Annotated in this window: 49 protein-coding genes and 1 tRNA gene (2 of these 50 running past the window's edge); 8 read left to right on the top strand and 42 right to left on the bottom strand. The window is 40.0% G+C overall.

Going from position 1 to position 57,671, the window contains the following annotated elements; translation table 11 throughout:
- Positions 1–2,363: the 3' portion of a [protein-PII] uridylyltransferase gene (gene glnD, locus AAEU30_RS06510; protein ID WP_421959814.1), read on the top strand. Its footprint begins 253 nt before the window's first position; only the last 2,363 of its 2,616 coding nucleotides appear in the window; its start codon lies beyond the left edge, outside the window; it ends in the stop codon at positions 2,361–2,363.
- A 9-nt stretch (positions 2,364–2,372) separates the two neighbouring features.
- Complete coding sequence (gene dapD, locus AAEU30_RS06505; protein ID WP_290209574.1) at positions 2,373–3,200, top strand: 2,3,4,5-tetrahydropyridine-2,6-dicarboxylate N-succinyltransferase; 828 nt, start codon at positions 2,373–2,375, stop codon at positions 3,198–3,200.
- Positions 3,201–3,381: 181 nt separating this feature from the next.
- Here the strand turns inward: dapD and AAEU30_RS06500 are convergent, their stop codons facing one another.
- Positions 3,382–4,398 (bottom strand): DUF2804 domain-containing protein, encoded by a 1,017-nt coding sequence (locus AAEU30_RS06500; protein ID WP_421959813.1) that lies wholly within the window; start codon positions 4,396–4,398, stop codon positions 3,382–3,384.
- Between the two features lie 205 nt (positions 4,399–4,603).
- Between AAEU30_RS06500 and AAEU30_RS06495 the strand changes: the two genes are divergently transcribed.
- Positions 4,604–6,634 (top strand): BCCT family transporter, encoded by a 2,031-nt coding sequence (locus AAEU30_RS06495; protein ID WP_421959812.1) that lies wholly within the window; start codon positions 4,604–4,606, stop codon positions 6,632–6,634.
- A gap of 115 nt (positions 6,635–6,749) precedes the next feature.
- Here the strand turns inward: AAEU30_RS06495 and AAEU30_RS06490 are convergent, their stop codons facing one another.
- From AAEU30_RS06490 to AAEU30_RS06405, 18 genes are all read right to left on the bottom strand, one after another.
- Positions 6,750–7,355 carry a hypothetical protein gene (locus tag AAEU30_RS06490; protein ID WP_421959811.1) on the bottom strand — a complete coding sequence of 202 codons (606 nt, stop codon included), beginning with the start codon at positions 7,353–7,355 and terminating at the stop codon, positions 6,750–6,752.
- Between the two features lie 173 nt (positions 7,356–7,528).
- Positions 7,529–7,861: a Na+/H+ antiporter subunit G gene (locus tag AAEU30_RS06485; protein ID WP_087530709.1), complete on the bottom strand. Its 333-nt coding sequence runs from the start codon at positions 7,859–7,861 to the stop codon at positions 7,529–7,531.
- 9 nt (positions 7,862–7,870) lie between these two features.
- Positions 7,871–8,140 carry a K+/H+ antiporter subunit F gene (locus AAEU30_RS06480; protein ID WP_087530710.1) on the bottom strand — a complete coding sequence of 90 codons (270 nt, stop codon included), beginning with the start codon at positions 8,138–8,140 and terminating at the stop codon, positions 7,871–7,873.
- The gene (locus AAEU30_RS06475; RefSeq protein WP_421959810.1) at positions 8,134–8,670 is read right to left on the bottom strand and encodes a Na+/H+ antiporter subunit E; all 537 of its coding nucleotides are present in this window, start codon (positions 8,668–8,670) and stop codon (positions 8,134–8,136) included. Before AAEU30_RS06475 ends, AAEU30_RS06480 begins: the two co-directional genes overlap by 7 nt.
- The gene (locus AAEU30_RS06470; protein ID WP_421959809.1) at positions 8,670–10,187 is read right to left on the bottom strand and encodes a monovalent cation/H+ antiporter subunit D; all 1,518 of its coding nucleotides are present in this window, start codon (positions 10,185–10,187) and stop codon (positions 8,670–8,672) included. The genes AAEU30_RS06475 and AAEU30_RS06470 overlap by 1 nt, the downstream gene beginning before the upstream one ends.
- Positions 10,184–10,531, bottom strand: coding sequence for a Na+/H+ antiporter subunit C (locus AAEU30_RS06465; protein ID WP_064667620.1), 348 nt, complete (start codon positions 10,529–10,531; stop codon positions 10,184–10,186). Before AAEU30_RS06465 ends, AAEU30_RS06470 begins: the two co-directional genes overlap by 4 nt.
- Positions 10,531–13,323, bottom strand: a complete 2,793-nt coding sequence (locus AAEU30_RS06460; protein WP_421959808.1) for a monovalent cation/H+ antiporter subunit A — start codon at positions 13,321–13,323, stop codon at positions 10,531–10,533. The genes AAEU30_RS06465 and AAEU30_RS06460 overlap by 1 nt, the downstream gene beginning before the upstream one ends.
- A 212-nt stretch (positions 13,324–13,535) precedes the next feature.
- Complete coding sequence (locus tag AAEU30_RS06455; protein WP_421959807.1) at positions 13,536–14,678, bottom strand: tetratricopeptide repeat protein; 1,143 nt, start codon at positions 14,676–14,678, stop codon at positions 13,536–13,538.
- A 52-nt stretch (positions 14,679–14,730) separates the two neighbouring features.
- Positions 14,731–15,609, bottom strand: a complete 879-nt coding sequence (gene nlpI / locus AAEU30_RS06450; protein WP_421959806.1) for a lipoprotein NlpI — start codon at positions 15,607–15,609, stop codon at positions 14,731–14,733.
- A gap of 134 nt (positions 15,610–15,743) precedes the next feature.
- Positions 15,744–17,870, bottom strand: coding sequence for a polyribonucleotide nucleotidyltransferase (pnp, locus tag AAEU30_RS06445; RefSeq protein ID WP_421959805.1), 2,127 nt, complete (start codon positions 17,868–17,870; stop codon positions 15,744–15,746).
- A 341-nt stretch (positions 17,871–18,211) separates the two neighbouring features.
- On the bottom strand, positions 18,212–18,481 hold the full coding sequence (gene rpsO / locus AAEU30_RS06440; protein ID WP_421959804.1) for a 30S ribosomal protein S15: 270 nt from the start codon (positions 18,479–18,481) through the stop codon (positions 18,212–18,214).
- Between the two features lie 108 nt (positions 18,482–18,589).
- Complete coding sequence (truB, locus tag AAEU30_RS06435) at positions 18,590–19,540, bottom strand: tRNA pseudouridine(55) synthase TruB (RefSeq protein ID WP_421959803.1); 951 nt, start codon at positions 19,538–19,540, stop codon at positions 18,590–18,592.
- A complete protein-coding gene (gene rbfA, locus AAEU30_RS06430) occupies positions 19,540–19,947 on the bottom strand; it encodes a 30S ribosome-binding factor RbfA (RefSeq protein WP_087530718.1) in 408 nt (135 codons plus the stop codon). Before rbfA ends, truB begins: the two co-directional genes overlap by 1 nt.
- Before the next feature lie 110 nt (positions 19,948–20,057).
- Positions 20,058–22,715, bottom strand: coding sequence for a translation initiation factor IF-2 (infB, locus tag AAEU30_RS06425; RefSeq protein ID WP_421959802.1), 2,658 nt, complete (start codon positions 22,713–22,715; stop codon positions 20,058–20,060).
- Positions 22,716–22,740: 25 nt separating this feature from the next.
- Positions 22,741–24,240: a transcription termination factor NusA gene (gene nusA / locus AAEU30_RS06420; protein WP_087530720.1), complete on the bottom strand. Its 1,500-nt coding sequence runs from the start codon at positions 24,238–24,240 to the stop codon at positions 22,741–22,743.
- 38 nt (positions 24,241–24,278) lie between these two features.
- Entirely contained in the window at positions 24,279–24,734 is a 456-nt protein-coding gene (gene rimP / locus AAEU30_RS06415; protein WP_058561276.1) for a ribosome maturation factor RimP, read from the bottom strand.
- Between the two features lie 30 nt (positions 24,735–24,764).
- Positions 24,765–24,911 carry a hypothetical protein gene (locus AAEU30_RS06410; protein ID WP_176372475.1) on the bottom strand — a complete coding sequence of 49 codons (147 nt, stop codon included), beginning with the start codon at positions 24,909–24,911 and terminating at the stop codon, positions 24,765–24,767.
- Positions 24,912–25,078: 167 nt separating this feature from the next.
- Positions 25,079–25,155: transfer RNA gene (locus tag AAEU30_RS06405), tRNA-Met, on the bottom strand.
- Positions 25,156–25,555: 400 nt separating this feature from the next.
- Between AAEU30_RS06405 and AAEU30_RS06400 the strand changes: the two genes are divergently transcribed.
- Positions 25,556–26,020, top strand: coding sequence for a globin family protein (locus AAEU30_RS06400; protein ID WP_421959801.1), 465 nt, complete (start codon positions 25,556–25,558; stop codon positions 26,018–26,020).
- A 3-nt stretch (positions 26,021–26,023) separates the two neighbouring features.
- On the opposite strand, the gene AAEU30_RS06395 is transcribed toward AAEU30_RS06400, so the two are convergent.
- A complete protein-coding gene (locus tag AAEU30_RS06395; protein WP_421959800.1) occupies positions 26,024–26,839 on the bottom strand; it encodes a hypothetical protein in 816 nt (271 codons plus the stop codon).
- Positions 26,840–26,951: 112 nt separating this feature from the next.
- On the opposite strand from AAEU30_RS06395, the gene AAEU30_RS06390 reads away from it, so the two are divergent.
- Entirely contained in the window at positions 26,952–28,505 is a 1,554-nt protein-coding gene (locus AAEU30_RS06390; protein ID WP_421959799.1) for a cryptochrome/photolyase family protein, read from the top strand.
- A gap of 99 nt (positions 28,506–28,604) precedes the next feature.
- On the opposite strand, the gene AAEU30_RS06385 is transcribed toward AAEU30_RS06390, so the two are convergent.
- Positions 28,605–29,051 (bottom strand): Hsp20 family protein, encoded by a 447-nt coding sequence (locus AAEU30_RS06385; protein WP_087530724.1) that lies wholly within the window; start codon positions 29,049–29,051, stop codon positions 28,605–28,607.
- Positions 29,052–29,279: 228 nt separating this feature from the next.
- Positions 29,280–29,813, bottom strand: a complete 534-nt coding sequence (locus AAEU30_RS06380; protein ID WP_421959798.1) for a redoxin domain-containing protein — start codon at positions 29,811–29,813, stop codon at positions 29,280–29,282.
- 111 nt (positions 29,814–29,924) lie between these two features.
- Here AAEU30_RS06380 and AAEU30_RS06375 point away from each other — a divergent pair, with 111 nt between their 5' ends.
- Positions 29,925–30,419, top strand: coding sequence for a TlpA family protein disulfide reductase (locus tag AAEU30_RS06375; protein WP_421959797.1), 495 nt, complete (start codon positions 29,925–29,927; stop codon positions 30,417–30,419).
- Between the two features lie 82 nt (positions 30,420–30,501).
- Here the strand turns inward: AAEU30_RS06375 and AAEU30_RS06370 are convergent, their stop codons facing one another.
- The 15 genes from AAEU30_RS06370 to AAEU30_RS06300 all read right to left on the bottom strand — a co-directional run bounded on the left by AAEU30_RS06370 (position 30,502) and on the right by AAEU30_RS06300 (position 47,542).
- A complete protein-coding gene (locus AAEU30_RS06370) occupies positions 30,502–31,902 on the bottom strand; it encodes a sigma-54-dependent transcriptional regulator (protein ID WP_421959796.1) in 1,401 nt (466 codons plus the stop codon).
- A gap of 10 nt (positions 31,903–31,912) precedes the next feature.
- Positions 31,913–32,287 carry an Hpt domain-containing protein gene (locus AAEU30_RS06365; RefSeq protein WP_421959795.1) on the bottom strand — a complete coding sequence of 125 codons (375 nt, stop codon included), beginning with the start codon at positions 32,285–32,287 and terminating at the stop codon, positions 31,913–31,915.
- A gap of 130 nt (positions 32,288–32,417) precedes the next feature.
- Positions 32,418–33,230 carry a putative bifunctional diguanylate cyclase/phosphodiesterase gene (locus tag AAEU30_RS06360; protein WP_421959794.1) on the bottom strand — a complete coding sequence of 271 codons (813 nt, stop codon included), beginning with the start codon at positions 33,228–33,230 and terminating at the stop codon, positions 32,418–32,420.
- A 496-nt stretch (positions 33,231–33,726) separates the two neighbouring features.
- Positions 33,727–34,944 (bottom strand): hypothetical protein, encoded by a 1,218-nt coding sequence (locus AAEU30_RS06355; RefSeq protein ID WP_421959793.1) that lies wholly within the window; start codon positions 34,942–34,944, stop codon positions 33,727–33,729.
- The gene (locus tag AAEU30_RS06350; RefSeq protein ID WP_421959792.1) at positions 34,941–35,774 is read right to left on the bottom strand and encodes a type II secretion system F family protein; all 834 of its coding nucleotides are present in this window, start codon (positions 35,772–35,774) and stop codon (positions 34,941–34,943) included. The genes AAEU30_RS06355 and AAEU30_RS06350 overlap by 4 nt, the downstream gene beginning before the upstream one ends.
- Positions 35,771–36,661 carry a type II secretion system F family protein gene (locus AAEU30_RS06345; RefSeq protein WP_421959791.1) on the bottom strand — a complete coding sequence of 297 codons (891 nt, stop codon included), beginning with the start codon at positions 36,659–36,661 and terminating at the stop codon, positions 35,771–35,773. The genes AAEU30_RS06350 and AAEU30_RS06345 overlap by 4 nt, the downstream gene beginning before the upstream one ends.
- A gap of 2 nt (positions 36,662–36,663) precedes the next feature.
- Positions 36,664–37,989: a TadA family conjugal transfer-associated ATPase gene (locus tag AAEU30_RS06340; RefSeq protein WP_421959790.1), complete on the bottom strand. Its 1,326-nt coding sequence runs from the start codon at positions 37,987–37,989 to the stop codon at positions 36,664–36,666.
- A gap of 10 nt (positions 37,990–37,999) precedes the next feature.
- Entirely contained in the window at positions 38,000–38,776 is a 777-nt protein-coding gene (locus AAEU30_RS06335; RefSeq protein ID WP_421959789.1) for a CpaB family protein, read from the bottom strand.
- A gap of 76 nt (positions 38,777–38,852) precedes the next feature.
- Positions 38,853–39,239 (bottom strand): hypothetical protein, encoded by a 387-nt coding sequence (locus AAEU30_RS06330; protein ID WP_421959788.1) that lies wholly within the window; start codon positions 39,237–39,239, stop codon positions 38,853–38,855.
- Between the two features lie 96 nt (positions 39,240–39,335).
- Complete coding sequence (locus AAEU30_RS06325) at positions 39,336–39,722, bottom strand: hypothetical protein (protein ID WP_421959787.1); 387 nt, start codon at positions 39,720–39,722, stop codon at positions 39,336–39,338.
- A 503-nt stretch (positions 39,723–40,225) separates the two neighbouring features.
- Positions 40,226–40,939 carry a hypothetical protein gene (locus AAEU30_RS06320; protein WP_421959786.1) on the bottom strand — a complete coding sequence of 238 codons (714 nt, stop codon included), beginning with the start codon at positions 40,937–40,939 and terminating at the stop codon, positions 40,226–40,228.
- Positions 40,940–40,949: 10 nt separating this feature from the next.
- Positions 40,950–42,878, bottom strand: a complete 1,929-nt coding sequence (locus tag AAEU30_RS06315) for a pilus assembly protein N-terminal domain-containing protein (RefSeq protein WP_421959785.1) — start codon at positions 42,876–42,878, stop codon at positions 40,950–40,952.
- Between the two features lie 177 nt (positions 42,879–43,055).
- A complete protein-coding gene (locus AAEU30_RS06310; RefSeq protein ID WP_421959784.1) occupies positions 43,056–45,875 on the bottom strand; it encodes a PAS domain S-box protein in 2,820 nt (939 codons plus the stop codon).
- 7 nt (positions 45,876–45,882) lie between these two features.
- Positions 45,883–46,479, bottom strand: a complete 597-nt coding sequence (locus AAEU30_RS06305; protein ID WP_421959783.1) for a cysteine hydrolase family protein — start codon at positions 46,477–46,479, stop codon at positions 45,883–45,885.
- Between the two features lie 28 nt (positions 46,480–46,507).
- A complete protein-coding gene (locus AAEU30_RS06300) occupies positions 46,508–47,542 on the bottom strand; it encodes a response regulator (protein WP_421959782.1) in 1,035 nt (344 codons plus the stop codon).
- 288 nt (positions 47,543–47,830) lie between these two features.
- On the opposite strand from AAEU30_RS06300, the gene AAEU30_RS06295 reads away from it, so the two are divergent.
- On the top strand, positions 47,831–48,094 hold the full coding sequence (locus AAEU30_RS06295) for a GrxA family glutaredoxin (RefSeq protein WP_421959781.1): 264 nt from the start codon (positions 47,831–47,833) through the stop codon (positions 48,092–48,094).
- A gap of 161 nt (positions 48,095–48,255) precedes the next feature.
- Complete coding sequence (locus AAEU30_RS06290) at positions 48,256–50,076, top strand: DEAD/DEAH box helicase (protein WP_421959780.1); 1,821 nt, start codon at positions 48,256–48,258, stop codon at positions 50,074–50,076.
- 262 nt (positions 50,077–50,338) lie between these two features.
- On the opposite strand, the gene AAEU30_RS06285 is transcribed toward AAEU30_RS06290, so the two are convergent.
- From AAEU30_RS06285 to AAEU30_RS06265, 5 genes are all read right to left on the bottom strand, one after another.
- Positions 50,339–53,590 (bottom strand): S41 family peptidase, encoded by a 3,252-nt coding sequence (locus AAEU30_RS06285; RefSeq protein WP_421959779.1) that lies wholly within the window; start codon positions 53,588–53,590, stop codon positions 50,339–50,341.
- A 118-nt stretch (positions 53,591–53,708) separates the two neighbouring features.
- A complete protein-coding gene (locus tag AAEU30_RS06280; protein WP_421959778.1) occupies positions 53,709–54,221 on the bottom strand; it encodes a hypothetical protein in 513 nt (170 codons plus the stop codon).
- Between the two features lie 347 nt (positions 54,222–54,568).
- On the bottom strand, positions 54,569–54,970 hold the full coding sequence (locus tag AAEU30_RS06275; protein ID WP_421959777.1) for a hypothetical protein: 402 nt from the start codon (positions 54,968–54,970) through the stop codon (positions 54,569–54,571).
- Positions 54,971–55,002: 32 nt separating this feature from the next.
- On the bottom strand, positions 55,003–55,479 hold the full coding sequence (gene bamJ, locus AAEU30_RS06270) for a BamJ family beta-barrel-assembly machinery protein (RefSeq protein WP_421959776.1): 477 nt from the start codon (positions 55,477–55,479) through the stop codon (positions 55,003–55,005).
- Positions 55,476–57,671, bottom strand: partial view of a Lon protease family protein gene (locus tag AAEU30_RS06265; protein WP_421959775.1) — the 3' portion only. Its footprint extends 225 nt past the window's final position; only the last 2,196 of its 2,421 coding nucleotides appear in the window; the start codon falls outside the window, past its right edge; it ends in the stop codon at positions 55,476–55,478. Before AAEU30_RS06265 ends, bamJ begins: the two co-directional genes overlap by 4 nt.

Raw genomic sequence — 57,671 nt, 5'->3', positions numbered from 1 at the left:
CTTACTCAGACATTGACTTTTTGTTACTGGTTACTGAGCAACCTAGTGACGCTATTTGTGAAAAAATAGGCCAGTTTGTCACTATGCTATGGGACCTGAGTTTAGAAATAGGTCACAGTGTTCGTACCATAGAACAAGCGATTGAGCAAAAACGTGAAGACGTGACGTTTGCCACCAGCTTACTCGAAAGCCGTTTATTATTTGGCAATCACATCGAATATGAAAAACTGAAAAATCATATTCTCGACACCCCTATTTGGCGCTCAGATGACTTCTTTTTGGCAAAAGTACAAGAACAAAATTTACGCCATAAAAAATGTCACGGTACTGCCTACAACTTAGAACCAAACATTAAAGAAAACCCTGGTGGGCTTCGTGACTTACAAACCATTATATGGGTTGCTAAAAAGCACTTTAGAGCAGAAACCCTACAAGAACTAATTAGTCATGGCTATTTAACCCATGAAGAATACCAAGAGCTTTCAGAGTGTTTAGAAAACTTATGGAATATTCGCTTTGCCCTGCACCTAGCGGCAGGACGCTCAGAAAACCGCTTACTGTTTGATCATCAACCTCTGGCGGCAGAAATTCTCGGTTTTGGTAGTGACGGTAAGGCCTCTGTTGAGCGAATGATGAAACGCTTGTTCAGAATAATGAGCCGAGTTCGTGAACTTAACCAAATGTTGTTATCTTATTTCGAGCAAAGTATTTTGCCTGAAACGAGTGAGCAACCCGTTATTGAGTTAGATCGAAGCTTTGAACGCGTTGGCCATCAAATTAGGGTTAAGAATCCTTCGGTGTTTTTCCGTCGTGACCAACTCTTTGTGTTGTTTGAGCATATTGCTGATAACCCAGCGATAACACATATTTACCCAAGTACGATTCGTACCATTCGCCAAGTTCGTAGACGCTTGTTAGGTGACTTACAAGATTACGCAGCGTGTCGCGAAGCGTTTTTACGAATAATAAAGCATCCCAACGGCATGGGGCGCGCTTTTACTCTAATGCACAAACACGGCATGCTCGCTGCTTATTTGCCACAGTGGCGTAATATTTTCGGTCAAATGCAATTTGACTTGTTTCATGCGTATACGGTTGATGAACATACCCATAAACTAATTAATAATATTTATCAGTACTTTGATAAATCTAACGCTTCTGAGTTTCGATTATGCTGTGAAATAGTCACTCGCATGGACAAGCCTGAGTTACTCTACTTAGCGGGTATATTTCATGATATTGCTAAGGGTCGTGGTGGCGATCACTCCGAGCTTGGCTCCGTTGATGCAATTGCATTTGCTAAATTACACCGCTTTACAAATTCAGATGGCAAGTTAATCTCTTGGTTAGTGGCGAATCACCTACTTATGTCGGTAACAGCACAACGTAAAGATATTAATGACCCTGATGTGATCAAAGAGTTTGCTTCAAGGGTTAAAACTGAACGCCAATTAGATTACCTTTATTGCTTAACTGTTGCGGATATACGAGCAACCAATGACAATTTATGGAATGATTGGAAAAACACCCTACTTCGTGAATTGTATTTGCATACCCAGCGCGCACTGCGTTTAGGGCTTGAGAATCCGATGGATCAACGCGATCAAATTCGTGATAAGAAGCGCCAAGCAAAACAGCGATTACTAAATCACGGGTTCACTGAAGATAAAATCGATTTAATATGGAGCCGTTTTAAAGCCAATTATTTTACCGCCTTTAGTGAGCAACAAATATCATGGCACAGCGAACATTTAATTAAGTCAGATCTTACTCAACCTAGCGTTATTGTCTCTAATAAAGCCATGCATGGTGGTACGCAAGTATTTGTTTATAGCCCATATTCCGGTGCTATCTTTGCGCGTTTAGTAAATGTAATAGGTTCAAAAAAAGCACAAGTTCAGCATGCTCAAGTACTCACAACCCGTGACGGTTATGTGCTGTTCAGCTTTGTTGTGTTAGAAGTTAATGGCGATCCAATTGCCAGTGGACGAGCACAATCGATTAAACGCGGACTTGACCAAGCATTAGCAGATCCACGTAAAAAAATACGCTTTAAAAAGAATCGCTCACAACGTTTTAAAGACTTTAATATTAAACCTAAAATCATTTTACGTCCTCACCCACGTAAAGACCGCAGTTTAATAGAAATTCAAGCGGTAGATATTCCTGGCTTATTGACCAAAATAGCCGAGGTTTTTCAAGCGCATTTATTACATATACATGCAGCACGTATCACCACCGTTGGCGAGCGTGCAGAAGATTTCTTCGTGGTATCAAATAACGAGTACCAAGCACTTACTGACGAAGAACAAGCAAAAATTCATCAAGCATTGCGTAAAAAACTCAACGCAGAAACAGAATAAGAGGACCTTATGTCAGATTTAAAAACCATGATTGAAAACGCCTGGGATAACCGCGATAGTATTAGCCCAAGCACAGTATCAAGCGACGTAAAGCAAGCGATTATTGACGCGCTCGAATTACTAGATAGCGGTGCTGCACGAGTTGCTGAGAAAATCAGTGGTGAGTGGGTCGTTCATCAATGGTTGAAAAAAGCGGTATTACTTTCGTTTCGTATCCGTGATAACGAACCGATGAATGATGGTGTTAATCAATTCTACGATAAAGTACCGCTTAAATTCAGTGATTACACGCCTGAACAATTTCAGCAAGGTGGTATGCGCGTAGTACCAAACGCTGTCGCTCGTAAAGGCAGCTTTGTCGGTAAAAACGTGGTACTAATGCCATCATACGTAAACATTGGTGCTTATGTTGATGACGGTACCATGGTTGATACATGGGCCACTGTAGGCTCATGTGCACAAATAGGTAAGAACGTTCACCTATCGGGTGGCGTGGGCATAGGTGGCGTTTTAGAGCCATTACAAGCTAATCCAACTATTATCGAAGATAACTGTTTTATCGGCGCTCGCTCTGAAATTGTAGAAGGCGTGGTTGTTGAAGAAGGTGCCGTAATCTCTATGGGCGTTTACATCAGCCAAAGCACGCGTATATACGACCGTGAAACCGGCGAAATTCACTACGGCCGAGTGCCAGCAGGCGCAGTAGTAGTACCTGGTGCATTACCATCTAAAGATGGCACTCACAGCCTATACGCTGCAATCATCGTGAAAAAAGTCGACCAACAAACCCGCGAAAAAGTGGGTATTAACGCACTACTTCGTTCGATAGACGAATAAGAGCTGTAAGCTTTCAGTCGTCAGCGTTCAGCTGATTTGAGTTAATAGCTGGGTTTGAGGATATTACTCCCAGCTATTTTATTTTCACTCAATACAAATTAATGAATTAAAACCACGTGCTACTTTTCCTAGTCATGTCAAAAATGACCAAACAAACGGCTGTCGGCTAAAAATACTCTCCTTACCATTTCGCATAATGATCTTCGGTTAAGCCCCACTCGCCATTGAGTGTAATCACTTCATTTTCGAGGGTGATTTGACCATAAAAACGGCCAAAGTGTTGCGTGAAATTGCTGGCGATGATGAGTAAATTAGTTTTATCTTGGCGTTTACCTACAGGCTCAAAGGTGAGGTTTATAATGCCGTCATTTGAGCGCAACTGCCATTGTCTGTAATCACTTTTATCGCTATAACGTTTAAATTTAAAATCAACCATATCGATTTTTATTAAACTGCCATCAAGCCACAACGCGTTTTCAGTAAAACCTGTTTCTACAACTCCAGCAGCAAGGTTTAAACCTAAACGGCGGCCATCGGCTAAAGTACAAGCTAAACTGCCCCAATTCCAGAATGTTTCACGGCGCATAAAACCTGCACTCCAATCCACACTTGCTAACGCGTTTACCTGTTCAAGATTAATACGGGTATCTTGCCATTGAACAACGCCTTTACAAGGCAATGCTGTCGCTTTTTGGGTAAAGTGAAAGCCTGTAAAGCCAGCCCTTACACAAACTGCCAGCGGATTGTATTGTAATGACTCATCAATAACAGCTTCAATTTTTAGACCTGCTTTCAAACAGACGGTGACTTTTCGTAAACCTGATTCATTAATAATCGTGACACTATTCGCGCCTTTATGAAAATACGCTTTCCCTGAATTTGGCTTAGTGTCAATGTAGGTACTTGTAGCGAATAAATTGGTAAAGCTAAACTCCTCAAATTCATCGCGGCTTGGATGATACAAATAGACAAAGCAATTACTGGCAATTTTTAAGTCAACAATAGCCAAACCAATAATAAGTGTTTCACAAGTAAAGCTTATAAATTGAAACTGGTTAAACTTTAGTTTTTTCGTAAGCAGACCTGTGCGCTTACCCATACTGCTGCGCAAATCAAAATCCATATAATTAATTTGCTCAATCCCTTGTTCAAACAGCCCAAATTGGGCTTCACCATAGTGATCGATTAATTTTTTCATTGCTATTCAATCCAGTTAATTTGAGTGTTTAGGCATCAATACTTGCATAGAGTACTGTTATTTAAGGGTTGTTATAATACTCAGCCTTATCGACTTATCTATTTTGGGTAAAGAAAACAAGCTACAAAATTAGCCAGTACTTAGTAGATGTAATAAGGTAAATAGGCATGCTTTAAAGTTAGCTCTCAATATTAAGGATTAATATATGACGAAAAAGACCTTACGCTCAACTATTTTGCTGCCTGTATTTTTACCTGCAGTGTTAATCATTTTGTGCTTAGTACTGGGTACTATTAGTAACCCTGAACTGGCTGGAGAAGCATTCAGCGTCACTTTATCTTGGATAACTGAAACCTTTGGTTGGTTTTATATGTTATCTGTCGCTATATTTTTAGTGTTTATTGTCTCTGTTGCCGCATCAAGTTGGGGCAATATAAAGCTCGGACCTGATCATGCTCAGCCCCAGTACAGTTTTGCTGAGTGGTTTGCGATGCTGTTCTCTGCGGGCTATGGTGTTGCATTACTTTATTTTGGTGTTGCTGAACCTGTTTTACACTATGCATCCCCGCCAAGTGGCGCAGCAGAAACTGTGGATGCGGCTAAACAAGCAATGCAAATTGCCTTTTTTCATTGGGGTTTTCATATCTGGGCTATATACGGCATTGTCGGTTTAGTGCTTGCTTACTTTGCTTTTCGTCACGGCCTACCACTTTCTATTCGTTCCGCTTTATACCCTCTGATTGGCGATAAAATTCACGGCCCTATTGGCCATACGGTGGATGTGTTTGCAATTTTAGGCACTCTATTTGGCATAGCAACCACATTAGGCCTGTCGGTCACTCAAATTAATGCAGGGTTACATTATTTATGGCCCAGTATTCCTGTTAATACCACAGTACAAATTATAGCCATCGCGTTGATAACTGCTGCTGCAACAGTTTCTGTTGTCGCAGGTATGGATAAAGGCGTAAAACGTCTGTCTATTTTAAACATGGTGTTAGCCATCACTTTAATGACTTTTGTCTTTTTTGTCGGTTCAAGTATCCATATTTTAGAATCATTTTTGCAAAATACCGGCAGTTACTTAAGCGGTATTGTTGAACGTACATTTAACTTACAAGCCTATAGCCGCAGTGACTGGATAGGCAATTGGACATTATTTATATTTGGCTGGACAATTGCTTGGGCACCGTTTGTTGGCATGTTTATCGCCAAAATTAGCCGCGGCCGCACCATTAGGCAGTTTGTCGTGGGTGTTATGTTAGTCCCAACTATTTTTACCTTTTTATGGTTCTCTGTGTTTGGCGATACAGCATTAAATCTTATTATGAATGAAGGATTTGACACCTTAATCGCTGATGTTCAAGCGAATCATGCTGTCGCGCTATTCCAGTTGTTTGAAGCCCTACCTTGGTCATTCTTCATCTCTCTGCTGACTGTTATTTTGATTATTACATTTTTTGTTACTTCATCCGATTCAGGATCATTGGTGATTGATTCACTTGCATCAGGTGGGAGCCTCGACACGCCAGCTTGGCAGCGCGTTTTTTGGGCAGTATTAGAGGGCACCGTTGCATCCGTGCTATTGCTAGCCGGCGGTTTGAGTGCGCTACAAACAATGACGATAGCCAGTGCATTACCCTTTGCTGTGATCATGTTACTTGCAACTGTTGGTCTTTGGCGCGCCCTTCGCATTGAAGGACATAGAGATTCCAGCCTACAAGCACATACATTGACCAACAAAAACCCAAACCTTTCACATTGGAAGCGACGCTTAGCTGCGATGGTAAGTTATCCTAACAAGAACGACGTGCATACTTTTATCAGCCAAGTCGTTATAAACGCGATGGAATCTGTTCAAGCCGAGTTAAAAACGCGTCAATGGCAAGCCGTTGTCGAATTTGACGATGTCATGGGTCGTGCTTTTCTAACCGTGTTAAGACATGAGCATGTAGATTTTGTGTATGATATTAGGCTGACAGAGCACGCAACACCAAGCTTTGCTTATGCTGAGTTAAAACCCACTGAGGATGACCCTCAGCTTTATTATCGTGCCGAAGTGTTTTTACGCCGTGGAGGTTTATCCTATGATATTTATGGCTTTAATGAAGATGATATTGTGAAGGATATACTCGATCAGTTTGAAAACTACCTGCACTTTTTAGATAACAGTCCTGGCGAACTGCCGTGGGACATGGCTGAGCATGATGACATGTTAGATACTGATAAGCACTGATCTACTAAACCCCATCTTATCATATTCACATCGACTCGTTGATGTACAAACCACGCTTTAAGCTAAGACAGCTGCCTTAGCTTAAAGCGTGGCTTAACTCATTGGTTAAAGCTACTCACTCTTCACAACGGTAGTGACTCAAATTAACCCGCTTCGTTTGCTCACCTTGAGCTGTATAGTCATTGTGTTTAATCACTAGGGTGTTATCTTCAACAGCAAAGTTAAAGTGCCCAAGCCAATCTAAAGTTGTTATAGGCGTTAACGTATAGAAACCGTTTTTATCTGTACATTGATATGAAAAGTAATGCGTAGCCTTACCAAAAGCTCCCACATCTGAGGTGTAAACACTGATATTCCCTTGTAAAAGATAATCCTCAGCTTGAGTACCCACAACCATATATAAAGTACAAACTATTAAGAGTATAACGAACTGGGCTATTGCCAGTCCAAATAGCAGTAATGAATATAACTTGCTGTACCATTTTTTGGGTTTATCAGATAGTACCTGTGATTTGGCAAAGCTTGCTAATAATAAGCCTCCTCCCATAACTAAAATTAACTTTAGAGGTATCAAATAGGCGCTGAATAAGTACATCGCCTTTTCACTTTGATATTGCAGGCCAAAAGCAGTTTTAATAAACAGACTATCAATTAACGGCAACAATATGAGTAAGCTCGCTGCAATCAATTTTTTGTTTTTTATCACAGGTCTATTTATCATTTTAACTTTCGTCTGAACAGTACTCGCATCTATAGTAAACAAAAAACCCGCTAAGATAAACTCAGCGGGTTTAGTAGCTAAAAATAATTACTTAACCTGAACTCTGGTTAAGAGATGTACTAATGTATTGATATTAAATCACAAATATATTTATTATCCAGAGTTCAGGTTACTTAATCATCTTCAACGTTATCAAGCCCCTTGGTGCCGTCTTTGGCTTTTAACTTATGGTGTATTGCTGATTTTATTAGCATATAACCGCTGATAGGTGCCGTTATTAATAAAAAGATGGTGATCAATAATTCTTTAACACTCACCCCATCCTGTGTGCTGCTAAAAAACACCATAGCCGCAATTAACACCCCAGCCATACCTAAAGTTGTAGCTTTAGTTGGGCCATGTAAGCGCATAAAAAAATCAGGCATTTTAATCAAACCAATAGAGCCAATTAAAATAAATGCACCACCGATCAGTAATAAAATAGACACTATCCATTCACTGTACATACGTTTACCTTATTCAATGATATCGCCGCGTAGCAAGTATTTACACACCGCGACTGTGCTGACAAAACCTAACATTGCAATGAGTAAAGCGGCTTCGAAATAAAGCCCTGTTCCCATATTCATTCCGTACAATATGATCAAGGCAATCGTATTTATATACATGGTATCAAGCGCTAAAATTCTATCAGGCACTGAAGGACCAACAACAAGTCGCCATAAATTAAGTAATAGCGACAAACCAATCATTGCAAAGACGATTAAAAATACCGTTTCTAACATTGAAAAATCTCCTTAAGCGGTGCTTCATAACGCTTTTTGATTGTATTTATCAACTCTTGCTCATCAGCTAAATCTAGTACATGGATCAATAAATAGCGCTGCGTAGGCTCCTCACCTTCTGGGAGTGACTCTGGGATAGGATAAACCTCTGCACTTACAGTACCAGGGGTGAGCGAAACAGTACTTGCCAGTATAGTAATTGGCATTTCATGACTTAAATCCAGTGGCACTTTGACAAAAGCAGGGCGTAGCTTTTTAACAGGCCCAAGAATCAACAGTGCCACTTGCACGTTAGCCGTTACAATATCGTAAAGCACAAGTAATAACTGCTTAATCGCAAGCCCTGGTTTAATGATAAGCGGTTGCGGTTCGCGAAACGGAAACGTAATAATAGGAATAAAAAAAGCGAACAGCGTTGCTAGCACCAAGTGCCCTGGTGATACACTGTTGTTAAGCAACAGCCAAACAACAAATAACAAGAGGCTACGAAATGGCGTTGGCAACCAGCGAAAACGGGATTCTAAACGCATTATAAACCTCCTTTCAGCACGGTATTTATACCTGTAGTAATATCATGTAATTGCGTTGCAGCAGCAATCATATATTCAGTGATTGGGCCGCCGAAAATTACCATTAATGGCGATCCTGCTAATAAGCCTACTATCGCAATTACTTGTACAGGTTTAGCGTTGTCTTCATCTGGGTGCTCACGATCTTGATGTTTTCGCTCCCAAAACAAACTGGTTCCTGCTCGAGTTAATGCAACGAGCAAAGCAAAACTAGCAATCAAATATACCGGCCAAAAAACTAAAGCTCGCTCGCTGTCTAAGGTCGTTTTCAAAATCCAAATTTTACCAACAAAGCCTGATAATGGCGGCATGCCCACTACAGCAAGAGCAGCAATAATAAAACATGCTCCTAATAATACCGGTTGAGCAACACCTCGCCCTGGAGCCAATCTGTCGGCCACTTTACCACGCTGATGTGATATTAAGTCAGCTAATAAAAACAGTGCCGCACACACTAATGTTGAATGAACTAGATAATAAAGGAGTGCCGCTGTTGCGCTTACATGCTGTATGGCCACTAAAGCAACCAACGTGCCTACAGATACAACAACAAGGTTGGCCGTGAGCTTACGTAAATCTTGTGCAGCAAGCACACCTATAGCACCTATTACAATAGTTGCTATTGCCAGCCCCCACAACCATGGTTGTGCCATATGATTTAACAGTCCAGCGTTCTCACCAAATATGACGGTGTAAACACGCAACATAGCGTACACACCGACCTTGGTCATAATCGCAAACAAGGCAGCAACAACCGGCATTGCACTGGCATAAGTGTTAGGTAACCACAGGTGAAGCGGCAATAACGCCCCTTTTAAGGCAAATACAACCAGTAATAACAAGCCACCAATTTTCGCAAGATATACATCATCACCCTGTAGTTGCGCAACTTTAAGTGACATATCAGCAATATTTAAAGTCCCCAATACACCATATAAAATACCCAAAGCGATTAAAAATACACTTGAACCGATTAAATTTAAAATAACGTATTGCAAAGCAGCACGTGTTTTATGTTTATCGCCCGCATGCATCAATAATGAATAAGATGCAATCAGTAGCACTTCAAAAAATACAAAAAGATTAAATAAATCGCCCGTTAGAAACGCACCGTTGACCCCTAAAACTAAAAAGTGAACTAATGGATGAAAAAAGCTGCCTTTTTCATCATCACCGACACTACTGTATAAGGCTACAGCTAAAGCTAAAAATGAAGTTAAAGCGACCATTAACACTGATAATAAATCGGCTACCAGCACAATACCAAACGGGGCTTGCCAGTCACCAATGGCGTAAACTATTGGGCCATTTTTATAAACGGTAATTAATAGGGCTACACTTACACACGCGGTAATGATTGACATAACAATCGATACCACGCGTCGAATTGGAATACTTTTGCCGCACGGAGGCATTAATAAAAGTATTGCTGCCAGCATAGGGATTAGTACAGGCCATGAAGCTATATGCTGAATCATCTGTGCTCCTTGTTATTACTTTTAACAAGGTGGCCATCGACATGGTCGTTACCTAAATCAGCACGGCCACGTATAGCTAAAATAACCACGAATGCGGTCATAGCAAATCCGATAACTATGGCGGTTAACACTAAAGCTTGCGGTAAAGGATCTGCATAATCAGCACCAGTACCCAATACCACTGCTTTATTAATTGTTAAACGTCCGGCTGAAAATAAAAACAAGTTTACAGCATAGGAAATCATGGTCAGCCCCAGTACAACTGGAAAAGTACGAGCTCGCAGGAGCAAATAAATACCACAAGTCACTAATACACCTACGCACGATGCGTATAACAGTTCCATTAAATATTTACCTCTTCTTTTGGTGCATCTGCGGTCAGCTTACCAAGACTCGCTAAAATCATCAGCGTAGCGCCAACAACGGTTAAATACACACCTAAATCAAATACAATGGCACTTGCCAGCTCAGTTTTACCAACAAATGGGATATCAAAGTAATCGAACCATGTAGTTAAAAACGGTCGACCAAACGCCCAGCTACCTAATCCGGTAAACATAGCAATAGCGATACCTGATGCAATAATTTTGCGGTAATTTACATCAAAGCGCGAGGTGATCCACACTGAGCCGCGAGCCATATATTGTAAAATAAAGGCAATAGACGTTACTAGGCCCGCAATAAAGCCACCACCAGGTAAGTTATGGCCTCGTAAGAAGATATAGGCCGATACCAATAACGCAAGCGGTAATAAGCTTTGCGAAATGCTTGAAAGCAATATTGGATAACGCTCCCGTGCCCATGGCCGCCCTTCACTATCACTGGCTGGCATAAATAACGGTAAATTAGCTAGTAACTTATAAATCCCCAGCGCAGCAATACCTAAAACGGTAATTTCACCAAGCGTATCAAAGCCCCTAAAATCGACTAAAATAACATTTACAACGTTAGTACCACCTCCGCCAGTTTTAGCATTGGCAACAAAGAAATCTGAAATTGATTCAAGCGGACGAGTAAGTAGTGCATAACAAATACTCGCTACCACGACTCCCACAGCAGATGAAATACCTAAATCACGCAAGATGCGTAAAGAGCTCGACTCTTTTGGCGTTCGCTGTGGTAAGAAAAACAATGCCAACATGAGTAATATTACCGTTACTACTTCAACCGTTAATTGGGTTAATGCTAAGTCAGGCGCAGAGAAACGAGTAAAGGCAACAGATACCATTAAGCCCACAATTGATATCATTAATAGCGATACCATGCGTGAGCGATGCCAAAGTACAGTGCTGATAGCACCTATAATTAATAAACCAGCACCGATGGCGTTGTGAAAATCAATTGGCGTGCTTGGGGCTGTGCCTGCTAATGCACCCATTTCAAATAACGGCCAACCTGCACACAGCAATACAACTCCCAGCATTATCACTATATAGCGCTGTAATGAGCCATTTTCTGTGCTTTGAATTTTATCTTGGCTCCACTTAACAACACTATAAAGAACTCTTTCAAATGTCTTTTTAGCATTAAATGCCGGTAGAGATGCCTGAAATTGAAATAAGTGTTTGCGTTGAATATAAATAAACACACCACATGCAGAAGCAATAAAACTCATTAATAAAGGCAAGTTAAAACCATGCCAAATAGACAGCTTAAATTCAGGGGTTGCATCACCAAGCACAGCAAGTGACGCTGCTGATAAAATACCATCCACTACAAAGTTCGGAAACATACCCACTAATAAACACAGCACCACTAATATTTCGATAGGTACTCGCATATAGCGTGGTGGCTCATGGGGTGTTTTTGGTAAATCAATTGGGTCGCCATTAAAGAAAACGTCATGGATGAAACGAGCGGAATAAGCAACAGAAAACGCAGCGGCTAGAGTTGCCAGCACTGGAATGAGCCAAGACATAGAGCCCAGCACCTGCTGATGTAAAGTTTCAGCAAAAAACATTTCTTTTGATAAGAAACCGTTTAACAGCGGCACACCTGCCATCGCTGCGGCAGCAACCATCGCAAGGGTCGCAGTATATGGCATAAACCGCCACATACCATTGAGTTTACGCATATCACGAGTCCCTGTTTCATGATCGATAATACCCGTTGCCATGAACAGCGATGCTTTAAATGTGGCATGATTGATAATGTGAAAGATTGCTGCAACTGTAGCAAGCTCTGTATCTAAGCCTAATAATAAAGTGATTAAACCAAGGTGGCTAATTGTCGAATACGCTAAGAGCCCCTTTAGGTCATGCTTAAATAAAGCAATGTAAGCACCCACTAACAATGTTGCTAAACCTGTCATCGCCACTAAAATAAACCAGGTATCGTTCCCCGCAAGTGCTGGGTGAAAACGTGCCATTAAGAAAATACCCGCTTTAACCATAGTTGCAGAGTGCAAATAAGCACTTACCGGTGTTGGGGCGGCCATGGCATGAGGTAACCAAAAATGGAATGGAAATTGAGCTGACTTAGTAAACGCACCTAATAATACTAATACTAAAGCAAGTTCATACAAATCATGTGATTGAATCAATACACGGCTGGCTAAAATGGTATCAAGGTTATAACTACCAACAATATCGCCAAGTAACAATAAACCACCCAGTAGCGCCAAGCCGCCAGCACCGGTAACCGCAAGCGCCATACGTGCGCCTTTACGTGCTTCTGATTTATGCCACCAATAGCTGATCAATAAGAAAGAGCTTATACTGGTTAGCTCCCAAAACAGCCATAATTGAATAACATTGTTCGACATGACAATACCGAGCATTGCTGTCATAAACAGCATTAAATAGCTATACAGTTTTGGCATAGAATCGTTACTACTTAAATAATAACGCGTATAGAAAATAACGAGTGAGCCTATGCCTAAAATCATAAAAATGAATAGCAGACTTAAACCATCTAACCGAAATGCCAACTCCATGCCTAAAGCAGGGATCCAATCTAGTGTATAACGGACTGTCTCACCGCTTAGTACTGCAGGAGCATGGTAAATCGCAATAGCTAACGCACATAAGGGTGCAATTAAAGTTAAGCTCGTAGTTTGATTACGAGATAATTTGCCGGTGCATGAAGAAATAACACTGCCAATTAAGGATAACAGGGGTATCCAGAGCAAAGTCATAATGAGGAACCTTTTAAAGTCATAAGAATATCAATACGCTAATAGTTAATTTTAATTGTGTACTGGTCATTGAAATGGTTTTTAATTCAGCTTAAATGAATATTATATATAGGTATAGTTATACTGACTGAGGGACATTTTGTCTATAGCAAGCCTCCCTACCTGCTCATATTTTAGACTAATTTAACGTCAATTTATTAATATAAACAACTTTACTCAGAGATATTATTATTCGTCATTTTGTCAATAAAATTCACTGTTTCCGACAGTTTGCTAAAATAATCGACAAAACGTAATGTCTCAGTGTCGTTACTCGCTATTTGTTGTAACCATAGCGCTTTATATTTTGTGGATAAAGCAACCTGTTGATACTGCATGATTGACCAATTTTTACTGGGTTTATAGGCTTTTATTTTTCCTTGGCAACTTTGACTCAAATGCCACCCTTGAGGTGGTGAGACGCCATTCGCTATAAACAGATTTGGCGCCACATAACCCGTTTGCTTGCATAGCCATGCTTGCTTCGCTATTGGTAAAGCATACTCATCTTCGAAGCCATTAAAATGCATTAATTCATGCAAAAAAACGCCATAATTACTTTTCGACCCCAATTGCATAATGCCTGAGCGAACATTACCTTTACCATTTCGCGGCATCATTACAATAAAATCAAAATCACGGGGCCACTCTACCTTGTTTATAAACTGTTCCCAATTACAAGCGGCTGCTTTTATAGGATTGGTTTGGCACTCTATTGAATCACCTAAGTACACAGGCGTAGAAAAACAAAAACTATTGGCATTAGGTTGGGGTGAATGGGCATATTTATCTTTAAAAGCATTTAACTTGATCAAGCCAGCAAGATGATTGCTCAACATAAGTACATTGTAGCTACACCGCTGTTCTGCAACTTGGCTGTGTGTAAATAAAGCAATCCCTGTGCGTTTTGCAAACTCGCTAGAAATAGACTCTTTAGGGTAGCTTAGCTGTAACTTTAAGGTCTCAAGTGCATCAGAGTTAGGTACTAAACCTTGCTTTGCAAGCAGCTCTAGCTCCGCCCAGCGCTTTTGTTTTACAAGTAATTGAGCTAGTTGTTCACGTTTATTAGCTGGTTGCTGAGTAACACTTAACTGCCAAAATACCTTGGCTTTATCCGCGTGCGATTGCCTTAACAATGCAAGCGCCCAGTTAAATTGCGCATTAGCAAAACCATTCAGTGCAAGCGCCTTGAGAATTGGCTGTGAAAAATTTAAAAGAGAGTTATTAAAAACACGAGGGAATTGATTATAGCCCGCCGTAGCGGCTTTGGCATCACTTTGGCCAAGCCATAGTGCTAATTTAGCGTTGTGGTTCACTGAGCCTGTCAGTATACATAGACTCAGTAATAAACCACAAAAGAGTCCAATGTTAACTCTGGTTATCACCAGCCATTAACTCAAGCTCAAGGCGAGCATATTTATACTCTACAAATTCATGAACATTCGTAGCTAAAGCGAGGCGAAAAAAATCTGCTGCTTCATAATCCAAGCCACGCGCTTGATACATCTTTGCCAAATAGAAATAGGCTTCACAGAGTCGTTGAGCATACTCTTCGTTTGAGCTAACCCCTTCACCGATACTTGCCAAGAAACTTTGTTCGCTCATATCACCTAGATATAAAGATATAAGGCCGTACGCCCATTGTGTTTCATCCAGCCCTTGGGCTTTCGCTTTTAAATCAATCAGTGCCTGCTCTGAATTATCGTGAGATTGCGCTAAATAAAGCCATAATACGCGATATGGATCGCTTGGGGCACGCTGTAAAAACTCAGCTAAATCAGCCGTGGCTAAAGTAGGTCTATCGCCGTAGTACAAAGCAATGCCACGGTTTAAATACGCATATTCATGCTGTTCATTAAGCTCAAGCGCTGAGTCAAAAAACTCATAGGCTTTTTCATATTGCTGCATCAAGGTGTGGTGAATACCTAAAAAGTTGTAAACCTCAGCTAAATCAGGCTTCATTTGCACGGCGCGGTTAAAATCAATACGTGCTAAGGTAGCCATACCTAAGCTATCAAATAATACACCCCGGTCATAATACAGCTTCGCTTGTTGCTCTGTAGATAAATCTGTGCGGTTTAATAATTCAGAATAACGCGCAATGGCAATTTCACTTCTAAAATCAGAAGCTAAAGGCGCTGTGAAAGGCACATTGATAATAGGAGTCGGCTTCGATTGCGTGGTCGATTGACACGCACTTAAAGACAATAAAGCCACTGTTGCAAACGCTACATGTTTAAAAATCATTAAAATCCTTAATACCTCAAAAGTAAGCAATATAGACAAGCTGTAAATAAAGAGGTTTCATTAAAGCATAAAAAAAGGGGCTAAACAGCCCCTTTTTATGCAATCCAGTAATTAACTGGACTAAATATCAACAATTAAGCGTCAGATGGCGCATCAGCTGCAGGTGCTGCTGATTCCATAGCTTCTTTAATGCTTAAACGTACGCGACCTTGACGGTCTACTTCTAGTACTTTTACTTTCACTTCTTGGCCTTCGCTAAGGTGATCAGATACATTGTTAACGCGCTCAGTGCTGATTTGAGAAATATGCACTAGGCCATCTTTACCAGGTAAAATGTTAACGAACGCACCAAAATCAACGATACGTACAACTTTACCTTGGTAGATAGTACCCACTTCTAGTTCAGCTGTTAATTGCTCAATACGCGTGATTGCATCTTGTGCGCTCATGCCGTCTGTTGCAGCAATTTTAATTGTACCGTCATCTTCGATTTCAATCGTTGTACCAGTTTCTTCAGTAAGTTGACGAATTGTAGCGCCACCTTTACCAATAACTTCAGCGATTTTTTTCGCAGGGATCTTCATCGTGTAAATACGCGGAGCAAACTGAGAAAGCTCTTCAGAAGGTGCAGCAATTGCTTCGTCCATCACACCTAGGATGTGTAAACGTGCAGCTTTAGCCTGCTTAAGCGCAATTTGCATGATTTCTTGCGTGATACCTTCAATCTTGATATCCATTTGCAGTGCAGTGATACCGTTTGAAGTACCCGCTACTTTAAAGTCCATGTCACCTAAGTGATCTTCATCACCTAAGATGTCAGAAAGAACAACAAATTTCTCGTCTTCTTTAACTAGACCCATCGCGATACCCGCAACAGATGCTTTAATTGGTACACCTGCATTCATAAGTGCTAGTGAAGTACCACATACAGATGCCATTGAAGATGAACCATTTGATTCAGTGATTTCAGATACTACACGGATTGAGTAAGGGAACTCAGTAAGTGTTGGCATTACAGCTGAAATACCACGCTTAGCAAGGTTACCATGGCCGATTTCACGACGCTTAGGAGAACCTACAAAACCAGTTTCACCTACGCAGAACGGAGGGAAGTTGTAGTTAAGCATAAAGTGGTTTTTATGTGTGCCAGTTAAATCGTCGATTAACTGTGAATCACGTTCTGTACCAAGTGTAGCAGTAACAAGTGCTTGAGTTTCACCACGAGTAAAGATTGCAGAACCGTGAGTACGCGGTAATACGCCAGTCATTACGTCAAGAGCACGGATCATATCTGGTTCACGACCATCGATACGTTTTTCACCTGCAGTGATACGGCCACGTACGATTTTCTTCTCTAGTGAACCGAATACTTTACCTACTTCTTGCTTATCAAGTGTTTCGTCTTCAGCAAGCTCGCTAGTAAGTGCTTCAACAACAGCGTCTTTTGCTGCAGTTAATGCTTCTTTGCGCGCTACTTTATCAGTGATGCGGTAAGCTTCGCCTACTTTATCAGCCGCTAAAGAAGCTACTTTCTCTTCAAGAGATACGTTTTTCTCAGGTGCAGTCCAATCCCATGTAGGCTTGCCTGCTTCTGCTTTGAATTCGTTGATAGCGTTGATGATAGCTTGAGATTGCTCATGACCATAAACAACCGCACCAAGCATTACGTCTTCAGCAAGAACGTCTGCTTCTGATTCAACCATAAGAACTGCGTTATCAGTACCCGCAACAACTAAATCTAGTTGGCTTTCTTCAAGCTCTTTTAGTGTCGGGTTAAGTACGTACTCGTTGTTGATATAACCAACACGCGCTGCACCAATTGGGCCGCTAAATGGAATACCAGAGATAGCAAGTGCTGCTGAGGTACCAATCATCGCAACCATGTCTGGTTGGATTTCAGGGTTAACAGAAACAACAGTAGCAATAACTTGTACTTCGTTTACGAAACCATTTGGGAAAAGTGGACGAATTGGACGGTCAATAAGACGTGCGATAAGTGTTTCGCCATCGTTAGGACGACCTTCACGCTTTAAGAAACCACCAGGGATACGACCCGCAGCGTACATACGCTCTTGGTAGTTAACTGTTAGTGGGAAGAAATCTTGACCTGGTTGTGCTTCACGCTTACCAACAACAGTCACTAATACTGACGTGTCGCCGATGCTTGCTAATACTGCGCCGTCTGCTTGACGTGCGATTGCACCTGTTTCTAGGGTAACTGTGTGTTGACCTAGTTGAAATTCTTTAATAATTGCTTGCACTTAAAATATCCTTCAAATCTAAATAAGTGTTCCATCAAAGTACCAATTACAGTACATAATTGTATTCAGTTGGAAATCAATTAAGTACTACAATTGGCAATGATGTAAATAACCGTAGATAAACCTTTTTATCTACGCGCATAGTATATACCAAAGCCACGTAAAAATGCGAGTCTAGCAACCAGATTATAGTACGCACTTTAGGTGAGTATATAGATGTAACTATTGATGGAGGTTTTTATTGATTTTTCAAGCTGTATAGAATGGAAGCTGTAGAGTATGAGACAATTTTCAGACACAAAAAAAGGAGCTGTAAAGCTCCTTCTTAGGTAATCTAGTTCTTAGCGACGTAAGCCAAGCTCTTTGATTAACGCAGTATAACGTGCAATGTCTTTACCTTTAAGGTAATCAAGCAGTTTACGACGAGTGCTTACTTTGCGAAGCAGACCACGACGTGAGTGGAAGTCATGCTTGTGATCAGCGAAGTGACCTTGAAGCTTGTTGATATCAAAAGTTAAAAGTGCAACTTGTACTTCAGGTGAACCAGTGTCGCCTTCTGCACGTGCGAATTTTGCGATGATATCGATTTTTTCTTGATTGCTTAGTGACATAGTAACTCCAAAAAATAAATGTAAAAGGTGTCTTAGCCGATCACTAATTCAGCCAAAACGATTAAGCGGGCGTATTTTACCAGCTTTAGTAATAACTACAAGATAAACTTAGTCTGTGTTCTGTTGCTGATTCGATAAACCGCGTTTAGACTTTAAGTGCCCGTCAGGGTTGCGCTCACCCGTGCCGATAAACACGCCATCAGCCAGCACTTTTATAGGTCCTTCAGGTAACACTTTGCCCAGTACAACAGCTTGGCCATGACTAAACGACATGCCCTGCTCTTGAGTTATCTCAACAACCGGTAAATCAACCAGTGCTGTATCCATAGGCAATAGCAGCTCATCAAGATAACTAGAAGGCGCAAGCTCTTCAGCCTTAGCTTTTGCCAATAACGCTTCAAGCTGCTCAAGCGAAACCATCTTATCAGCAGGGTAATGACCAACAGCCGAGCGATGCAACATAATGACATGTGCACCGCAGCCTAGGTTTTCACCTAAATCATCCACAATAGTACGTATATAAGTACCCTTAGATACATGAGCAGTCATTTGTACTTCGTTGTTCGCTTCATCAAACTCATCAAGCGTTAAACTAAATACATTGATTTTTCGACACTTACGCGGGACTTCAATACCTTCACGCGCATATTTATAAAAAGGTTTACCTTCATATTTAAGTGCTGAATACATTGACGGATATTGATCTGACTCACCTAAGAATTTGGCAATTTCTTGCTCTAGCAATTCTTTTGTCACGTTTACATCACGTGTTTCTACCACTTCACCATCAGAATCTGACGTAGTCGTGCGCTCACCTAGTTTTGCTCGTACCACATAGGTTTTATCTGTATCGAGTAAAAACTGGGTAAACTTAGTTGCTTCACCAAAGCAAATCGGCAGCATACCTGTGGCTAAAGGGTCAAGTGCCCCGGTATGCCCAGCTTTTTGTGCAAAATAAATACCTTTTGCCTGCTGTAAGGCTCTGTTCGATGAAATACCTTGTGGTTTGTTTAACAACAAAATGCCATCAATCGGACGGCCCTTACTGCGTCTTGCCATTAGTCTTTAGTGCCTTCTTCGCTGTCGTTTTCGTCATCTACGTGTTTAGCATTATCTTCACGAATAACTGAATCTACTAAGTTAGAGATACGCATCCCTTCCATTAGTGAGTTATCAACCACGAATTTAAGCTCAGGCATAATACGCGCACGAATACGCTTGCCCAATAACGAGCGAATATACCCTGTTGCTTCGTTTAGTACTTTTGCACTTTGCTTAGCGGCGTTTTCATCTTCAGTATTAAATACCGTGATAAATACTTTAGCGTAAGACAAGTCACGTGATACTTCAACGGCTGATACAGTCACCATGCCTAAACGTGGATCTTTAATTTCGCGTTGTAATATAACAGCAATTTCTTTTTGAATTTGCTGAGCAACACGATCTGTGCGAGAAAATTCTCTCATTGTTCTTTACTCTAATTTTATAACTTATTGAGAAATATAAATAAGTTAATTTAATAATGGATACACAAATGGGGGCTGAGCCCCCATTTATCATCTTAATATGCTAACAATTAAAGTGAACGTTGTACTTCAACTGTTTCGAATACTTCGATTTGGTCACCAACGCGAACGTCATTGTAGTTCTTAACGCCGATACCACATTCCATGCCATTACGAACATCTTGAACGTCGTCTTTAAAGCGACGAAGTGACTCAAGTTCACCTTCGTAAATAACCACGTTTTCACGTAATACACGAATTGGTGCGCTACGCTTAATAGTACCTTCAGTAACCATACAACCAGCAATTGCGCCAATTTTTGGAGACTTAAATACGTCACGTACTTCAGCAAGACCAATGATCTCTTGCTTAAACTCAGGAGCAAGCATACCAGACATGGCTTGCTTAACTTCTTCGATTAAGGCATAGATTACGCTGTAATAACGAAGGTCTAAGTTTTCAGTATCAATTACTTTACGCGCTGATGCATCAGCACGAACGTTGAAACCAACTACGATTGCGTTTGAAGCCGCAGCAAGTGTCGCATCAGTTTCTGTGATACCACCTACGCCAGAACCTACAATCTTCACTTTTACTTCATCAGTAGAAAGCTTAGTTAGTGAATCTGAAATTGCTTCAATTGAACCTTGAACGTCAGCTTTAAGTACCACGTTAACTTCTGATACATCGCCTTCAGCCATGTTAGTAAACATGTTTTCAAGCTTCGCTTTTTGCTGACGAGCCAATTTAACATCACGGAATTTACCTTGACGATAAAGAGCAACTTCACGCGCTTTACGCTCATCTTTAACAACAGTCGCTTCATCACCTGCAGCTGGGATACCAGAAAGACCTAAAATCTCTACTGGGATAGACGGGCCAGCAGACTTAATGTCTTTACCGTTCTCATCTTTCATCGCACGTACACGGCCGTATTCTAGACCACATAGTACGATATCACCTTGGTTAAGCGTACCTGACTGAACAAGAATAGATGCAACTGGACCACGGCCTTTATCAAGACGTGATTCGATTACAACACCAGCTGCCATACCTTCGCTTGGTGCTGATAGCTCTAGCAGCTCTGATTGCATAAGAACAGCTTCTAACAGGTCATCGATACCTAAGCCAGTTTTAGCTGAGATATGAACGTACTGTGTATCGCCGCCCCAGTCTTCTGGGATAACATCTAGCTGCGCTAGCTCGTTCTTAACGCGATCTGGATCCGCGCCTTCTTTATCCATTTTGTTTACAGCGATAATTAAAGGAACGCCAGCTGCACGAGCATGCTGTACCGCTTCTTTAGTTTGTGGCATTACACCATCATCTGCTGCAACCACTAGGATTACGATATCAGTCGCTTTAGCACCACGTGCACGCATTGATGTAAACGCGGCGTGTCCTGGTGTATCTAAGAACGTGATCATATTGCCGTTAGTTTCAACGTGGTAAGCACCAATGTGCTGCGTGATACCACCGGCTTCGCCTGATGCAACTTTCGCTGAACGAATGTAATCAAGCGTTGATGTTTTACCATGGTCAACGTGACCCATTACAGTAACAACTGGTGCACGTGGCTCTGACTTACCATCTTCATGGCGGTCATTTAGCACGGTTTGCTCTAATTCGTTCTCTTTAACGATGATAACTTTGTGACCCATTTCTTCAGCAACAAGCTGTGCTGTTTCTTGGTCAATCACTTGGTTAATGGTAACCATGTCACCCATTTTCATCATTGTTTTAACAACTTCAGCGCCTTTAACAGCCATGCGTGATGCAAGCTCAGCAACTGTGATTGTTTCGCTAATACGCACTTCATTTTTAACGTCAGCTGTTGGTTTTTGGAAACCATGCTGTAGCGACGTTGGTGCTTTTAGCTTGCCTTTACGGCCTTTAGCTGCAGCAAATTTATCTTTTGCTGGCGCTTTTTTCTTTTTCTTCGCACGGCGTGAACCTTGCTCATCACGCGCATCAGCAACATCTTCTGCTTCACGTGCGTAGGTAGAAGTCGTAAGGTGGTGATCCGCGGTTTCTTCGCGTTTCTTACGTTCTTCTTCTTCTTTCTTCCAGCGTGCTGAATTCTCTTCAGCTAGCTTTCTTGCCTCTTCTGCTTGACGTTTCGCTTCTTCTTCAGCTTTCTTCAATGCGGCCTCTTCTGCTTCTTTTTGCAGACGCTCAGCTTCGATGCGATCTTTCTCAGACTTAGCACTTTGCTCAGGGGTCATCTGCTTCTGTTTTGCTACACGTTCAGCATCTGCTTTACGTTTAGCTTCCTCTTTTGCTTTACGATCAGCTTCTTCTTTAGCTTTACGTTCTGCATCTTGTTTCGCTTTAAGTTCAGCGGCTTCTTGAGCAGCTTTTTGCTCAGCTTCACGACGTGCTGCTTCTTCAGCGGCGATACGTGCTTGCTCTTGCTCCTGCTCAATTGCGCTCTTCTTAACATAAGTACGTGTTTTACGTACTTCTACTTGCACTGACTTTGCTTGACCTGTAGAGCCGGTCACACTTAATGTGCTTTTGCTCTTGCGTTGCAACGTCATGCGAGCTGGACCTTCAGAGCCCGTGCCACCATGTGACTTGCTTAAATGATCAAGTAACGTTGCTTTTTCTGCTTCAGTTACATTATCACCTGCTTTTTTGGTAATACCGGCTTGCGATAATTGTTGAAGTAATTTATCAACAGTTGTACCAATATCCCCGGCTAGTTTTTCAACATTTACTTCTGCCATAGTTTCTAATACCTCCGTTAATAAATTACTCGTCTGCGAACCAACAAATGTTACGCGCAGCCATAATCAGTTCACCTGCTTGTTCAGGTGACAGCTCAGTGATATCAACTAATTCGTCAATTCCCTGCTCTGCTAAATCTTCAAGCGTTACTACACCTTTACTTGCCATTACAAATGCAAGGTGACGCTCTAATCCTTCAAGTGCTAATAAGTCTTCAGCAGGCTCAGCACCTTCTAGGCTTTCTTCAGTTTTCAATGCTTTAGTTGTTAACGCATCTTTTGCACGAGAGCGTAACACATCAACTGTTTCTTCATCTAGGCCGTCTATTTCTAAAAACTCTGACGCTGGTACGTAGGCTACTTCTTCAAGAGTTGAGAAGCCTTCGTTAATCAGTAGCGTTGCAAAATCGTCATCGATATCTAAGTTTTCAGTGAATAAGTTAATTAACTTATCAGATTCAGCCTCATTCTTCTGACGCATGTCTTCCACAGTCATTACGTTTAATTCCCAGCCAGTTAACTGGCTAGCAAGACGTACGTTTTGACCATTACGACCGATTGCTTGCGCTAGGTTATCTGCTTCAACAGCGATATCCATTGAATGCGTGTCTTCGTCCATGACGATAGACGCCACTTCTGCAGGTGACATTGCATTAATAACAAACTGTGCTGGGTTGTCATCGTAAAGTACGATATCAACACGCTCACCGCCCAACTCTGTTGAAACAGCTTGCACACGTGCGCCACGCATACCAACACACGCACCAACAGGGTCAATACGTTTGTCGTTAGATTTAACAGCGATTTTAGCACGAGAACCTGGATCACGCGCTGCTGCACGTAATTCAATCATCTCTTCGCCAATTTCTGGCACCTCAATGCGGAACAATTCCATTAGCATTTCTGGCTTAGAGCGCGTTACAAATAACTGCGCACCACGTGCTTCTGGTTTTACTTCGTAAAGTAGACCACGGATACGGTCGCCTGGGCGGAAGTTTTCGCGTGGTAACATGTCGTCACGATAAATAACCGCTTCTGCGTTGTTACCTAAATCAAGCACGATTGCATCACGTGTTGCTTTTTTAACAACACCTGTTACTAACTCACCTTGCTGATCTTTGTATGCATCAACAACTAAAGCACGTTCAGCTTCACGTACTTTTTGTACGATTACTTGCTTAGCCATTTGTGTTGTAATACGGTCAAACTTGATTGACTCGATTTGCTCTTCAACAAAGTCACCAAGCTGCAAGCTTTCATCTTCAACTTGCGCAGCTTCTAATGTAATTTCACTGTATGGATTTTCTAGTGAACCATCTTCAAGTACTTCTGCAATTTGCCAACGACGGAATGTGTCGTAGTCACCGGTTTTACGGTCAATTGCTACACGTACTTCGATTTCACCTGTGTGTTTTTTCTTGGTCGCAGTCGCTAATGCGAACTCTAACGCTTCGAAAATCTTTTCTTTTGGAACCGCTTTCTCATTGGAAACGGCTTCAGCAACCAATAATATCTCTTTTGCCATGGGTAATGCCTCGCTTGCCCTATTCCTTCGCACTCGAACTAAAACTTTGCGATGATGTTCGCACGTTCGATGTTACTAAGCATGATCATATGCTCAGCACCATCACTTGATAGTGTGATCATATCACTGCTAACTGATACTAAGTCGCCTTTAAAGTTACGACGACCATCTTGTGGAAGCTTAGTACGTACACGTACTTCCTCTCCTTGCGCCTTCTCGTAGTGATCTTGTTTGAATAATGGACGATCAACACCAGGAGACGATACTTCCAAATCATATTCATTTGTAATCGGGTCTTCGACATCTAAGATTGCGCTTATTTGACGACTTGCGTCAGCACAGTTATCAACCGAAATCCCCGCTTCATGGTCAATATAAACCCTAAGCGTAGAATGGCGACCAGCTTGTACAAACTCAAGACCATGTAGTTCAAAGCCTAACATTTCAACAGACGGTGAAAGCATGGTTAGTAAATCTTGCTCAAGTTTTGTCACGAAAATCCTCCATACAAACAAAAAAAGGGCTTATAGCCCTAAAATACTTAGCTTATTTCTTGGTAAAAAACCAAGTGGTGCAGATACAACAACGCCCCGAACCAAGCGGGGCGTCACACCTAAAGCATAAAACTGTGTGGCCATGGGCCAAGCTTGGCTGCGGGTAGCTAACGCCACCTAAATAAACCTAATAGCTTAAACGCAAAACGCGCATTACTTAGAATGCGCGACTTCAATTCAGTAACAATAAAATCGCTACTCAAAAGTTTGGTTTTAGAATATGACCTTATGTAGTAAAACAACATAACAATCTTAAAACATTCTAATGCTAACCAAATAAAGATTGGTTGCGGGAGCCGGATTTGAACCGACGACCTTCGGGTTATGAGCCCGACGAGCTACCAGGCTGCTCCATCCCGCGCCAACTGATATCAACATTGCTTTAAAAAGCTGTTTGATATCTGTTTAGCAATTACAAAGTAAGCTAAACAATGGCGGCTATTATAAAGACTATTGACATAATTAGCAACCAAAAAGCTGGAAAGAATTAGTCACCTCTAACGACATTTAAATAGTACAAAATAGCACCAAGAATAAAGTTAAAAAGCTCTATGCGGTATTCTAATTACAATAAATAAAGGCCAAATAACTGAACTATTATTTTAAATGTAAAGAATTGTGAATATAAAATTTGTCATTTAAACAAGGTGATAATCCTCCAATACTGACTCTGCGATGCGTTATAACTACAAAACACGCCAACATGTTGGTACTAACGGGCTATAATTACTGAGTTGAAATAACTTTAGTTGGGGGGGATTATGAAATCTAATACAGAGAATAAAAAACAACTATTGAAAAGTATTAATATAATCAAACCAAATTTTCATTGTTTTGCTTTTACTTTTCAAATGCAACTTCAGCGGCTACCGTTAGCCATGCCATGCCCTTCAAGTGAGGCATTGAATAAAAATAGTTATTTACTGTACTGTGCATTAGAGCGAACAATTATGCATATAGATAATTTACGTTCAGTGACACCGTTTATTCATCATCATGCAAATAATTTAAGTAAATTAGGAATAAGCCACCAAGACGTTACTTTATTGTGTAATGCATTTTTAGCAAGTTTAAAAATTCACTTAAAAGATTACATGACATCAACACTTGAACAAAATTGGCGCCAAGCAATACGCATTTTTACTAATATAGTAACAAGCTATTTGTTTAAAACCAGTAACGTGGTGTCACTAACTGACTACTCGCAAAAACAGCTTAGCTCCTAATTGCTATTGTAGCTGCGCCATTTCATCATGAAGCCTGTCGATTTGGCGCTGCTCAATTTCAATTAAAGTATTATATTTAGAGGTCAACGCCGTCATTTTCCTGGATAATGAATTATCATAAGTAGCATCAGCTAAATTACTCGGTTGATTTTTAGCCTCTGAATCTAGAGCATTTATTTGCTGATTCATGTGTGCTTGATAGGTATCAATTTTAGACTCTCTTTCTTCAATTTCACGCTTGATAGCTTGTCTACGAATGAATGAATCTATTTCTTTACTCTCTTCGCTTTGTTCAATAGTTGAATCAACCTGAACTTGACCTTGCTGTAATCGTAACTTTTCTTTTTGCAGCCTATCAATATTCCGTTGCTCCCGCTCAATCTGTAAATCGTACCTTTGTGTCACATTCACCATCTGGTTGGCAATAGCCGTTTCTTTTTGCGCGCCTGTTAGGTTATTCAACTGAGCATCTGATTGATTTTTTAACCCACCTATCTCTTTATTCATTTTAGCCGTTAAAGTATCTATCTTGTCTTGATGTTGGTTAATATCTACATCAATCTGCTTAATACGAATATAACTATCAATCTGCGTGGTATCCATTTTTCCTTTGGTCACAATTTCACTTGGCACGCCTGGATTTTGTTCTTCCACAGTAATTTTTTTAGCGTCTTTACCGCACGGAAACTGACTGAACTCAACCACCCCTTCTTTCTCGCATTTGTACACATTGGCATTGGTATTAGTAGCGCCAAAAAGTGTAAAAGCAATGAGTGAGTAAATAGTTAAATGGCGGTTAAAACGTAATATATTTTTCACTAAAGCGCAGTCCTTTGTTTGAAACTGATCTAGATATAGCACGGTTAAAAATAATAATAAATCAGATCTAATCAACTAAGTATGGCGTATAACTTAAATTTGGTCAGATTATATGGCATACAAAACCTTACGATTTATTTTTGGTGATCAGCTAAACCCCAGCCATAGTTGGTACAAAGAGCCGAATCAAGAACACGTTTTATACGTCATTGCTGAGCTAAAACAAGAAACAGACTATGTAAAACATCATATCCAAAAAATTACAGCGTTTTTTTGCGCCATGAAAAACTTTGCCTCGGCGTTACAGCAAGCTAATTTGAATGTTCTGCATTTGACCTTAGATGACACTCACAGATATACATCTTTGAGTGATTTACTTAAACGCCTAGCAGTTCAATATCAATGCACACAAATTCACTACCAATATCCTGACGAATACCGCTTAAAACAGCAAATGAATCAACTTCACTCCACCAGCAACATAAAAATCATAGGGTTCGACAGTGAACATTTTTTACTGCCCTTTGATGAAATTAAAACGTACTTTAAAAAAGATAAACATGTAAAGATGGAGTTTTTTTACCGCATGATGCGCAAGCGCTTTGATATATTAATGAACGGCGACTCCCCGCTCGGTGAACAGTGGAATTTTGATCAAGCTAACCGTAACAAACTCAAAAAAGCTGATTTAGCTCAAATACCAAAAGCAAAAACGTTCCGCAATCCAGTTGGTAAAACTATCAAACGAATTAAAGCCCATAATATAAATACCTTCGGCAATTGCCCTGAAAACCTGCTTTGGCCGACAAGCCGTAGTCAGGCCAAGCAATTATTGGCATATTTTTGCGAACATTTATTGCCATCTTTTGGTCAGTTCCAAGACTCCATGACTTGTCACAGTACAGAACAATGGAGCTTGTATCATAGCCGAATATCATTTGCGCTTAACACAAAAATGCTCCACCCGATGCAAGTCATACACCTAGTTCTTAAAGAATTTGAATCGCGTCCTGATGATATCAACCTTGCACAAGTTGAAGGATTCATTCGGCAAATCCTAGGGTGGCGTGAGTATGTACGTGGTATTTACTGGCAAAACATGCCCGACTATGCATCTAAAAACGAATTAAACGCTAGCCGTTCTTTACCTGATTATTTCTGGCATGGGAAAACCAATATGAATTGTATGAAACATGCTATTAACCAAAGTTTAGATACCGCATACGCCCATCATATTCAACGTTTGATGATAACCGGTAATTTTTGTTTGTTAACTGAGATGAACCCAGCCCAAGTAGATAGTTGGTATTTGGGCATTTATATAGATGCTATTGAATGGGTGGAAATGCCTAATACCCGAGGTATGAGTCAGTTTGCCGATGGTGGCCTTATTGCAACTAAACCGTATGCGGCCAGTGGTAATTACATAAATAAAATGAGCGATTACTGCAAGGGTTGTCATTATAACGTAAAAGAAAAAACTGAAGATTCTGCATGTCCATTCAACAGCTTGTATTGGCACTTTATGAATAAGCATGAAGAGCGATTATCTCGAAACCCTCGTATTGGTATGGTATACAAAAACTGGCAAAAGCAAGACGAACAACAACGTCAAGCAATTTTAGATAGAGCACGCTGGTGTTTAGATAATATTGAAAGCTTATAGCCAATTTTTATTACTGAGTCTGCAATAAAAAAGCCGCCTCAAATGAGGCGGCTACTAAAAATAACAAGTCAATTAGGGGAAATAATGTTTAAGGGTTGGTTATTTCCCTTCTAGCAAGTTACCACTGCCAATTTCAATTTTGCGTGGCTTTAATGCTTCTGGTATTTCACGTTCAAGGTCGATACTCAGTAAGCCGTTAGCTAAATCTGCGCCAAGTACTTTAACATGGTCGCCTAGCTGAAATTTCCGCTCAAAGTTGCGTTCGGCAATACCTTGATGAATAAATTTACGCTCATCAGATTCACCTTTATCAGCTTTTATACCAGCAACTTTTAAGGTGTTATTTTCTGACTCGATGGTCAGCTCATTGTCACTAAAACCGGCTACAGCCATAGTGATACGGTATTTGTCTTTATCGAGCGCTTCGATATTGTATGGAGGAAAACTTGGCTGCTTGTCTGTGCGAGCCGCAGCATCCATTAAAGATGCTAAATGATCGAAACCAATGAATGAACGATAAAGTGGTGATAAGTCTACTGTACGCATAATAATATCCTCATATTTAAGCGATATTTTGCAAGTGCTTTTCTGTCGAACAAGCGCAGGCAAAGTTAAATTAATAATATAAATTTCAATTACTTCTGTTTAATTTGGGACCCATCAGGCGTCCTCACTAAACTATATATGGACGGTAAAAATGTTTTCAAGTAAAAAAATAAAAAAAGTTTAAAAATAATGCTGGGGCACACTAAATAGTATGCCCCACAACCCTGTTTATGGCGCGAATGTGCCACGAATAGGATAGTCGTTCTCGCGAATAAACTTAATGCCTGAAAGTAGCGCATTTAAATCAGGGCGTGAGAATGGTGCATTCGACTTGTCTAAAATCTGAATTTGATTTTGCTCATTAAGTACAAATATAGCGGGTTCTGAAAATGGGTGATCGGTCTCATTTTCATTACGCGGCTCACTAATATAAACGCCTAAATTTGTCATTTGCTCAAGTGTTAAGCCAGAATAAAGCGGGAAATTAACCTCTAAGTCCTTCAAATGTCCGCTCAGCTGCTCTTGGCTATCAGCACTGACAGCGGCAATCTCGATACCAGCCTGAGTGTAGTCATCTTTTATCGATGCCAAAGCGTTTAATTGCTTAGTACATAACGGGCAATGCTTACCACGATAAATAACAATCATCTTCCAAGGAAGCTCTGTTTGTCGCTCGGTTAAATCAAAAGCTTTGCCATCAATATCATTTGCCGTCAAAGTAGGCATTATGTTTGCGGGTGCTGTAGTCTTGTTCATAATCATGATCTCCTTTGTAAAGTTTAAATCTAAACATTTTCATGGTTTCCATTAAAATAGCTTAGGGTTAAACTTAATAATTCAACCACTAAAATGTAACTCGATTTGGAGATATGCTTGAAACTCATTCGCAGTACACTGATAAATATAGTTTTAGCAGCAATAATCTTTTTTCTCGTTAGCGCATTTCAAGAGCGTAATTTACTAAAAACAGATAAAAGCCCCGCGCCCTACTTTAGTTTGGCATTGCTTAATAATATCGATAACCGTGTGAGTATCGCTGAACTTAAAGGCAAAACGACTGTTATTTACTTTTTCGCGCCCTGGTGCACGGTTTGTAAATACAGCATGCCAAATTTAGAAGCTGCAATTAAAGGCCGTGACATTAATGCAATTGGAATTGCACTTGATTATAAAAGTACAACGCAAGTAGAGGAGTTTGTCAGTGATTTAGCGCTGACAGTGCCAATATTGCTTGGCAATGATCAGACTCAAGCTAACTATAAAGTATCCGCTTTTCCTACCTATTATATTATCAATGAACAACTGCAGATTAGTGCCCGATCTATGGGTTACTCCAGCCAATTAGGTATAGCTATACGTGCAATGTAATCACGAAGTAGTATTTTATTACATGAGCTGTTCCGTCTGTATTATCTGCACAATACACAACGTAAAATAGCCTGGCCTTACCTTAACTCCACCCTTTTATTTTTCTGTATATTGTTGAAGCACTAACACCTAGATAGGCGGCAGCTAAGGGAATATTATCTTCACAAATGCGAATTGCACTTTCTATCGCACGCTTTTCTACTTGCCATAAAGGTTCAATATCATGTGCGACCATAGGTGAATCCGATACTGAATCAGATGAACGACGCTTTTGAGCAGGTGTATTGCTCTCATTATGATCAAACACGCCAAATGAACTTGGCAGCATATCAAGCTCGATTATAATTCCATCGTTGATCACGACTGTATTCTCAATTACATTTTGTAGTTCTCGGATATTTCCGGGCCAATCATAATTTACAAATAAGCTTTCTACTTGTGAGGAGAATCCCTGAAATTGCTTTGCATTCGCCTCACTCTTTTGCCGTAAAATATACTCAGCTAAAAGCAGAATATCATTCCCTCGGTTTCGCAGGGGCGGTAATTGTACAGGGATCACATTTAAGCGATAATATAAATCTTCTCGAAAACGTCCTTCCGCAACTTCACGTTCTGGGTTTCTATTGGTAGCGCAGACGAGTCTCACGTCGCTATGGAGAACCTCGCTACTACCAACGCGGCTAAACACCCCTGTTTGTAAAAAACGTAGTAATTTCGCCTGTAAGTTGAGCTCCATTTCACAAAGCTCATCTAGAAATAAAGTACCACCACTCGCAACTTCTACGGCTCCTTTACGGTCACTCAATGCGCCGCTAAACGCACCTTTCACATGACCAAAAAATTCAGATTCAAAAAGTTCAGCTGGAATAGCCGCGCAGTTAATAGCAATGAAAGGCCCATTATTGCGAGCACTTGCATCATGCAGGGTTTGTGCGCACACTTCTTTACCTGTACCACTTTCACCAGTAATGAAAACACTAGCTTTACTTTTAGCTGCACTGTTTAATAGCCGAAAGACTGTTTGCATAGCCAAAGACTCACCCACAAACTCATGGGAAGCCTCTGTGTTCTGTGTCTGCACTGATTGAGAAAGCTTATTATGTGGCTGTTTGTTTAAAGCGCTCTGTACTGATGATATTAATCGCTGGCCTGTAAATGGTTTTTCTAAAAAATCGAACCCGCCTAAACGCATTGCTTCTACTGCAACATCAATAGAGCTGTTTGAAGTAATCATTACAACGTTGGCTGGTTTATCTTGCTTATTAACAAATTGCAGTACTTCCAAGCCACTAATATCAGGTAAACAAACATCTTGCACAAGCACATCAGGCATTAACTCTTTAATCCCAATTAATGCAGAGTAACCGTCAGTAAAATGTTTACACTCAAACCCCGCTTGTTCTAATTGGCTTGAATATAGCGCACCACTTGCAATACTATCTTCGACTACATAAACAAGACCATTTGAAGGTAAATTACTCACACCACTCTCCTTAACAGCCTATTCTATTAGCTAGGCCTTGATAACAACCAGTTGTTTTTTTTATACTTGTTTGGATAAGCAATGCCGAGCTTAAATACTGTTGAACTGACAAGCTTTCAGCATCATGTAACTGCTTTGACAATAAAGCCAAAGGAGTTGCACCATACAAGGCTGCAGAATTTTTTAAAATATGAGCCACATCTATAATTTGTGCAACATCAGTGTTAGTGATGGCTTCATCTAAACGAGAGTTTAACGTTATTAATTCAGTAATAAACAATTGAAGTAATTTAGCAAGCGTTTCAATGCCAACGTCCTGCTCTAATTGAGCTAACACACTTTGCTCAATAACAGTCGAATTTGGAAGCAGGATATTTTTCACCATTGTAAGCCCTTAAAGAGGGAAGTAATTAGCATGCAGGTAAACTATTTCTGGTATGTTTATAACTTATACCAATAATAGTTTAGTATTCTCATTTTGCAAATCAAAATAAGAATACTTTAAGTCTTGCTCTCTATTTTACCCACATACTCAATGAGCGGGCCACCCCCTGTGGGCGTCCTAATAAATAACCTTGTGCGACATCACAACCTAATTGCTCCAAGATTTGTAATTGACCATCTTGCTCTATCCCTTCGGCAACAGTTTCTAATCCTAAGCGTTGTGCCATAGCGATAATAGCACTGCATAAAGTAAAGTCTTCATTATTTTGTGTAATTCCGTTGACAAAACTACGATCTATTTTCAATCCATCAATATCAAATTGGCGCAATAGCCCCAAAGATGCGTAGCCTGTGCCAAAGTCATCAATCCATATTTTTATGCCTTTTTGGTGAAATTGTTCTAATACTTTTGCGATTTTAGCGGGGTTATGAATCAATGCGGTTTCTGTAAGTTCAATTTTAATTGCTGAAGGAGGAACATCATACTGCTCCATTAAAGACATTACTTGTTGGAATACATTACCTTGTAAGATTTGCACTGGAGAAATATTCAATGAGATTCTTATATTTCCTAAGCCTGCATCTAGCATATGCCTTAAGTCACTAAACACCTGTTCAAAGATCCACCCCCCCAGTTCGATAATCATTCCTGTCTGCTCTACATGAGGAATAAATTCATCTGGACCTATCACCCCGAAGCGCGGAGACTCGCACCTGATCAAAGATTCAAAACCTATCAAACGTCCTGTATTTAGAGAAACCAGCGGTTGATAAACCATAGTAAAGTAATTATTTTTTAGTGAATCTGACATAATCGATTCAATTTCATGCCAGCGAGCTAGACTAAGTGTATCTTCGGTCTCGATTTCTTTTAACGCAATCATAATAATCTCCAAGGTTATGACCCGTAAGCAGGTCTACACTGGATATTGCAAGAGGTGAACCAACTAAGAAAACATAATGAAAAAATATAAATGATTGTATATTAATACAAAAAAAACGTTTTTTTTTATTTCAAAGCAAACTCAACGTATTTTCGTTTTGCAAATCAAACTGCATTGCAATTCTTAGTCTTAGATGAGTTAATCAAACTACCTTAATAAAACCAACGTAGTTGCGTTAACCTGGCTAACATAAGCTCATATTTAAATACATTTTAGAAATTGTATTTAGTCACGAACTTTGGCTGATAATATATAGCCTAGTACTAAATGAACGCTGCTAAAAGCTCTCTTTGGCTGGTGGTGTAAATACGTACTAGCTAAATTGTCATAGGTGAGGGAATGATGTGAACTTAAGGCAACTTAACCCTGTGGTGATGGCTCATAATGCCACCAAAAAGTAAAACGCTCAGCTTCTTCCCTGAGCGTGTTTATAACTTTAAAGCCCTGTGTTGACACCTTCTCCATCTGGTGGGATGTAATACCATTGATCATTTTGATTTACAGGAGAGGAATTAAGTTTCACTTTAAAGGGCGAGATAAAACTCTCAAGTGCATTTAGTGTTGGGTCGTTGTTATCTGGAACTGATTGAGCTTGTTGTAATTGTATATCAGAGACACAACTGAGCACACCTTCCTCAATTCCTAACAAACTTAGAGTATCAACAACCAGACTGTTGGCTGATAGATCTATACCTAAAATATTTAATACGTTTTTAAGAACAATAAATACAATGGAATTCACTATATTGTCCCCATCTTCCAACCTTGTACCTTGAGGGCAACATATTTCGCCTAAAGTCACATCTACACTAGGTACCACACCTAAAAAACCTAAAGTTGACAGAGTTGAGTCAAGTAGGGGCTCGACCAAAGGAAGATAATTATCTAAGATATCTTGCTGTGATTCCATACCTGAAGGGCATTGTTGGCATGGCACTACATCCGGAATTGCATTTCCTAATATACCACCTTGCACTTGCACACCAACTAGGCAGCTTGTATCGGCCTCAGAGCTCTCTGCATTAAAATCTTCACAAGGCGAGCCTGCAACTACTTTTTGCGATACGTATCGAGATTTAATATCATCTATTGCCGCAGGGCACTGCTCAGCAGTAGAACGAAAAAGATCTCCCTTAATCCCATCAAATGACCTACCAATGGCATAATTTGGCCCACCTTGTAATGCATTAAAATAACTTACAACCCCAGTAGCCCTAATACCTGATAGTCCAGTACTATCACTGCTTTCATCACTTGTTGATTTAATACAAGGATTACCAGTACAATTTGGTGCATCATAATAAATAGGCTCGCGCGTAGTAAACCTATCGTCCCGAATTCCTATTAAAACTCGGTAATTTTGATTTCTTTCTCCTAGTTGAGTCGGTGGTGCTGTTCTATCAATATAGGCCACAATCGGTGCTTCGTGTTCATCAAAAGAGACCATTTTACCGAGTAAACGGTTGTTACTATCAGCAATAATCACCTCTTGCTCTTGTTGTGAAAAATGATGTTTTACTAACGCATTTCTAAGCGCGACGACCCCCCCAATAGAGCCTATGATTAAAATTGTTGTAATTAATATAAGCTCAATTGTTAATACAAAACCTTGCTGCTTACTTTTTAGGTCCGAATTATTTTTAAATCTCTTCATAAAACCCCCACAAGCAAGCGAAGTACATCCATTATTTGCATCCCTGCAGGAAAAAACACAAGCACTAAAAACATTGGAAAACATACCATCATCATAGGGATCATAGTTTCCAATGATTTTTTACTAATTTGATCATCCATTTTCTTGCGTTGTTGCATACTAACCACGCTAAGCTGAGCTTTTAGGCTATCTATAATCGGTGATCCTACAGAGTTACCAATATTTATGATTGTAGATAATTTTTTAAGACTACTTATTCCTGTACGAGTGTATAAATCATTGAATGCAACATGGCGCTCTCGTCCTGAAATTAACTCTTTTGAAATAATACTAAGTTCAATACTCAAAGGATCTTTTGTTTTCAAACCATGTTCAGATGCATTTGCAAAAGCTTGGCTTAAGCTGAATCCTGATTGTAAGTATACAATCATCAAACTAATAAAGAATTCCATCGAGTTATCAATCTGTTGTTGACGCTTCCTACGCTTTATAAAAAGCCAAATATCACAACTAAAAAAGCCAATTACAATAAATAAAAGCTGCATAAGAAGTGATTTCCACTCCTGCAAAAACTCTAAGGAAAGCGTAAAAGCACACATGCTAAGTGATAACTTTAGCGCCCAGTAAAATAAAGGACTTCTTTTTGTTGTAATACCCGATTGACGAATTAGTTTTGCAGGATAAAAAAATGTATTTTTTAGTTTGATTTTATCATTGGCGCTACTAGGCTTTATATTATCCAAACTGCCTGACTGAAATACAAAAAATAAACTAACCGATGTAACGAATAAAACTAACAAACCAAAGTCTATCCAGGTAAATATAATCATGATCCACTCCTCAATGAGCGTCTTAACCATAAAAAGCCAACAAGTTGAGCAACTAATGCACTGCTTAAATAAGTACCACCTTGCGGATGGTTTAATAGTGCATCAAACCAATTAGGCTCTTGCCATAAGAAGACAGGCACCAGAAGATAAGGTAGAAGGCCACTAAATAGTGCTGCATAGCGTGTACCAGATAACTTGTTCAATACTTTTTGACGCTGTCTCAGCCGTTGTTGCATTAAAATACTGACAGACTTTAATAATAAATTTAAATCGCATCCTGTTCGACTATGAGTTATTAATGTTTGGGCAAACAACTTACTTGCGTCACAGCGATATTTGTTTGTTAACCTTTCTAAAGATTGCTCTGCACTGTATCCCATATTCATGCGTGTTATTATTTCTGTAAGTTCATCCTGAACACGCCCCTTTGATGTACGCTTTGCAACCTCTATTGCTTGTTGTCCACTTAATCCTGCAACTAATGTTGCATTCATTGTTTCAATAGCATCTACCAAGCCGGCTTCAAAACGTCGCGTCTGCCATTGCGCTAAATCTGTTAGTGCAAAAAAACAGCCAATAAATACACTACATGCAGCAATTAGTGCAATATTAACTTGGTTGCTAAACAGACTATAAACAATCATAAAGGCCAGAATACTCAACGAAACCACAACAAAGAAGAACAACAAAGGGGCTATTTTTAACCCTGTGACATGTAAACTTTTTGCGATTAATAAAACTCTTTTTTCAGGTTTTTCCTTTGTGTATACTGGGACTTCTTTTGGTTCGCCCGCCGAACTAAAAATTCCATTGCGGTACCAATAAATAGCTATATATATCATCACTAGGCAGCAAAGGAGTAATAATACAGAATCAAGATTTATCATATCTACTCCCCCGATACTAAGGCCTCATAACGCACTGCATCATAACCTCTTTGAGCTATCTGCTTTGATAAACAGGTGCTCGATTTTGTAGCATAATGCAGGCCATGTTCCCCATCTTTTTGGGCTCGTTTGTATGCAAATAACTCAGTGACTTTGTGTTTGCCATCATGTACCTGTAGTTCGCTAATACTAACCACGGCCCTACGTCCATCTTTCAAGCGAGCAACTTGAACAATGAGCTGTACAGATGCAAATATCATATGTTGAACTGTTTCTCGACACAGTTTGTCATCTGCCATTTGTGCTAACGTCTCTAACCTATTTATAACATCTTCCGGACTATTAGCATGTAAAGTAGTTAAACTACCATCATGTCCGCAATTCATAGCCTGCAGCATATCCAACACTTCCCCCCCCCTTACCTCACCTACCACAATTCGATCAGCACGCATTCGCAACGCAGTTCTAACTAGCTCTCTTAAAGTAATAGCCCCTTGCCCTTCACTATTTGTCCCTCTTGTTTCTAAAGGAACGACATGTGGGTGGTTTAGTTTTAGTTCAGCTGTTTCCTCGACTGTTATAACTCGTTCGTGTTCGCTAATTGCACCTGATATAACGTTTAGTAATGTTGTTTTACCTGCACCTGCGCTGCCAGAAATCATTACATTCACCCCAGCAGATACAGCTATACTCAGCATTTCAAGCATCTGTCGACTAATAAAGCCGCTATTTATAAGCGACTTAGCACTTAACTGTTCATTATAAAATCGACGAATAGATACTACAGCTCCTAACGCGCACAGTGGTGATATAAGTGCGTGTAAACGGCTACCATCATGAAGCCGAGCATCAACCATTGGGTGGCGAGCATCTAATTGACGGCCTTGAGCGCCGATTATACGATCAAGGAAACGACGAAGATGGGCTTGATCATCAAATTGCTTTGCCGTTCTTTGTAGTCGGCCATGCTGTTCAACCCATATGTCAAACGGACCATTAATTAAAATATCAGTGATTCCTGGCTCAACCATTAAGGGGGCTATAGGGCCATACCCCGCAAGTTCATCAATAACCTCTAATACTAGTTGCTGCTGTTGCTCGGGGGTTATAATTACATTGCCATTAACGATAATCTGATTGAGCAATTTATCTAAGTGCGAAGATAACCAGTTTGTATCTTCAAGAGTGAATTCTTCCACTTCTTGCATGCTATCAATTAGAGTGTCATGTAACCTTTGACGAAGCTCTCTTAGAATGCCTAGCTGCTCATTTTCAAACTCATTTTGCACTGAACTTGTAATAAACCTTGCTTGCTCTTGCATAAACATAAACCTCTCCCTAATCAATCATTGCACGTTTAACTTTTACTGTATTACGAGCTAGGCCTGATATGACTTCTACGTTACGATGTGTTGAAACATGTCCTAAATAGTGTTGTTTACCATTAGCTATGTCTAAAGCACTATGAAGTACCAGTGAAACAGCGTCGCTTGAGCTGATACTCGCTAGTGGGTACACATCATTAGGCTTAACAGCCATAACTAGTGACATTTTATTACTCGTTGGGCCCTGTCCTGCTTTTAACAGACTCATTACGCCGTCATCGTTCTTGCTTGTATTTTGTACTGGCTTATCTTTTAGAATACCAATCAGCTGAACATCTGTGGCAACAGTTCTTACACCACTGCGAGAACGGACAATAATATCCAGTCGGTCACCTTTATGAAGCTGTGATACAGGAATTCCCGATTGGGGTTGGTTAAGGGAAAATAACACTCGACCTTGTGGGATAGCATGAGATAGAGGTACTTTTTTTACTTTCGCTAAATCTTCAGGGTAAATAGCTTCGCCAGCGCTTTTCTTAACCGCTAAAGTTTTACCAATTAAAACACGTGGGTTTTGTACACTTTGCAATGCTTTATCATCTCTTATCTGGCCTTTTTGTATTAATTTAGATGTGATCACTTGGCCTGGTAAAATATCACTACTTACGACCAACGAAGGTACCGTATTAGCTTTATCTAGCTGACGAACTCCTAGCAGTGATGCCAACATACCTGAGGTAACAAATAAGGCTATAGCAACTGTTGTGCTACCAGTTAATTTGCGTTTCATGATACACCTCCAAATTTTTACTTTAAAAACGACTGCCGGTTATTTATATACGCTTATAACCGGCCTTGTCTGGCCATTAGTTTAATGAACCATCTGCATTTGCTGATGCAGCACCACTGCTTGCGTTGTTACTAATTGATACTGATGTTTCCGCAAAGTCGGAAGCTACAAACTCAAATGTAGAGCCATCCCCAGCATTAGTATCAACTGCATCAATGAATCCTGAACCACTGATTTCTGCTGTGCCTTCGGCATTAACCATGCCATCAAAAGCATAGCTTTGGTCAAGTGAGCCTATTGCTTCGGCAACATCTTCAAGCTCTGATGTAACTGAGTCTCGCAATGTTGATAAACCAATAACTAAGGCCGCTACCATCGTTGTTGAAAGCACGATTAACTCAGACGTTAATACAAAACCTGCTTGCTTATTCTTACCGATTGTTACTTGATTACGTGTTTTCATGAGAATCACCTATATGAACAAATTAGAAATTAATATAAATCGACTCGCCGGCTATACAACTCTCACACTAGCCGGCCATGTGAGCCATCTTCATTCTTAATTCAATGAACCATTAGCATTAGCTGATGCAGCTCCAGCACTTGGTGTGCCATTGATAGCCGTTGCTGCCTCGGTAAAGTCAGATGCTACAAATTCAAATGTAGAACCATCACCAGCATTAACATCTACTGCATCTATAAAGCCTGAGCCACTTATCTCCGCAGTTCCTTCGGCGTTAATCATGCCATCGAAAGCGTAACTTTGATCAAGAGAACCTATTGCCTCAGCGACATCTTCAAGTTCAGCTGTTACTGAGTCACGAAGAGTTGATAAGCCTATTACTAACGCTGCAACCATAGTTGTAGAGAGAACAATCAGCTCTGACGTTAAGACAAAACCAGCTTGCTTTTTATTTGTTAGCTTTGTAGAAGTATTTGTTTTCATAACATTCACCTTTAAGTTACTAAAATTTTTAAGTGTTTAATAAGTATCAGAACTAACTGATTAAAATTAAGATGAATCCTTTTATCTTGTTAGTAATATTGCGAACAATATGCCAACCTCAAAACAAAAGGGAAAGAAAAACAATAAGGTTTAAAATCAAAAACTTAAAACAAGTAATATATTAAAAGTAGAGTTGTTGAATTTTTTATTTCACATGAATTTCACTTTGATTCGCATAATGCAAAACAATCTGCACTTAACTTTTAAACACCCTAGAATTAAATCGTACAATTTAAATTTCAGATCGGCAGGTATGTGAACCCATAAACCAGGTATTAAGCTTTGATTTGTATATGGCTGAATAAAAATCAGTCGTTCTCGAAAATTTCAGGCTAGGAACTTATTAAAATAACGATTAGTGAGCGCTAATGAACTCTCATAAGCGGCATATATCCAACCGACATAAAAAAACCCAGCAAGCTGGGTTTAGAGTAAATTGCAGCCTAAAGGCTTGCGGAGAGTGGTTCACAACTTGGTCGTAATGATAAGCTTAATAATCGACTAGTCGCTACAGTAAGATCAGGTTTAATCTGTAATGCTTGACGATAAAAATGGCATGCTTGGCTATATTGTTTTTGCCCTTCGTTTATTAAGCCTAAGTGATACTGAGTACGCCAACTCGGCCCCCCTAACTTATCGGCAGTATAAAGCACACTTTGTGCTTTTTTATATCGTCCTTCTAAATAATAAGTAGCGCTTAAGGCCTCATACAAATTTGCATGATCGGGAATCATATCTAGTTGCTTTGTAAGCACTTTACGTGCTGTTTTAACACTCCCTTGACTCATTGCTATTTGTGCTCGCAATATGGCCGCCTCTGGAGCTGGACGATTTTGTTCTAATAGTTTATCTAGTAAAATCTGGCTACTCTGAATATTCGATACATCAAAATAAATAATAGCTGCTGCTAGCATAATTCGCCTATGATTAGGGTAACGTAAATGTAAATTAGCCAATTCAGCAGATAACGTATCGCAATCGGTAACCTTTTTTCTATAATCGTCACAATTTATAACGCCATTATCCACCTTGTATCTTAGTAATAATGCATCTAAATCAACATTAGGTTGGTATACTTGTTCAATATTAGATTGGCTGCTACATCCAGCTAAAGCAAAAACTAATAGAGGTAGTGAAAGAGTTTTAAAAGTTTTCATATTATTATCCTTAGCTTTGCGTGTTTGATGGGCTTATACGTTGCAGTAATTCACCTGATTGTGGGAATTGCCATAACCGAACCTCATGGCGCGGCTCTCTCACAATGGTAGGTGTAACAATAATAATTAATTCTTTTTGTGTTTCACCTTCACTGGTTGCTTTTGCTAACTGACCGAAAACAGGTATATCACTAACACCTGGTACTGCATCCATGTTGTTAGTACTATCTTGGCTAACTAAGCCGCCAATCACCAGAGGCTGACCATCTTGTAATCGCGTGGATGTTGTTAAACTTCTAACGTTAAAAGCTGATGTAGTTAAACTACTGCCAGTACTGCCTGCAATCTCTTGAGTTAATAATGTATCCGGCATTGAAATAGTTGGGTTCAAATCCAAAGTGATGCGATCTTTTTCATCCACCATAGCTCTAACCTGTAATTCAACGCCAAACGACTTAAATTCAGTACCGCTAAACACACCTGATGCTTGTCCGTTATCATCACTACTATAACCACTTGGTGAGAATGCTGTAGGAACAGGCACTTCACCACCGGCTTTGAAAACCGCTGATTCACCAGCTAAAACAGTCAATGTTGGACGTGATAATGTGCGTGATATTCCCTGCTCTTCCATCATTGAAAATAGAAGATCAAATGCCATCTCACTGCCCCCAAGCTGTAAGTTATTGACAAAGCTACCACCCACAATTTGCAATGCATTTTCTACAAGTCCCGCGCCTTGAGCCCTTGACTGAGATCCATCTAAACCAAATAGCCCGCTATCTTTATCATAACCATTTGTAATTAATGACAACTCTGGACGCCATTGCTTAAGCTTACGACGATTCACTTCGTACATTTGAATTGCAACTCGGATTTGAGGTAAATCACGCACTTCAATAGTGGACAGCAAACGACCACCAGCAAGCGAAAGCATCTTAGCCCTCGCTATGTTTGAACTTACATTACTTACACTCGTATTTGTAGTACCATTAATAACACCGCCAGACTCATTCGCTAAGACAGTAATTCCGTCATCAGAAGCTGAAGCAGCTGTATTCAATGCTGCACCATTTAATTGTTGAGCAACTTGAGGTTGATTATTACTTAATAACTTAGCAGCCACATTTAGCACTCTTACCAGTTCCACTTGCGTTTCAACTTGGCCTGTTAATAAAATAGTATCTTCATTGTCACTTGGCAGCTCACCTTGCTGTATACGCTCAACCTTTACTGAGTGGCCGCCCATTGTCGCAATTGCATTTGTAATTTTTTCATCAATAGATAGGGGCAAATTTTCAACTTTTATAAGGTTTATAATCGCTGCATTTTTACGTAGGTTAGCGTTTGTTATGTTATCCGTTTTTTTCATATTAAATCGGTTAGTCAATGTCGATAATATATTGGCTCCAGCGGACTGCATGACTAAATTATTATCTTGAATAGATTGCCCTGCTTCTAAATAATGTCGTGCAGCACGCTCAGCTGCAATTCGATATTTGATAGTAGGTACATTGCCCCGTAGCACTAACGCAGCTCGATCGGGTGCCAACGTTAACTTTATTTCAGGGTGGATATCGTGCAACGCTTGATTTAAGACGCTTAAATCTTCTGTAACACTGACTAGAAATGTTTCTGATGTTTTGTCTGTATACCAGACGATAATACTTGTACGCCCTACTTTTTTAGCAAGAGCGAGTACTTCATTGTTATCTAAAACTTCTAATTGCAAAATACTATCTTCGCCGACCGCCACACGTTCAATAAGCTTATTGAAAACCAATCGAGAATGGGTCCACTGAACCATTTCCCTAATTTCTGTAGATTGCTCTCCATTGGCAGTCTCAATGAACGCTAACCCTTGGCTTTTAGCATCCAAATTAGGCACATTGCTAGCTAGTAACAAACACGCTAAGGATATAAATTGATGTGCTTTCATATTTCTCTCCTACCATACTTTTATTTCTAATAAGATGGTTGCAGGAAATTGTCCAAGTGGGGAAGATAAAAAAAGACATAAAAAACAGTGTTGTATGATTTTTACAGAGATGTATTATGAAAAAAAATAGTTTTATCTTTTATTGCTTTGCATTTTGCAACGCAATAAAAACATAATTTATTTAAACCGCTGCCAAACAGCTAACAGTCTAGTTAACTTTGTAGAAGCCTCAATATTATGATTCTTTAAATACTTAGCAAGTAATGCATGTAAGCGCTTAGGGGCTATTGGCTTGGCTAAATAATCATTCATACCTGCTTGTAAAAAACGCTCTTTATCACCATGAATTGCGTTTGCTGTTAAAGCCACAATTGGCACATATTGCTCCGCACTGTCACTGCGAATCAATTTCGTTGCAGAAATACCATCAAGTATTGGCATTTCTATATCCATAAAAACTAAATCAAAGCTATTATTCTTTATTTGCTCAAAGGCTTGCTGCCCATTACTAACAATCTTTACCTGGCAGCCTTGCTGTTCTAGGTAAGCTCTAATCACAAATTGATTGTTTCTATTGTCTTCTGCTACCAAAACCTTAATATTTTTGTACAACTCTTGTTGAGGTAGGTACCTCTCAGGCTCTATTTCAGACGATGACTTTCCCTTAGGCAAAGTCAAGCCAAGCTGAAATACATGCTCTTCTAAAGTTTCGACTGCACGACGAAAATGCGATAACTTAAATGGTCCATTAAACATAACCTCATTGTCTGAAACTTTATAATGCTGTGCATTATTAGCAGATAAATCAATTACTATAATGCAAGGCTTACAGCTAACATAATGTTCATTTGTATAGCGCCTAATTTGTTCAAGCAGGTGAGGGTCTGTAATTATAATTCCGGCTAAACGCCCGTGATTGGATGGCGGAATAAACTCTAACATTTGTTTGAATTCAATTTTATAGCGTTTCAACATATTGCCTACAGCTTTGTTTAAAGCTGTCTTATCTCCAGCGATCCATATAACAACCGAGGTCGCCTGCTCCTCACTAAACTGATGCTCAGTCACCTCAATATGGCCAACCTCTAAAGGATACTCTACAGTAAATACACTGCCTTTTTGTAATTCAGAGCATACCGAAATTTTACCACCGACTGCATCTATAATTTGTTTACAAATAGCCAACCCCAAACCACTTCCTCCATACTGACGAGTAATTGAGGAGTCCGACTGGATAAATGGTTCAAACATTGTCTGTAGTTTACCTTCAGCAATACCTATACCAGTGTCAGTAACTGAAATATTTAAAACAATAGAATTTGCGCTTAATTTGATGCATCTAGTTTCGACTATTATTGAGCCTTCATGAGTAAACTTAATAGCATTAGCCAGTAAGTTTATTATAAGCTGGCGGATTCTAGCGTGATCGCCCACAACAAGAACAGGCACATCTGGATGGATATCTAATACAAGTTCTAATCCCTTCTTAATTGCACCATCAGAAACAATATCAATCCCTTCTTCAAGGCATGTGTCTAGTCTAAACTGTTGATTATTCAATGTTAAACTTTGTGATTCAAAACGAGAGTATGTTAGTACATCGTCAAGAATGCTTAATAGTGCGTCGCCGCTTGTTTTTATCATTTGTGTAAAACGCATTTGCTCCTGCGTTAAACCGCTGTCGTGTAGTATGTCTGCAGAACCAATCACAGCATTTAATGGGGTACGGATTTCATGGCTAATGTTAGCCATAAACCTGCTTTTAGATTCTGCAAGCATTTCAGCATGATTTTTTGCTTCAAGCAGAGTGTTAGAAGCTTCTACACGCTCTTGGATATCAATAAGCATTGCAGCTATAGAAGTTAAACTATTATCGTATCCCCCTTGAATCGGTGTTAATGTTATTTCAACCCAATGATCTTCTTGATTTGAGCTATTTAAACGAATATCAAACCTTCTAATATCACGCTTACCTTGACGGTAATCATATAAAGCTATTTTTATTTTATTGATATCTTCATCGGCAATATATTCTATAATTGAAGATCCAATAGCCTCATCTTGATTACAATGTAGTAGGTTGAGCCCAGCTTGATTAACAAAAAGTAACCGCCCATGTATATCCATTCTTAATACAATATCTGGGATACCATCTACAACACAGTGGTAGTTATACTCAATTTCAGCCATTGCGGCTTCAGCTTTTACACGCTGTGTAATATCTGTCTCAATTGCGATGAAGTTTTTTACAACCCCAAACTCATCACTCACAGGAGTTGCATCGATTGCGACCCAGTAAACAGTTCCGTCTTTGGTATAATTTACAGTTTCAACTTGAAAGGGCTTACCCTGTTTAACGGCGATTGACATGACCTTTGTTGCTTTTTCATCGCTCTGAGGTCCTTGTAATAATGAACCAGGGTTTTGACCTACCACTTCTTCGCACAAGTAGCCCGTTAACTTTTCAAAACTTCGATTTACCCATTCGATAAGACCATGGCGGTCAGTAATAATTACTAAATTACTTGTGTGGCTTGCCACTAATGAGAGGCGTTTGGCGTACTCTTGCTGTTGCGTTAACAAAGTGCGGTAATCTTTATGTCGCTGAATATCATATAAAGAGCCAATTAAGCCAAACTTACCATCATGAGCTAAACGCACCTCAAACCAATGATGTAGACCTTTATTATCTAACAACTGAACTTCAATACTGCGTGATGCTTCATCATGCAAAACTGCACAACTATAGGTGGTAAAAGTTAGAATATCGCGGCTATTCATTATAGCTGTCAACTTTTTACCAATAAGTTGCTCAATAGAATAGCCCAGCTTATGGGTCCATGAATCATTGGCGTAGCTAATAAGAAAGTTTTTGTCACATTCAAATATACACTCATCTAATAATGAGAGTATTTTTGCTTGTCTTTTATTAGCAGCTGATAATTTTTCTACTAAGGCATATTGGATCTGAACATGTAACTCATCATTTTTATCCATATTACCTCTATTGTCTTAATAGTATTTGCGATGAGCACACTGTTGCGTATAAAGGAAAAACTTCATTACAATAAAAATCCTGTTCAAAAGGAGTCCGACTAGATGTACAGTCACTTAATACTGTTACATTGAAACCCGCCTCAACACCAGAGCGGCCCGTCGAATCGATACATATAGAGGTAACAGTACCCGCTAATACAATATCAGTAATGCCATTATCACAAAGCAATTGGTATAAATTTGTATGAGTAAAAGCGTTTAGACCCCTTTTACCTGGCACTTCTTGAATTACATTTAAATATGGCTTTAATTCTTCAATCACTTGTGCACCAAATGAGCCCACTTTAAATGCTCCAACGTCAGCTATTACTTTAAGTATTCCTATGGGATTATTTAACTCACTATAATCTTCTGTAAAATGTATTGGGGTGTTAACTACCAGTCCAAAGTCATTAGCACGTTTATCTAAAAGATTTAGTGTGTTATTTACAACGCCCGTTACCCGAGACGACTCTTCAACAACGGTATGTAAAATACCTTTTGGTGAAAAGTAATCATTTTGAAAACCTATTAAGATCAATGCTGATTTTGCTAAATCTGGCATAATTCCTACCTTATAAAGTCTAGTCTTATTACGTTAACTGCCAAGGATTAATAAACTTTTCTAATACAGCTTTGGTAACTGGTTTTTGCAGGTAATGTGTTGCCCCCTTATCAAAAAGTGCATTAATTTGCTCATTATCAGTGATACCTGTTAAAACAACTTTTGGTGTATTATTGTTCGGTGTGTTCTGTTTAGATAAACACTCAATGACTTCACTACCGAACATACCAGGCATTTTTTCATCAAGTAAAAGTACATCAAAATGATTTACTGAAGCTAACTCAAGGGCTTGATTACCATTTTCAGCACAGGTGACGACACAACCCAACATTTCTAACATTACTTTTGTTGCAATTTGACTTGGTAGGCTATCATCAGCAACTAAAATTGATAATCTCGAAATTGTAGGTATATTTAACAACAGATCAATCAAGTCTGTATCAAAAAATGGCCACACCAAAAGTCTATTAGAGTATTTCTGTTGCATATCTAAATTAGCAAGTGCATCAAAAGAGCATAATTTCAAATGAGTCGTATGATTATCTTCACTCAACTTAAGTAACAATGCCCTTGGCTCTAAATGACGAGCATCTTCTAATTGCACACAGCCTTTTGCTATATTATTAAAAAGCATAAATTTTAATTCATGCTTTTTAATTGGATTACTTGCAAGTGTAATACATCCTTTAAATAATGCTTCATCATCTGTTAATAAATCAACAATGTGTAATTTTTTAAGCTGAAGGTGAGCCCCACTGTGAGAATTTGCTAAAGTAAAACTTAATACTTCAGACATAGTTTCGTCATCAATGCCTATTGATAATTCAACTTCGTTAGCTTTACCATTAAGCTCCAAATAAAAGCGATATTTTGTTCTATTGAGTGCGTCAACTAAAAATGGTCTACAACTTGAGAGCAGAGCTTTTTCAGATTGTAAACATGTAATTAGTGCACAATTAAGATTATTCACTAAGCATATTTCTATTGACTCTTTTTTACCGTAAAAGTGGTCAGCTATTATTGCTTGAATAACTTCGAGTAATTGACCATTTGAATCCATCATGTTGTCCAATATAACAATCAAAAGAACTTACAAACAAGAAGCATGCCACTTCAAAAATAGATTTTATACATTATTAATCAACAGGTTAAATATTATTGCTGCTATACTTTTCAGTTTTTTGCATTTTGCTAATTAAAATGCAAAGCAAAATAAAATTAGATGTGTACTTATCAAGCATTTATATTTTTAAAGAACAAACTAATTTGTCGATTTAACTAATCGTTTTTTTACACTGTTTATTTTGCTCTAGTTAGATAAGATAGACGAAACCAAATCGAGGAGAGCGATATGTTAACTGTAATTTTTGGCCGTGAAGGCTGCCCATTTTGTGTTCGTGCAAAAGACGTTGCACAAAAACTAGCTGATAAACGTGATGACTTTAAATTCCGTTATATTGATATTATCAAAGAAGGCATTAGCAAAGCGGATCTAGAACAGTCAGCTGGTAAACCGTGCCCGACAGTTCCACAAATATTTGTTGATCAAGAACACATCGGCGGATTCACTGAATTTGAAGCTTACGCAAAAGAAAATCTTGGCTTATACAAATAAGTATTGCGCTATCATTATTAACCAGCTTAATTTGAACAAACATTAAACTGGTTAAATTTCAACCAACATCAAGCACATACAAATTAGTTGTAATTTATACAAGCAATTGCCTCGTATTTCCTATACAATGCGCGCCTCTTTAAATTCGTTGAGGCGTATTAATGTCAGAACCAGTCACGTTTGAATCTCTAAATCTTTCTCCTGCAATTTTAAAAGCAGTTGAAGAGTTGGGTTACAAGACACCATCTGAAATCCAAGCTCAATGTATACCGTTATTGCTAGAAAGAAAGGACGTACTGGGACTAGCACAAACGGGTACAGGTAAAACAGCAGCATTTGCACTGCCATTACTAAACAATATTGACCCGTCTGTGAAACAGCCACAGATCCTTGTACTCACACCAACACGTGAGCTTGCGATCCAAGTTGCTGAGGCATTTGAACAATATGCAAAACACACTCGTGGTGTAGAAGTATTGGCACTTTATGGTGGCCAGAGCTACAGCATCCAATTAAGTGCACTTCGTCGTGGCGCGCAAATCATTGTCGCTACACCGGGTCGCTTAATCGATCACATTAACCGCGGTACAATCAAGTTTGATGCTTTACAAGCACTTGTACTTGATGAAGCCGATGAAATGTTACGTATGGGCTTTATCGATGATGTTGAAAACATCATGGAAAAAACGCCGCGTGAAAAGCAAACATGTCTTTTCTCTGCGACTATGCCTAAGCAAATTCAAAACATCAGTAGCAAATATATGAATAACCCTGAACAGGTTCATATTTCTGCACGTAACTCGACTGTATCTTCAGTTGAGCAAGTATTTTGGAATGCTCACGTACATAAGAACAAAGCTATCGTTCGCTTCTTAGAAGCTGAACAATACGAAGGTGCTATCGTTTTCGTACGTACACGTAACGACACAGTTCAACTTGCTGAATTATTAGAGCGCGAAGGTTTCTCTGCCGCTCCTCTTAATGGTGATATGAACCAGCAAGCGCGTGAACGTACTGTTGATCGCTTAAAAAGCGGCATGCTAAACGTTGTTATTGCAACAGACGTAGCAGCCCGTGGTCTAGATGTTGACCGCTTAAGCTTAGTTATCAACTACGATATTCCACAAGACTCTGAAGCCTACGTTCACCGTATCGGCCGTACAGGTCGTGCTGGTCGTACTGGTAAAGCAATTTTATTCGTTAAGCATAACGAGCGTTATTTACTTAAAAATATCATTCGTCATACTAAATCTGAAATTGCCCAAGTTGAACTACCAACAGCTAAAGTTGTTGAAGAAAAACGTATTAATGCATTACAAGAGAAGCTTACCCTTGCTCTTGAAAATAAAGATATCACTTTTTTCAATGAAGTTGCTGCTAACATGGCACAAAAACTTGACCTTGCTCCTGAAGACTTAGCCGGCGCATTACTGTGTTTAGCACAGCAACAATCGCCAATCAAAGTTGAAGAAGTTAAGATTCAACCACGTGAGCGCAATGAGCGTAATCCACGTAATGAACGTGGTGACCGTGGTCGTCGTAACGAACGTGGCGGTGAGCGCGCTGAGCGTAAACCTCGCGAGCGTAATAGCCGTGATGCAGGTCCTATGGATACTTACCGTATCGAAGTAGGTCGTGAACATGGTGTTCAAGTTAAGAACATTGTGGGTGCAATCGCTAACGAAGCTGATATCTCAAGCAAGTTTATTGGTGACATTCGTCTTCACGACAGTCACAGTACGGTACAATTACCGCAAAACATGCCTAAAGATGTACTTGATCACTTCCAAAAGGTGTTTATTTGTAAACGCCCAATGGGTATGACATTGACTCAAGATCAAGGTCCAGCTGAGCCACGTGGCGAACGTGCTGAACGCCCTAGTGGTGACAGAAAGCGTAACTTTAATAAAGACAACCAACGCGGTGATAAGCGTGGCGGTCCTCGTAAAGAACGTCGTCCAGTGAGCTTTACTTCTAACTAAACACTGCGTTTAGATAGAAAGTTAAAAACCTCGTCATGTAAATGCCGAGGTTTTTTTGTGTTTGGAGTAAAGAGCGAGTTGGCGAGTTGGCGAGTTGGCGAGTTGGCGAGTTGGCGAGTTGGCGAGTTGGCGAGAGTAAAGCCACTAGAGGTCAAGTTTGCAAGTATTACTTCGAGTCTAAGGGTTATAAATATAAAAAAGCCCGCAATTGCGGGCTCAGTTGTAACAACTTACGATTATAACTATTTAACCTGAGTTCAGGTTATTTACCAAACTCTGAAGGTGCAGCAGGCACTGTTAACGGCTTTTTCGGATTCGCTTTAAGCTCTTTTAGCAGCTCTTGCACGGCACGCTCTATCGATGGGTCTTGCCCTGCTTGAATAAGCTCAGGGCGGTCAATCACTTCGATATCAGGGCTTACGCCTTCATCTTCAATTATCCAGTTACCATCGTTATCAAGTATTCTGAAGGTCGCTGCAATCACAGAGCCACCATCAACAAGACCTGGGTTACCTGAAATACCGATTAACCCACCCCATGTACGAGTACCAATTAACTTACCTAAACCCGCTTGGCGAAAGTAATACGGTAGCGCATCGCCACCAGAGCTTGAATAGCCATTAATTAACATGGCTTTAGGTCCATCATGGGCAAACTGAGGTGTTTTGGTAGGTTCAACACCGCGACGTTTCCAATAATTAAGTGGCTTACGCGCCAGCCAAGTGATCATATGCTCAGGAATAAAGCCACCGCCGTTATAACGGTCATCGATTATCATGGCTTCTTTAGTCGTCTGTGGTAAAAAGTTTTTGAATAACGAACGATTTCCCTCGTAATGAGTATTAGGTAAGTGTACGTAACCAATACGACCATTTGAGAGTTTATCTACGTAATCAGCACGCGATTGCGCCCATTGTAAGTAACGTAAACCGGTTTCACTGGCGGTTGGTTTAACGGTTACTTTCCAGCTTTTTTTCAAGCTAGGTGATTTACTCAGTAATAGTTCTACAGGCTTTCCTTGGGTGTTCTCAAGTAGCTCATAAAAGTTAATCACGTCTTTTACCGAGCGGCCATTTACTGCAATAATATAATCACCCACACTTGCATTAATACCGGTTTCGTTAAGTGGAGAGCGGAAGTTCTCATGCCAGTTCTCGCCTTTAAAGATGTTCTCAATTTTCACAAAACCTGATTTATGAGCGCTAATTTCTGCACCGAGTAAGCCATGCTGTAAGCGTTCAGAGCGTGGCATATCACCTGAATTTACATAAATGTGGCCGGAGTTTATCTCCCCTGCTATTTCACTTAGTACATAATCAAGATCTGCTCGGTGTGCGACTGCATCAGCCATAGGTTGGTAGCGTTTTAAAATAGCGTCCCAATCTTGTCCATGGTGGTTTTCATCATAAAACCAATCACGCAAAGTACGCCAGCCTTCGCGGTACATTTGTGCCCACTCAGTTTGTGGATCAATTTTTAACACCATATCTTCAAGATCTAGCTCTGAAGCTTTTAAATCTTGTTTAGCTGCGGGCTTAATAACACTAAACTTATCCCCTGCGCGGGCAATAATATGCTCACCATTTGCTGACACTTTATAACTATTAACGCCAGCGGCAACAGTTGCAACCTCGCCATCAACTGCCTGTGGAATTAATTTAAGTTCACCACCAGAGAGTGTTAGCACGCCGTCTTTTACGCCTACTAAAGCTTTATAGTTTCCTGCTGGCGCATTAAGAGCAACAACACGTTCCATAAAGCCCTCACTTTCAAACTCTGTATTGGCTTTTTTGGCTGACTTTTTGTCGTCTTTTTTCGCTTTAGCATCAACAATACTGGTTTCATCAGTCTGTGGTGCATTTAGCGGTTTAATTTTATTATTTACTGCAACCGAATATAAACGGGTTGCATTATTAAACATGTAATCAAACTCATAGCTGCTAAAGGTTAAATTAAAGTCACGCTCTGAGGTAAAATACAGGTGCTGACCATCCGGCGAAAACGTTGGATTTCTTTCGCTGCTCATGTCATCGGTTAAACGTGTCACGTCTTTGTCGTTAATATTGTAATGCCACAGTGATGCATAACGGTTTTCATTATTCTTAACAAATACGATGTCTTCACTATTTGGTGACCAAATATACGAGGTCAAACTGTCTTCATTAAATTTTGCAGTATCAATTTTACGCTGCTTGCCGGTTTTTATATCAAGCCACCAAAGTGTGTGATTTTGATCAGCAAACAATAGCTTCTTACTGTCTGGCGACCAGAGGGGATCAAAGCGCCAAATACTGCCATTACTGGTCAACTGTTTTACTTTATTATTGTTTGCTCTATCTTGCAGGTAAATCTCATATTCGCCACTTTTATCACTCATATAGGCAATATAACGGCCATTAGGAGACCACGATGCTGCAATTTCTCGTCCTTTTGGTGTGTGCGTTAAGTTGCGGGTTGGTCCATGTTTAACGGGCACTGAAAAAACTTCACCTCGGGCGCTAAATACCACGCGTTTGCCGTCGTGTGATACGTCCATTGAATCAATAAAGTTACTCACGTTTTTAGTGTAAGGCATGGTGTATTCTCGGTTGCCTTGCACATTGATTGTCAGCTTTTCATTGCGTCCTGTTGTATCATCAAAACGATACAAATAGCCACCATTTTCATACACGATAGCTTGTGGCCCTGCTGATGGCCAAAGTACGTCAAAGTCTTTATGGTTGGTGACTTTTTGTGGCGCTTTGCCTTCTTGATGCTTATAAAGGTTTAAGGTGTAATCTCTATCTGAGACATAATAAATATTATTATTCACCCAGGTTGGTTGCTGATCAGTCGCTCTATTGGTGGTTAGGCGCTGAGATTTATTGTTTTCTAAATCATACACCCAAACATCTTGAGCACGACCACCACGGGTGCGCTTCCAAGTACGAAACTCACGGTCTATTGGTGTATAAACGTATTTTTTTCCATCTGGCGATAACATACCGCCGCCCGTTTCTGGAATTGCTAACGGTTGCTCTAGCCCGCCATCAGCAGGCACCATATAAGGCCTACCGACACGCTTACCAAAAGGTGTGCGGTTAGCTCTGAACACGATATGCTTACCGTCTGGCGTCCAATCAAGCACTCTGTAGTCAAACCCGCCACGCGGTGGCATAACGCCTACATCATTATAATAAGTTAATTGTTTTAGCTGTGAGCCGTCACGGTTCATCACATACACTTGGCGACTGCCATTGTATTGTGCTGAAAACGCGATGCGCTTGCCGTCAGGTGAAAACTTCGGAAATGTTTCAAAGCCAATATGATCAGTTAAGCGTGTGCTTTTGCCCGTTTTTGTATTCGCGATGTAGATATCGCCCGCATAGACAAAAGTGACCGATTCTTTATGAATGTCGGGAAAGCGTAATAAACGCGTATCTTGCGTTTCATAAGCTAGCGCGACAGATGAGATTGTAGGCGTGACTGCAACAGCGATTGCCGTTAATAAAGTACGTAGTTTCAACGTGACCATCCTTCTATGCTCAACTAATGAGCTGTTGTTATTTTATATCATAATAACAACTTAAAGATGGATTGCAGCTTTGTTCGACGAAATACTGTAACAGAGTGTAAATATTCTAATGCACACTTTAAAGTTTATATTCTTCGTTATCTCGCTGTTTGAGCTCAGTGATTACCATATCGATCATCTGTTGCTTAACTTGCGCTTGTTTAGATTGCAGTTCATTGAGCTGCTTGAGCAAAATATCAATGTGATCTTGTTGTTGAGAGTCACGATACCGTTTAACGCCAGCGTGCTCAGGCAGCATTGTTAAGCTTTGGTTTTTATTACTGTTTTGCGTAACTGGGTTGTGACTATTAAGCTGTAAATGGCGTTGGATAGGATCTTGATTGAGTTTACTAATTTGCTCTTGCAGCACATTAATTTTGCGCTCTAAATCATCGTAGACTTTTTCTAAGTTCTCATAATGACCTGCAAAATTGGCATCTTCGTCGCTAAATTGTTGCGCCTTGGCATCTAAAAACTCAGATAAAACATATTCAGGCTCATCATCCTTGGATTGCTTTTGATCCAACCGTTTATCGCTATTAGTTTGAAAGCCCTCAGCTTTAGGTAAATTTATTACGGGTGATATCTTCATTATTTCATCCTGAAATGGTCCTAATATACCCAAGCCACCTCAAGATGCAGAATTCAGCGTTTCACAGGGGCTTAATATCAAGGCGTTACTTTGCAAGAATGGCAGTCCCTTTTAAGAAGTAACAACGATGAGAGTGAGCGCCTGTGAAACGCCCAAAGGGTTGGTTTAAAAGCGATTTATACTGCGTTATTGATTTTAACAATAGAACCACTATTATTTGCAATCAATGCCTTGCCTAAATCGCTTTTAATTCCAACTGAAACTCGCACCTTGAGGTGGCTTGGGTATAAAGGTATCGACTGCAAGATAAATAACTAAAGTTATAAAAGTAAAAAACTAATAAGTGATTAACTTTGCATTTCGGCTTGTTTAACCCAACTATTTCTAATCAGCATGATCAAAAAAACAAATAATAAAATAGAGTGGGTGAATATGATGAAATAAAACATCTGCGGGTTATCAGCTAAGCTGTATTCACTTTTTCTGAATGAAGCAACGCCAAACTGCCAAGATGAATAAAGCTCGAATGCAAAAAAACAGCTAAGTAGCGCCAAGATCACTTTGGCGAAAATAAGGTTATTAAGGTACTTTTTCTGCTCCACCAAAGCGACTTGTTGTGGGTCGTTCTGCTTTAAATTAATTTGGGCACAGAGCTGCTGATAGCGCAGTGGAAACTGTTCTTTATCGATTGTTTCTTGCGCTTCAAGTAGCTCTTGCAGAGTGTAATTTTGATAGTTAGGTTCAATCATTACTGACTACGGCTAAAGTATAAGCAACAGCTTTAAGACTCTACCTTAAGCAACTCTACCTCAAATATCAGCAATGACGCGGGTGGAATGCTCCCTACTCGCTTTTCGCCATAGGCTAGCTGATGCGGAATATAAAAGGTGTATTTATCGCCTTCGCTCATCAATTGTAAGCCTTCGGTCCAGCCTTTAATTACTTGATGCAAACCAAAACTAATGGGGCTGTTTCGCTCAACAGAGCTGTCAAAAACACTGCCATCAAGCAAAGTACCGTGATAGTGAACGTTCACCATACTTGTAGGACTTGGTTTTACATCAGAGCCACTGCTGTGCTCAATTTTATATTGTAGCCCTGAAGCTGTCTCTGTTATACCTTCAACTTTACTGTTGGTGGCTAAAAAATCGCTGCTAAGTTGAGCATTCGCAAGGGCTTGCTGTTTCGCTTTTTTACTATTTTGAAAGATTAAATAGCAAAATATAGCAATAATAATCGCTAAAATTATATTAATCATGACTCTTCACCCTGTTGTTCTTTTTCATCTTCATCACTATCACCATTTACAATATCGGCAATATTATTTAATCGTGCCAAGGCAATGCCATTTACTGAATCTTCAGGGTAATGGCCATCAACCAGCTCACCGGCGTCTATATCCATTAACGCATTCAGAGCTTGATCGACTGTTTCAACGGCATAAATGTGAAATTTACCTAGTTCAACAGCTGTGAGTATTTCGTCATCGAGTACTAAATTAACTTGGTTAGATTTGGGCACAATCACGCCTTGCTGACCCGTTAAGCCACGCATTTTACACAGTTTGAAAAAGCCTTCTATTTTCTCATTTACGCCGCCAATGGCTTGTACATCACCATGTTGGTTTATTGAGCCTGTCAGCGCAATTGACTGGCTAATTGGTAAATTAGTAATAGCCGAAATCAGTGCACATAATTCAGCCAGTGACGCGCTATCTCCATCTATGTAGCCATAGCTTTGCTCGATAGCAATATTCGCACTGAGCGTTAAACTAAATTGCTGAGCGTATTTATTACCCAAGTAACCCGTAAGTAACATCACCCCTTTAGAGTGAATTGCTTTACCTAGCTCAGCTTCACGCTCTACGTCAATCACACCATCAGCACCTGCGTACACTGTGGCAGTAATACGTGCAGGCGTACCAAACGATGTATCGCCAATGTGTAACACGGTTAAGCCATTCACTTTACCAACGGCTTGGCCGTCAGTGGCGATTAAGGTGTGCCCTTCTTTAATATCGCTGAGCATGTTTTCGCTAATTTGCCCCGTGCGGTACTGTTTACCCTCAATCGCTTCATCAATATGGTGAGCGTCAATTAAGCTTAAATTATCTTGTTTGGTGTAAAAACTTGCCTCTGCTACCAGCTCTAGTACATCAGCAAAACGCGCTGATAGTTTATTGTGGTGCTCTGCTTGGCGATAACTAAATTTAAGTAGCCGTGCCATAGCAGATTCTGTCAAGCTGCATTTAAGCGTATTTTGGCAGTACTCAGTTACTTTAGTAATAAACTGATATTGCAGCTTATCGCTACTAGGTAGATAGTAATCAAAATCTGCCAGTACTCTAAATAGTTCAGCAAACTCTTCATCATACTCACCAATGGTGTAGTACAAATCACGCGAACCTAACAAAATAATTTTCACATCAAGGGGTATCAACTGCGGACGAAGTGTAAAACTGCTGCCTACCGCACTGTCTTGATACGGTAAATCATTTTTGATTTGATGAGTTTTTAGTGACAGCTTTAAGCCATCCCACACTTGTGGGTTTGCCATCACTTTTTCGGCGTCCATAATCAAGTAACCGCCATTAGCACGGTGAAGTGCCCCGGGCTGGATTGACCGATAGCTAGTGATCAACGAGCCTTGCGACGCGGCATACTCTATTTTGCCAAAAATATTGCCAAACGTTGGGTTGGGCTCATAGACGACCGGTGCGGCATCACCTTCTTTAAATTCAACTAAGATATTGGGCGCAAAAAAGTCGGTCAACATACCTTTGCTATCAAAATCTTCTTTGTTTTCGTCGCTTACATCTTCGTCATCTAGCCATTCAAGAACTGCATCGATAATTTCAACTCGAATATCTTTTAAATAACGTAGTACACCAATATGGGCGGCGTACTTATGTTCTAGATCTTTTAATAGCGGTTTAGTCGCAAGCTCTGCGGTGGATTTTTTTAAATTACGTAGTTTTTCTGAGGACTCACGCTTCCAACGCGGTAATTCAATTAACGCTTCAATCAAAGCATCTTCGAGTTTTTCGATAACCTCATAAAATTGCTCGCGTAAGTCATCATCAAGGGCTGCAAATTCAGCATCACTTAATTGTTTACCATCCACTAACGGCGCAAATCCCACCACACTTTTTTCTTCAATCAGAGCAACGCTCTGTTCTAGTGCAGCAATTTCAACTTCAGTGATTGCAGCGTCATAGGCGTCATTAAATTCACGGTCTATTTTTTTCTTTTTGCGCTGATAAGCAGGGTTATCAAATGCTGCTGGAAAAGTATCGAGTACTTCGTCGATAAACGAGTCGATGTCATCGGCCAATTGCTTGCTTTGCCCTGCTTGTAAAAACATCGCGATTGGCTCACGGTGATCGTCGTAATTATTAACATACAACCACTCGTTTGGCGTCGGCCGGCCTTTACTGTGTGCCTCTAATTT

The sequence above is a fragment of the Pseudoalteromonas mucoides genome (assembly GCF_049257175.1).
In the GTDB taxonomy this organism is placed as follows: Bacteria; Pseudomonadota; Gammaproteobacteria; order Enterobacterales; family Alteromonadaceae; genus Pseudoalteromonas.
This window is presented reverse-complemented; position numbering and strand designations above follow the sequence as displayed.

Bases quoted from the DNA above. Each gene is read 5' to 3' on its own strand.
- dapD (WP_290209574.1), top strand. From the start codon at position 2,373: ATGTCAGATTTAAAAACCATGATTGAAAACGCCTGGGATAACCGCGAT.
- AAEU30_RS06500 (WP_421959813.1), bottom strand. From the start codon at position 4,398: ATGAAAAAATTAATCGATCACTATGGTGAAGCCCAATTTGGGCTGTTT.
- AAEU30_RS06495 (WP_421959812.1), top strand. From the start codon at position 4,604: ATGACGAAAAAGACCTTACGCTCAACTATTTTGCTGCCTGTATTTTTA.
- AAEU30_RS06490 (WP_421959811.1), bottom strand. From the start codon at position 7,355: ATGATAAATAGACCTGTGATAAAAAACAAAAAATTGATTGCAGCGAGC.
- AAEU30_RS06485 (WP_087530709.1), bottom strand. From the start codon at position 7,861: ATGTACAGTGAATGGATAGTGTCTATTTTATTACTGATCGGTGGTGCA.
- AAEU30_RS06480 (WP_087530710.1), bottom strand. From the start codon at position 8,140: ATGTTAGAAACGGTATTTTTAATCGTCTTTGCAATGATTGGTTTGTCG.
- AAEU30_RS06475 (WP_421959810.1), bottom strand. From the start codon at position 8,670: ATGCGTTTAGAATCCCGTTTTCGCTGGTTGCCAACGCCATTTCGTAGC.
- AAEU30_RS06470 (WP_421959809.1), bottom strand. From the start codon at position 10,187: ATGATTCAGCATATAGCTTCATGGCCTGTACTAATCCCTATGCTGGCA.
- AAEU30_RS06465 (WP_064667620.1), bottom strand. From the start codon at position 10,531: ATGGAACTGTTATACGCATCGTGCGTAGGTGTATTAGTGACTTGTGGT.
- AAEU30_RS06460 (WP_421959808.1), bottom strand. From the start codon at position 13,323: ATGACTTTGCTCTGGATACCCCTGTTATCCTTAATTGGCAGTGTTATT.
- nlpI (WP_421959806.1), bottom strand. From the start codon at position 15,609: ATGATTTTTAAACATGTAGCGTTTGCAACAGTGGCTTTATTGTCTTTA.
- rpsO (WP_421959804.1), bottom strand. From the start codon at position 18,481: ATGTCACTAAGCAATCAAGAAAAAATCGATATCATCGCAAAATTCGCA.
- truB (WP_421959803.1), bottom strand. From the start codon at position 19,540: ATGGCAAGACGCAGTAAGGGCCGTCCGATTGATGGCATTTTGTTGTTA.
- rbfA (WP_087530718.1), bottom strand. From the start codon at position 19,947: ATGAGAGAATTTTCTCGCACAGATCGTGTTGCTCAGCAAATTCAAAAA.
- infB (WP_421959802.1), bottom strand. From the start codon at position 22,715: ATGGCAGAAGTAAATGTTGAAAAACTAGCCGGGGATATTGGTACAACT.
- nusA (WP_087530720.1), bottom strand. From the start codon at position 24,240: ATGGCAAAAGAGATATTATTGGTTGCTGAAGCCGTTTCCAATGAGAAA.
- AAEU30_RS06400 (WP_421959801.1), top strand. From the start codon at position 25,556: ATGAAATCTAATACAGAGAATAAAAAACAACTATTGAAAAGTATTAAT.
- AAEU30_RS06390 (WP_421959799.1), top strand. From the start codon at position 26,952: ATGGCATACAAAACCTTACGATTTATTTTTGGTGATCAGCTAAACCCC.
- AAEU30_RS06385 (WP_087530724.1), bottom strand. From the start codon at position 29,051: ATGCGTACAGTAGACTTATCACCACTTTATCGTTCATTCATTGGTTTC.
- AAEU30_RS06380 (WP_421959798.1), bottom strand. From the start codon at position 29,813: ATGATTATGAACAAGACTACAGCACCCGCAAACATAATGCCTACTTTG.
- AAEU30_RS06365 (WP_421959795.1), bottom strand. From the start codon at position 32,287: ATGGTGAAAAATATCCTGCTTCCAAATTCGACTGTTATTGAGCAAAGT.
- AAEU30_RS06360 (WP_421959794.1), bottom strand. From the start codon at position 33,230: ATGATTGCGTTAAAAGAAATCGAGACCGAAGATACACTTAGTCTAGCT.
- AAEU30_RS06355 (WP_421959793.1), bottom strand. From the start codon at position 34,944: ATGAAGAGATTTAAAAATAATTCGGACCTAAAAAGTAAGCAGCAAGGT.
- AAEU30_RS06350 (WP_421959792.1), bottom strand. From the start codon at position 35,774: ATGATTATATTTACCTGGATAGACTTTGGTTTGTTAGTTTTATTCGTT.
- AAEU30_RS06345 (WP_421959791.1), bottom strand. From the start codon at position 36,661: ATGATAAATCTTGATTCTGTATTATTACTCCTTTGCTGCCTAGTGATG.
- AAEU30_RS06340 (WP_421959790.1), bottom strand. From the start codon at position 37,989: ATGTTTATGCAAGAGCAAGCAAGGTTTATTACAAGTTCAGTGCAAAAT.
- AAEU30_RS06335 (WP_421959789.1), bottom strand. From the start codon at position 38,776: ATGAAACGCAAATTAACTGGTAGCACAACAGTTGCTATAGCCTTATTT.
- AAEU30_RS06330 (WP_421959788.1), bottom strand. From the start codon at position 39,239: ATGAAAACACGTAATCAAGTAACAATCGGTAAGAATAAGCAAGCAGGT.
- AAEU30_RS06325 (WP_421959787.1), bottom strand. From the start codon at position 39,722: ATGAAAACAAATACTTCTACAAAGCTAACAAATAAAAAGCAAGCTGGT.
- AAEU30_RS06320 (WP_421959786.1), bottom strand. From the start codon at position 40,939: ATGAAAACTTTTAAAACTCTTTCACTACCTCTATTAGTTTTTGCTTTA.
- AAEU30_RS06315 (WP_421959785.1), bottom strand. From the start codon at position 42,878: ATGAAAGCACATCAATTTATATCCTTAGCGTGTTTGTTACTAGCTAGC.
- AAEU30_RS06310 (WP_421959784.1), bottom strand. From the start codon at position 45,875: ATGGATAAAAATGATGAGTTACATGTTCAGATCCAATATGCCTTAGTA.
- AAEU30_RS06305 (WP_421959783.1), bottom strand. From the start codon at position 46,479: ATGCCAGATTTAGCAAAATCAGCATTGATCTTAATAGGTTTTCAAAAT.
- AAEU30_RS06300 (WP_421959782.1), bottom strand. From the start codon at position 47,542: ATGATGGATTCAAATGGTCAATTACTCGAAGTTATTCAAGCAATAATA.
- AAEU30_RS06295 (WP_421959781.1), top strand. From the start codon at position 47,831: ATGTTAACTGTAATTTTTGGCCGTGAAGGCTGCCCATTTTGTGTTCGT.
- AAEU30_RS06290 (WP_421959780.1), top strand. From the start codon at position 48,256: ATGTCAGAACCAGTCACGTTTGAATCTCTAAATCTTTCTCCTGCAATT.
- AAEU30_RS06285 (WP_421959779.1), bottom strand. From the start codon at position 53,590: ATGGTCACGTTGAAACTACGTACTTTATTAACGGCAATCGCTGTTGCA.
- AAEU30_RS06280 (WP_421959778.1), bottom strand. From the start codon at position 54,221: ATGAAGATATCACCCGTAATAAATTTACCTAAAGCTGAGGGCTTTCAA.
- AAEU30_RS06275 (WP_421959777.1), bottom strand. From the start codon at position 54,970: ATGATTGAACCTAACTATCAAAATTACACTCTGCAAGAGCTACTTGAA.
- bamJ (WP_421959776.1), bottom strand. From the start codon at position 55,479: ATGATTAATATAATTTTAGCGATTATTATTGCTATATTTTGCTATTTA.